Below are 57,671 nucleotides of genomic sequence, written 5' to 3'. Positions count from 1 at the left end.
ATCAATATATAAAAAAAGTAAGAACCACAAAGTTTAGCGACCTAGGTTCTTACTTACCCAAAGTAGGCATCTTTATGATAACATTTAATAACTTTTCTCTCAAGTACATATCTCAAAAATCTTATGACGACTATATTTCTAAGATCGAACTTTCTTCCATCACATGTCCATGCTGTTCTCATCTTGGATTTCATTTTCATGCTTATTATAAAAGATCTTTACTTACACATAATGGTATTATTACCTTAAAGATATGCAGGATTATTTGTCCTCACTGTCACAAGACTCACGCCATCCTTCCTGTTTCTTTAATTCCTTACACCAGACTCCTGGCTTCTGATGTAATAGAAATCATTCTCGATCACGATACTGATAAAGATCATTCTAACCTTTTTCTTGATCCAGTTTACTTTTACTCCATCTTTCATCGATATCATTCCTTTTTACTGAATATTTCCTATTTCCCTTCAATTACTGATTTTTTCGTCTTTCATATTCATAGATTTCATAGAAATTTTGCTCAGTTGCGCGGCTTTCTTTTCATTCCCACATAGGATTCCTTTCCTGCCTTCCATTTTGCCTTCATAATGACACTGTAATGATCATTATAGACTGGAGGTTGATGAAAACATCCATTGTATTTTCAGTTCTTGATGTTTTCTTTTGATTTTTATGAAAAACGATACTACTTCTGCGTCCATCAGTGACGACTATATCCTTCATCTCTTTCATCTCCAGAAAGAACAGATAGATTCTTTCCAGGTAAATCATCAGGATGATGGTGTTCATGTAAGGATCAAGCTTACCCCAAAGACTACTTCATGTCCTGTCTGCGGCTTTCCCACTTCCAAGGTAAAAAGCTATGTACATAAACGCATAACACATTCCATGCTGAATACGGAAGCCTGCTATATCGATTACCAGGCCAGACGCTATATCTGCCCTGCATGTAATAAGACTTTCTATGAGGACAATCCTTTTACTTTCAAGGGAATGAAGATCTCTTTATTGACCGTATATAATGTCCTTCGAGATCTGAAAAACCCTGCCGATACATTTAAAAGCGTTGCACAGAGAAATCATATATCCTCTACTTCTGCCATGTCCATCTTTGACAGGCATGTCCAGATATCCAGAAGAAAACTTCCTGAATATCTGAATATCGACGAAGTCTACAGTTTCAAATCTGAAAACAGTTCCTATGTATGTGTCCTTCTGGATTTCAACTCCCAAAATGTCATCGATCTTCTTCCAGGCAGGAAAAAGTCCGAACTCATCAATTACTTTTCTTTCATTCCCCGAGAAGAAAGATGTGCTGTAAAGGCCGTATCTATTGATTTATGGGAAACCTACAGGATCGTCGCAAAGATGATGTTCCCCAATGCCGCCATAGCTGCGGATAAATTCCATCTCATCCAGGAACTGAACAGAAGAGTAGACAAGGTGCGTCTGCGTACGATGAATCAGTTAAAGAACTATAAGCTCATGGATCTGAAAAATGCAGATGCAGCTTCGATAGAAAAAGCTGAAAGAATGCGTAAACAGTATTACCTTTATAAAAAATTCAACTGGCTTCTCTTCACAAACGATCCTGCATATACAGATCCAAATAGAGAAAAGAAATATAATAAAGTACTTCAGGGATACTATAACTATAACGATATCCTGCATTATATGTGTTTGTATAACCCTGAACTTGAAGAAGCCATGAATCTGAAAGACAGGATGATATATTTCTATAAGAACAGTGATCTTGATAATGCAAGAAAAGATATCAATGAACTGATCAGTGCTTTCAGGGATTGTAAAGTACCTGAAATATCATCCTTTGCGAATACGATGACCAGATGGAAGACTGAAATAATAAATTCTTTTATCGTCACGAATGAACATGGAAGAAAGATAAACAGCGGGATCATAGAAAACAGAAACAGGACGATCAAATGTATCAAGCACAATTCCAATGGATATACCAATTGGAAACGATTCCGAAACAGAGTGCTTTATGTACTGAATAAAGATACCACTTATCACTTATACCCTAAGGAAGGAGAAAATGAAAATGAACAATAAAATTTATTACCAACGTAAAGAAAGATGGCTCAAAAGAGAACTTTACATTAAAAAGCAGCGCCTTATGATGCTGGAGCTGGAAGTAGAAAATCTACGATTGAAACTTCTTTTGGAAAAAGAAAAAAACAAAAATATTCTTCCATTCTGATATTAAAAACGAGAGAGCTGATCAGCTCTCTCATCCTTTACATCTTGTTTTCAATAAACATCTTTGGGGTACTGATGCCCACAAGTTATTTTATTGTCCTTTGTTAGTTTTACCACACGTAATTTTACAAAGCCACAAAAAGAAGAGAGTTTTCACCCTCTTCTAAAAATATTCATTCTCATAAAATATTAAGCTTCTTTTTTACGACGTATAACATCAATTGCTACACCACTTACGATAAGCGTAAATATAATAGCATTACGAGAACTTTCAACACCAGTTGCAGGTGTTTTAATTTCATCAGGTTTATTGGTTACTTCATCATTATTTGAAGAATTTCCATTATTACCTGTATTTGAACCTTCTCCATTATCAGATCCACTGTTGTTATTTCCAGCTTTTACAAGTTTGGAAGCATATTCTTTTAATGTTTCAGTAGCTTTATCTACATCCATCTGCGAAGCTGTTTTATCTGTATAAACTTTGGATGCATTATCATATGCATTTTTAAACGGAATCCAACTTTCTTCTGTATAATCAGATTTTCTATATCCTGCATATTTTTCAAGAAGTTCATATAATGCGTCTTTATTTACAGAACTTTGTTTTTCTAACTGTTCAATTGCTTTCTGTAAATTAGTGATTGCATCTTGAAGCTGAACTGCACTAGCATATTCATCTTCTAGTAGCTTAGAAGCATTATCCATTGCATTACGTAATTTTTCAACTGAATCCTCAGTATAGTCAGTAACATCAATTGCTTTAGCCTCTTCTAGTTTAGCTTTCAATTCTTCTTTTAATGTATCAATTTCACTAGTATCAACTACAAGATTAGCATACAGTTCTTTTAATTTTTCAACCATGTTATCAATATCTGTTTGGCTAGCTGTAGAAGATTTCAATAATGCAGATGCTTCATCTAACGCTTCCTTAAATGGAGTCCAGCTTTCTTCTGTATATTTTGTTTCATCTAATTTACTATATTCATCAACTAAACTCTGTAAAGCATCTTTATTAACCGAATATACTTCACCATAGAATTTCATTTCTGATATTCTGCCATATTTATTATTTTCTTCTGGAATTCTTCCTACAGCACCTTTTACTGTTACTTTAATATATTTTGCATTAATAGAAGCAAAACGTGCATTAACAGTGACATTATTTCCTTGCTTATATTCGTTTGGATTCACAGTGCCATTAGCCACTTTTACCCATTCATTTCCATCTAAGCTTACAGAAACCTCATAATCTGTAATACCACCATTTTGCATAGTATGAGAAATGAAAGATACTTGTTCAAGATTATAGATATCATTTAATTCAATTAAAATATCTTGAGGAAGTTTTGCATTTTCTCCGCTATATGGTGATTCCCAGTACGTTCCTAAATCCCCATCAAGCATTTTATCCGGTGTATTTGATTCGCTATATAAAGCATCACTAGATCCTACAATGTCACTTGCAAGTTCTTTTTCTGATAATACAACCTCTAATTCATTAGCAGCATTTTCTAAAGCATTCATTGCCTGTTCTACCTGAGTTCTTGTTGCATTTTCATCATTATATACTGCAACTGCATTATCAAATGCTTCTTTAAATTTAGCATATGATTCTTCTGTATAAATTTCACTAGTTAAATCTTTATAAGAATCAATTGCCTTTTGTAAATTGCTCTTATCAACTCCAGCAATAACTTTTACTTCATATACACATGTAATATTTTCATCTGCAGCAGATGTTAATTTAATTTTTGCAACACCTTCAGAAACACCACGTACTTTATATACTGGATTTCCTTTATCGTCACTCAAAGTAACGATTGTTGCAATTTCTGGATCTAAACTTTCTGCCATAAAGTATTTGTTAGGACAATCTTCTGGTGTAATCACAGCATCAACATTTCCTAAATAACCAACATAAACTTCTTTTGCACTATCATTTGATGGCTCAATTCCTTTTGCTGGATTTCCTTCTGTATTTAGGAAGTCAATTTCAGCAATAGTCAAGTTCTTAGCAGGCTCTGTTACCGGATGAATATCAATGTTTTTTACATTTTTGCTATTATCTAATTCAAAGCGGTAGATAGGATGTTTTTCATTAATGCTCATCACTACTGGTTCTGAATTATCATCATATGTAACTTCTATCTGAACACCTAAAACATATCCATTAGCTTCATTTGCATTATACAAAACAACCTCAGACATCGGAATAGGTTTTACTGGTGTAAAATGCATTTTTAAATTTTCTGTTGTTACATAAGTAGGCAATTGACCTGTTTCCGGATCATAGTTTGAATCAATGTCCCATTTAAATTCAAAATCACGACATCCTGCTGTCTGATCTTTTTTATCATTGAATAATCCATCATAAGAATTTGATTGAATTAATTTTTGAACATTTGTACCATCATCTGTTGGCAACTCATCATTGGTCATTGTAATTGTAAAATCACTTTGCGCATATTCCTTCGTAGTTGTTGTTGGAATATCCGGAATAACTGGATCTTTTGAAGTATCTGTTTCTACTACACTTAAATCAGGTCCAACTAACGTAACTTTAGATAAATCCATTGCAGGGTTTTCAGCGGTAAAGTCAATATCAGTTTTTGCCTTCATTGTAATCGTAGATAACACTTTTGAACCATTAATCAATGGCTGATCGCCCATGTTAAGTGCATTATGATTAATATATGCTGTACCATCTGAATTCTGAATATCCCCAGTCATACCAGTAGTATACATTGCACCTGTACCAATATAGGATGTATTGACATACTCTACTTTAGCTGGATCATAATCAATAATTGTTCCATAAGCATTTAGATTTTTCACATCAACTGCAGTTACATTAATTGTAAATGTTTCTCCTGCAGACACTTTCATAGCACTAGGTTCTAAAATTATGGATCCTGATACAGAACCTGTTTTTTGTGTTCCACCATCAACTTGAGAACCATAGAATGCATAATCATAGATATCGGAAATATTGTTAAAGTTGATATCTGCATATAGTTTCTGAATTTCTGCTATCCATTTTCCATTTTTAATTGATCCATGTGCAGAAGATTCTTTCTGATAAGAAGCTTTAAACAAATCAAGTGTAGGCTGGCTTGTGCCTTGTGATGATAGATTTCCTGGTCTAAATGGTTTATCTACATTTCCTGCACCATTTTCAATTGTATAAACTTTGATTTCTCTAGCTGCAAAAAAATCTCCAACTGATTCCAATGGTGTAAATCTAATATATCTTGCCCCTATAGAGTTACTATCTGCAATATTTGGATCAGATAAGTCAATTAATTTGGCTTCTCCACTTCTTTCCCATTCATAGTATTTTCCTGATTGGTCTTCTTTGTTTCCATGTTGAATCCAATGTTTTCCATCTAAACTTGTTTCTACACGCATTTTTGTAACCGTACCATTCGCTGCATCTGCACGAGGATAATACTCAACTTTATCAAGAACATAAGCATTTCCATAATCTACTGTTAATTTTTTCCCAATGGCAGTGTCATCAGAGTGGAATCCACTATCTCCTTCTTGGAAGATTTCATCAAATGCAAGTTCTGGTCCACGACTCGCATATAATCCACCTTCCCAATCAAGGTTTTGCGGTGTTGGAGCCAAACGGAATGGATCATCGGCAGATTTTGCTGAAATTTCTGTACTCCATTCAGAATGTCCATCTTTATTTACAGAACGTACTCGATAATGATGTGTTGATAAGTATTCTAATCCTGTATGAACAAATTCTTCGCCATTTTCTACAGAATAAATCAATCCAGATGTAACTTCCTGTCCATTGATTGTTCCGTCAACTAATACTTCGTAAGAAGTAGCATCATTTACTTTATCCCAATTCAATGTAACACTTGTTGGAGTTGTAGCCTCTTCATTTGCTTTAAAGTTTGCAGGAACACTTAATTTTTCATTTACAACGTCTTGTCCTAAATCACCTTTATTCTCAAAACCGTTGATTACCAATTTCTGTTCATTTTCCTGTGTATTTGTTTTTGCAAATTTTACATATAATTTTCCAGAAACTTTTACATCCTTAACTAAATCAGCAATTTCTGTTTCTTCTGCTGGTGCAAAAGTTTCAATTGCTGGATTTTCATCATAGAATACAACAAATTCTCCATCGTTTGCAGTTGCTTTATCAAAAGCATCTTTTGAATCAACTGTAACCTCTTTTAACTTAGAAGAGCCATTATAAGCTTCTAATGATGCTGGTTTTTTAGAAGCATTTACTACAAATGTTGTATTTTTATTTTCAGTATATCCTGTGTATGTACCATTTGCTTTTTCCGCAGTTAATGTAGCAGTTCCATCTTTTACAACAGATGTAAATCTTGTGCTAACATGGTTTCCATAATCAATATCTTCGATTACACCATACCCTTCCTCATTAGAAGTTGAATTTGTCATGGAATATCCATCATCTTCAATTGAAGTAAAATCCGTTTCTCCTTCAGGCCAGAATTCAACGATACGTTTTGATTTATCTAAACTATCATCAGTTCCTGGTAAAGCTGAATTATGTTCTTCATACATCGGAATGATAGCACCATTTTTAACAAATAAAGGAAGTTTCCAAATAGGAGCATCAAAACTATTTAGTACTTGTCCACCTCTATATTGTTTACCTGTAAAGTAATCAATCCAGATTTGATTACTTCCTCCTGGTAAATAAATTCCATTACGTACATCATTTCCAACTTCATCAGCATGTACATCTTCATATAGTGGAGCAACTAATAAGTTTTCTCCCCACATGTATTGATATTTTGCTAAATCTGTATATGCAGTAGGTTCATTAGGGAATTCTAAGAACATTGCACGTACCATCGGAAGTCCTGTATCGTTGTTGCCTGTATTCATATTTGCAGCTGCATATGCATTTGTATAAATATAAGGCATTAATTTACCTTTCATTTTTAAATACATACGGCTTACACCTGTATAAGGATCACCATGAACATAAGGACCTTTTGCATATGATCCCCAGCCATCCATATCTAGCATTTGAGGTGCAAAGCTCTTCCACTGATAATCACGTGTTGCAATTACAGGGTCACCACCCCAAATTCCATCCATATCAGAACCAATATTAGGGTTTCCACTTAAAGACTGTCCAATAAATGTTGGGATGTGGAAACGAATATATTCCCATTTTCCACCAGATTGATCCCCTGTCCATACAGAATTATATCGCTGAGAACCTGCCCATCCATCCAATGAAATAATATTAGGTCTAGCTCCTGTATTTTCTATTACTGTATCATATGCATTTTTTACACCACTTAACTGGAAAGAATATCCATAACCAACCCATGCTACATCAGTTTTAAGTGTTGTAACACCAGCTTTTGTCTCTGCATTAAAATCGCGTAATGTATGCCAATATGTTTTAGGATTTGAATCTGGAGTTAAATTACTTTGTGTCCAAAGCCCTGTCGCAACACCCTTATCAGTTGCATATTTTCTAAACTCTTCTAGATTTTTTACGTTTGCTGCAACAGCTGCTAAACGTTCTTCTGAGCTAGAGCCATCTTCATTTACTCCACCAGTCATATTATAACCATTTTGGCCATAACCAGCTCCGTATCCATCATTAGGCAAGAAGAAACCTAAAGGCATATCATATTTCTGATATTCATCTAAAACAGCTCGTGCAGACCATTTTTTATCATAATTTACTCCTTTTGGCACTTGACCAGTTGCAACAGTAGGCCCTGTTCCATTCAGTGTTTCTGCATTTTGATTTGCCTTAATCTCATATCCTGTTCCACCTGCTTCATAAGTTTTTTCTCCGCTTTCCTTGTGAGATTTACTTCCTTTGATTTCCCAATCAGTACCAATATCCTCAGTATCCGACCAAGCATCACGATTATAGGCATTTAGATGCCCTAGATAAAAACCATATTCTGGTAAAAGAACCGGATTTCCTGTTACCTTAAAATAGCCCTGTAATAAATCTTGGGCAACCTCTGTACCGGTAGTTCCATCAGACAAGAAATAATAAGCATCAAATTCATTTTCTTTATGAGTTGTTGTTACCGTACCTTGATTAGAATCGCCAAAATCATAAGTACCATCCATCCAAGTATTTCTCAATACACCATAGCCATTATTTGTATAATAGAACGGATTTGGTGAAGAAACTTGTCCATCGTTCCAACCACTTTCATTAGATATGTTAATTGATTCACCTGTATGAATGATACGTCCATTTTGAGTTCCTCCACCAAAATATTGTTCAGACAAGTTCTCACTATAATTTGTTTCTGAATGTTCTACCAATGTTTGAACAGTAGAGTTTCCTACCTGTAATGGTTCTTTTTCTTCCATAACAGTTTTACCATTCACTTTAATGCTCATTTTTGCATCTTTATCGAATGTTACGACTACATCGCCTACTTTTATCTCATAGCTTCCATTAGCTCCATTAGATACAGTTGCATTAGGATGGCTATATTCTTTTGAAGTATCCGGGTATTGTTGAATTTTACCTTCAGATGGATATCCTCCACGCACTTTTGCATATTCGCTAAATTCACCTGATGGATCTACATTATAGCGGAAGATATTATTATCTAAGAATGTAAATTTTCCTTTATATCCATTTCCAAATGTAACCCATACAATATTCTTGTCTTTTGCATCAACTTCTACTGATTTAATACCATTAAGTGCTTCACTAGAAACTTCTTTTTCTTGTGCATTTACAAAAACTGTAGATTGATTACACACAAGTCCAAATACCATCATAGCACTTAAACCAGTAGATACTACTTTTTTAAACATCGCTTTCTCCTTTCCAAGATTAATCATTTTACTCATTTTAATAATCTGACAATCATAATAATTTCTCGACACCATCTCCCCCTTAAAATGCCCTATAAATAGACATTAGAAAGTTACTTTTTTACTCGTTTTCAATGTATTCAACATTCAGAAAATTAGCAAGAGCAAAAAAGTAAACCCTTACATTAAGTATTAAACAAAAAAAATCAGAAAAAAGTATTTATTTTTTTTATTATACTTTTTGCACTTTTTAGTTATTTTCAAATTGTAAAAAAAAGCATTAATATGATTAGAATATCACACTAACACTTCTTTAATATTCATTTATAATTCTCTTTTCCCTTTATTCTGTATCAAATATCCTAATCCATATAATGTTGATGCATATACAAGACATGGTATTATTGATGCTAAAATAGATTGAAATCCCAAAAACCACTGATCACTAGCTTGATAATTATAAGACTTACAATAATCAATAAATGTTTGATAACTAGTATAAGCTGTAAAAACTAAATAAAACAACATCAAAATTGATAATACATAAAAAAAGATATGCATTTTTGGATTTTTAGATACTCCTTTTTCAATTTCATTCTTATCCATTTACGTAACCTCCTAAATTTATTAACACTCGCATAATACAGGAATTAAAAGATTGCGTCAATAGATTTTATTCACAATAAATAAAAAGTTAAAGTTATCTATTTATAAAAATAATCAAAAGCTTTATAAAGCTTTGAAGATTTTTTCAAAAGAAAAAGCAACAGCTTACGCCATTGCCTTCTTCATTATTATGTTCTTATTTAAAATAACGATCTAATAAACCTTTGAATGCTTTACCATGACGAGCTTCATCACGAGCCATTTCATGAACTGTATCATGGATTGCATCTAAATTGTGTTCTTTTGCACGTTTTGCAAGATCAAATTTACCAGCTGTAGCTCCGTTTTCAGCATCTACACGCATTTCAAGGTTTTTCTTAGTTGAAGTAGTTACAACTTCTCCTAACAATTCAGCAAATTTAGCTGCATGTTCTGCTTCTTCCCAAGCAGCTTTTTCATAATATAATCCAACTTCTGGATATCCTTCACGATGAGCAACACGAGCCATAGCCAAGTACATTCCTACTTCGCTGCATTCTCCTTCAAAGTTCATTCTTAAATCTTTAATGATATCTTCTGGAGCACCCTGTGCAACACCAACAACGTGTTCAGCTGCCCAAGTCATTTCTCCTTCTTCCTGTTTTGTGAACTTAGAAGCAGGTGCTTTACATAGTGGACATTCTGCAGGAGCTGCATCTCCTTCGTAAACATAACCGCAAACCTGACATACAAATTTAGCCATATTCATTACCTCCTATTAATTTTTACATCCTCATTATACACTACTAAAATTTAAAAAGAAATTGTTTTGACCGATTTTTTATCACAAAATTTTACATCTTTTCTGTAATACATAATTAGTATCAAAAATCACACATAACGGCTGTTTAATTTGCTCTGCAACTTTTTTAGTAATGGAACTTCCAATACATGTAGCAAGACCATAGCACCATATACCCATAGTAGAAAAAATGGACCTGAGATCTCGTATATACTGCGAATAACCCCAATACTTGGTGGACTGCCTACAAACATGTACTGCGTTCCACATGCTTTATTCACAAAATAAGCAAATGTAAACATACAACATACGATAAAGATATTTCTTATCATTGCTTTTCTGGTAAATAAAGAAAAATCTTTTAAATACAGCAATGCCAACAAGACAAAGGAACCATGCAGCATGTAAAAATTAATCGTACGATAAGAAAATGCAGAATAAAGACCATCGATATTTGCAGGATATAACATTGCTATACCACCGGCAAACAAACCGATGACACAGCTAAAATAGCGAAAATAATCTTTCTTTGTAAAAATTCCCAACGCATTGATATACACCGTAATCGAACATAATTCTAAAGGCAGTAACTGAAGTATTAAATGATCATGGCACTTCCACAATAGCCATAAGGTATAAATGCTTTCTTCTATTAGAAAATACCATCCAAGTCCCTTTAAAAACGTGTTTTGTTTTTTAGAAGATATACCTGTGTAATACTTGTATAACAAAAAAACAACCCCAAAAGTAAGAACTAAAAACAAAATATGATAAATGCCAAACGTTTGAAAAGGCATATGCAAATCTTTTATATCTGTATAATATGTAAAAAAGTCAGTCATTTTATCACCGATTTAATTGTGACATGATTCTATATTGAATTCAATGTATTTTAGAATTATTTAGATTTATTTAATAAACTTTAATAAATCGCTAATGTAAAAAAGCATTTCCTATTTTTCAAGGAAATGCCTTTTATTTAACGATGTAATAAATCTTGTTTCTTTTTTAAAACAACGATAATCGCACCTAATGTCAATGCCCCTAACATTCCTGCTGCATACAAAACGACAGGAGCTGTTTGTCCAGTTTTGATTGTCTCTTTTTCTGTATCCTTTTTAGAAGATTCCACATTTACATTGTTACTGGTATCTGCATTGCCTGCTTCATTTTCTCCTTGAGGAAGTGAAGAATTATTTTCTTCCTTTTGTCCTGTTTCTTCTTTAGAAGTATCTTCTTCTGTATTTCCCTGCTCATCTTCATTGTTTTGCGTGTTATCTTCACCACCCTGAGAAGTATCTCCATTATTCTGTGAATTGTCACCATTGTTTTCTGCATCATCTTTGCCTAAAGATATTGAAGAAGAGGCAACTTTCTCAGCTGTATTTAACTCACCGCTTTTATTTACAAGCTGTAATCCATCTTCTAAAACAGAAACAGAGATATCTTCTAGATTAGACGCATTTACGCTTAACGTACCTAAATGAAGTTTTGTTTGTGAGGAAAGGGTCGTAACTTCATTGTCTGCTAAATATATATTTAACATACCTGTCTGTGGCTGATATGTCCATCTTTGTATTTTGTTTTCAATAGCATCTTCAAAATCAAACATAAAATTCTTTGTATCAAGAACACCTTTTTCTGATGTTACTTTTAAGCTAAGCTGTAAAGATGTGATAGAGGATAGATTACTCATATCCAAATAGATATCCACCTTATTATCATTTACATCCAGGATAACTTCTCGCTGTGTCTGCTTAGCTGCTATTGTTTGTGACAACAGCAGCATAAAAGCAACAAGCAGGCATAGTACTTTCGCAATTCTTTTTAACATACATTCACTCCTTTCTATTCTTTTTCTATTTATTTAGTTCAATTTCAGGTAATGTTTCTGGAATTTCTACAAATAAAGTATCACTTACCAAACGCTGTCCTTCATTTGTTAAGGCATTATCTACACGATACAATTCTGCACGTACTTTATTAGGTAAACTTGCAGCATATTGTCCATCAATCCAGTATACCCAGCTTCCACTTGCAGTTTCACCAAGCAATCCATTTCCTGGATCTGGTGCTAAAATAATCTGTTCTGCATTTAAATTTCCTTCTGTATCAGTTCCACCGATAATCTGTCCATTTTCATCATATAGTAAAACGACATTATATGCTGGATTTCCTTTATAGTTTCCTGTAAAGACGATAGAACCTTCTGGTATTTTCATTTCTTTTTGTGTTGCACTTTCTTCCTGATATACAAAATCTTTACTTAAAATACCGATTGCAGGGGTTCCATTTGCTGTATGAAGTTCTACATTATCCCCTGTAGGCCCTAATACATCAATTTCACCAATACGTACTTCTTTATTGCGATATCCATTCAATGTAATACGAATATAAGAAGCATCATAACTTGTAACCCATGGATCGTTTCCATTATTGAAATACATTGTCACAACACCATTATCGTCTTTAACTTCTTTATTTTCTAATGTTGTATATGTTTTATTGTCCTTACTTATTTCAATCGTATAGTCTTTCACATCTTTTGCATCTTGTGCATTTACAAAACGAAGTGCATTTAGCGTTTCTACTTTACCTAATGAAAGTGTAATATATGGTGTTTCTTTCGTTTCACCAACATATACCGTATCTGCTTTATCATCCATCATCATATAAGATGCAGAAACTTTTTCAGGAGCACATGGATCATTTTGATCTGCTGGATTTTCCTGATCCTGTGTTGAAGTCATATTTGTTTCAATGCTCCAGTTTTCTTTTGTATAACTTCCATCCCCCTCTACTTTGATTGTTTTTGTAGTTAAGGAAACAGAACGGTTCAACATTTTATCAATTGCAGTTACCTTATAAGAAACACTGCGATTACTAATCGAATTGATCGTATCTTCAAATGTATCTTCTGTAGTAAATCCAACAACTTCTTCTTTTGACTTTCCATTTTCCATTAAGACTCTTGTGATTTCATAACCTAGTAATGATTCTTGATCCACATTGTGAACATCTAATGCAAGGCTTACTTTATTTCGGTCTTGTCCTTTTATATTTGCGGATACTACATTTTTATTTAAGAAACTTTCCGCATTTTCATGTTCCATCTCATAAGCTCTTGCTTCATCATTTACATAATAGATAGCACGAGTTTCTTTTTCAAACTGTTCAATATACGCTTTTGTTGTTTCATCAGGAAGTAATCCCCAGCGCATAAAGAATTCACTTAAATCTTTTTGTGCCGCAGCACTTGCCAAACGCATAAAGTTTTGATCTGGATTATTTCCTAGTGTTAACGCAATCTTATTTGGTGCAGGTGCTTTGGAAGTATCTCTGGCAAAGCTGTCTACTCGTGCATAGAATACATTGTCAAACATTTGTCCATAAGTATCAAACATTTTATAGTTATAATAACGATCATATGCCAGATGAAGCTGCCAGTACATAGCTAACTGTGTAAATACATCACTGCTTCTGCCTGTCCCATTGGATGTAACATGATCATAGATAACATCATAATCAAAACGTACACCATCATTTCTATCATTTGCCTGTGCGATCAAAGAGAAATAGTTGTTTGTAACTTCGGCAACTGCATACTGTCCCTGGTTGATATTATGCCCAATTTCATGCGCGATTCCCCAGCCAAAGTATTCTCCACTTTGCCATTTTCCCTGTTCATCTGCTGTTACTGCACTTGTGTTTACCAGGCCAGTTGTCTGATCCCATTCAACACCTATATGGTTTCCTGCAGCATACATAAATGCACCTGCAAACATTTTCATATAACGAATATTTAAATGCTGTGATGGTAAAGAGTTTTTCTCATGTAACTTATTCGCTACATCTTTTTCACTAAATGTATTTGTTAATCCTTTTTGCTGGTAAAACAAAAGCATCATATCATCCATTGCATTTAAAGAAACAGCCAGTTTATTTGCATCTCCATTTGTTCCCGCAAGTACCTGAGAAGCTGGTATAGAAAGCATCATCTGATCTAACATAATGTCTGTTGTATTCACAATTGATGTCTTTTCATCATAACGCTGGAAAATAGAGAATAAAGAGAAACCTTTTTGTTTACGATGCAAAGTTTTCAACTGTGCAACATGTGCCTTTATTTCATCCATATATGCATTGACTTTTTCCTGACGTTGTTTTTCATCCGTAATTCCATATAAATTCAATACTGGAATTTCTGTACCACCCATTACACGCAGCGCTAATTTTTCCTTCGGATTATTACCTGTATATTGTACATACAATGCTCCACCACGCTCTACATCGGTAGATGTTAGCTTTGGAATTATAACTTCATTACGTCCCGTTTTCAAGGTTGTAACTACCTTAGAAAGATTACTGCTTTCTGCATGCTGCTGTGTAGCTACTAATTGTAAGCTTGTATTTTCTCCGCTTTTCTTACCTTCATTTCCAACATAAATAATAACTGTATCTTCCGCTTTTGCACTAACACCTAAAGGCTGCCATGCATTTAAACCAGTAATACCAAGATGTTTGTCTTTCTGTGCGGTAATATTCGTATTTACATTGGTTACTTTATATAAATTTTCAGAGTCTTCAAATAAAGCTTTTGCGGCATTTAATTCTTTCTGTAACATTGCTTTATCTGGGTGATACTCATCATGGTCTTTGGTATCCAAGCGTGTCTGTAAAGCAGTAAAAGTTTCTTCATCTACAGTATCTTTTAATTGTAAATGCAGATTATCTTCATAAAGGCTTGTAATATCTGTTTCTAATGAATCCCACTTATGAAACTTCATTTCCGCTACTGTGATTCGATTTTGATTTCCATAAGGATGACCAAAAGCCACCTTAATTTTCTTTGCTTGAACAGGTTTTTCTAATTTAATCAAATAGTAAAACCTTCCATTTTCACATTTTAGCTGCGTAATCGTTGAATTCACTGAGGTAATTTTACCATTTTCATCCCAGTAACGAACATCCGATGCACTGTACCACCAGCCATCAACATCCTCAACTTCTGCAAAACTAATCATTCCTATTTCATATGTATCATCAAATGTAACAGTCACACCTTTGTTGTTATCTGGATAACTTCCTCCATTATCCCAGTCATTTACTTGCAAGTAAGAAGAAAAATCATTGTCAAATAAACCTAGAGCAGTTTTTTTAGAACTATTATCTAATTTGCTTCCTACCATATTCCCATGACTATGTGTTGCAGACACAACATGTTCACTTACATTGCCTTCCCCTTTGTTTGCATTTATTTCTTTGTATAAAGGAAGATTTGCTGGTTTTAGACTCTTAGTAGTCGCTTTTGCTGTTAATGATTTTTCACCTTCACCAAGTTCGTTTACTCCTGTTACATAAACCTGATATGTTGTTTGATCTTCTAGATTTGTTAATTGATAAGAATTGGATGTTATTCCACTGATTTTCTGATAAGACTCATCACTTTCTTTCTTATAATACACATTATAAGAATCTGTATCATCCATATTTTTCCAAGATAATTCCAATGTTTTATAAGCACCTTTTATGACTAAATTATCAGGTGCATCTGGTTTTTTATCTGTAACAGGAACAACACTTATTTCCTCACTAAATGGGCTTTTCCAAGAACCATTTACAGAACGAACCTTTACCTTATACGTTTCTCCATTCTTTAATTTGTTATTGTTGTACTGTGAAATTGTTATACTATTTTTCGTTGTTTTATAAAGCGGATCTTCTTTTCCACTTTCTGTACGCACACTTACTTCATATCCAGTGATGTTACTTTCTTTTGACCAGTTCAGCGTAAATTCTTTATTACCTGCTTTTGCCTGTAAAGCAGATGGTATATTTAATTCTGGTTCAGGAATTTTATTTTCCATATCATTCACAAATTCAACTTTCGATATTTCTACAAGGTTTCCACTTTGAGCAGTCGTAGAAGTTACTTTAATGGTAACTTTTTTAACTGCAATCTGTCCACCAAAATCAACACTGATAGAACCATCATCATTTAGAATTGCTGTCTTTGCAGTTCTTGCGAAAACCGCTCTGTCTTTTGCGCTAATAATTGTATATTCTTCTTCCACACCATCTTGTGTTTCTACAAGAATACTTCCGCCACTGATCTGATTTTCACTGCCACCTGGCTGAATCGTTACTCCCACCAATGGAACGGTTTTATCGTCTTTACCTAAAGTAAAAGAAACTTCTAATGGCTTTTCTACACTAATTGGTTCCTTTGTTGCAAGCTGCACACTTTCTTGTGTTTCTTCACTAAACAATTGATCTAAAGAACCGCTTTTAACTTCTACATTATCTGCATGTTCTGGTTTTACAATAGAAGAAGGAATGCTTGTTTCTATTGTTGATAAAATATTTTCTTTCGGATTTGCAGTATAAGAAGTCGAGAACAACTGTAAATCAACTAAATCAACTGCATTATCATTATTTAAATCATAATGTGAAATATTCGTTCTTTTTTCAATTTCTTGTAGTATATCTTCCAGCTCTTTATCTCCATACGTACGATAACGAATTACTCCAGGATGAGCTTTCTGCTGTTCATCAATTTCTTTCTCTCCAGCATATAGCTGAATGGCATATTCTAATCCCTCTACAACAAAATCCTGTTTATATTCCTGATATTTATTTGTAACAGAAGTAATTGTCAAAGTGTAATTTCCATCTTCTAAATTAGAAAATTCAACCCTTCCATCACTATTCAAATTATCATCTTCATTTACTTTTAATGAAATGGCTTTTTCTGAATCATAACCATTCTTACTTAATTGAAGTTTAAAATTTTCTTCTTTTTCTAATGTTTCCGTAGAAATTATTTCTACTTTTATTTTTCCACTTGCAGAAACAGCCTCTCCTTGTGTTTCTTCATTTACTTCCTGTGCATGAAGCATATTGCCAATTGGTTGTACAAATGCACTCATCAGTAAACATACCGCAAGCAAACTTACTATAAATTTACGCATTGTGTTTCTCCTTTCAAAGTATTACTAAACATAAAAAAAGCGCACTTATGAAAAAAAGTACGCATAAAAAAGAATCCTTGGTGCAACTGGCTGCCATATCCCATGAATTGGATGAAGGCCCTTTAGCTTTGCGTACTCTGCTTTTCAACAGGTTTGCTAATTTAATTGTCGTTAGGATTATATATGATTCCATCTAAAAAGGCAACACTTTTACTCAAAAAAAGAAAAACCATTACTTTTACTCAAAAAAAGAAAAACCATATTTCTATAGTTTTTCTTTAAATCTTATACATGAACTTTTACACTATTGTTCCCCTATCCAAAAATCAAATAACCCTGCACTGCTTCTTGTATACATATCAAAACGTATAGAAAAAACGGAATTTGAATACTCAGACATTTCTATTCCCTCGAAATAGTCCTCTGGATATTGATATTCTGGAGGTAAATCTACTTTAAGATCCTTTGTATAAAAATTTCCATTCGTGTCATAACAAGATAATTTTATCCGCGGTTTTCCATCGTATCGACTGCCTTCTTCAATAATATATAAACGATTATTTTGATATGAAATAAAACGATGATCCATAGACATAGTATATTCACTTAAACTTGCTGATGCATCTACTTTTATTTGATTAAGAAATTCAAAATCTTTTGCATCATAAATATCTAATGCTAATCCATCATACAATAGTAAGGCTTTATCTTTGCAAATCATAAAGGAAGGTGCTCTATTTATAGGAATTTCTTTCGCATTGACAAGAGTACCATTTTCATCATATCGGCGAAGTTCATAATGAAATTCATTTTGCATTTGTTTTCTCATCAGCAAGATCAAAGATGAAGAATCAACACATCCAAAGATAGCTTCCTCCTTCTCATCCAGTGTTACATATTTTGTAATTTTTCCATGTTTATCTTCTCGATAAATTGTTGGTGTAATTTTAACATCCTCAATAGATGCACGATTTGACCAGATTCCATTTTTCAGAATGGAGCTATAAGCACTTTCAACCTGCTTTTTACCATATATATAATACCATGAATCTTCTCCTTGTATCGTATCTAAAATATCCTGTATTAGGATATCATCTTCATATTCACTATCTGCATATTCTTTTTCAATATGATTCATTTCATCATAAAGGATGGATTCAATTCTTCCATAACTATCATCTTCTAAAACAAAGAAAATGCGGATATCTTTTTTTAGCTTTATTTTTTGTCTAATTATTTCTACAGTTTTTTCTTTCTCACCAGAAAAATCATGAATTTGCAAAGACGCATATATTGTATCGGTAATTCCTTCTTTTCCTTTCCCTTCATCACTATCATACAGTGAAACTTTGTCACTGTCTGTCACATTTCTAACATCATCTTTATGTGCATAAAAAGAAATCCTATAGTCTCTCCAATTTGTTATTTCCTCATCTTCTTTTTTTGACGAAACTTGTAAAGTTTCATTTTTCCCTTCTACCGTTAGCATGTTTCTTCCCATCATAATATCAAATCCAAAAGAGATATCTTTAAAAGCTTCTTTTGTGGAAGCATCTGATTCTTCCCATGTAAGTCCTACTTTATCTTTTTGAAGCCAAAAAAATGCAGCGCAGAAACCACCGATCAATAAACAAACGATCCATAAATATTTAAGATATTTTTTCATATTGCATTCCCTTTTCCTTTCGATATTCTCTAAAAATTAGAAGAAGTGCACAAAACAGGAAAACCCCTTCACAACCATACATGAAAATATAACAAATTTGGCTAAAATAAGTCATCCATGTGAAATTCTCAAATGGTATGAAATAAAGTATTTTTACGGGAAAAAACCATATACCGATATAACTAAAAAGCAGTATTAGAAACAAGATAGAAAATATTCGATGTTTACGAATCATATGTAAGCCACTTCCAAAAAATACAGTAAGAAAAGCATATACAAACATACGAATCATCCATAAAATCCCTTCTTTAAGAGTAACAGGGATATATAACTTTGCAAAAAGTGCATTTTGTGCAGAAAAATACAAACCATTAGTCAGCGCTAAATCTGGCTGTTTTAGCATCGTGATTTGATAAAATACAATAAACAAAAGAATTTGCCACAAAAAGTAAAGTGCAAAAATACAAGTAACACTAAAAATCCAGCTGATATATTGTTTAAAAGAAGAAACAGGAATTTGCTGATAAGGTGTAAGTACACGAAAATTGGCTCTCCAGTAATACACATCATGTAAGCAAAAGAAAGCTAGTCCGAAAAAGATGAGCCATACTCCATAGCGATAATATGGATTTAAATATAACTGAATCTCATAAGGAAGCAAATACTCTGTAAATTGTGGATGAAGCAGAAAAGGAACAATCGATAATATTGCCGCAGCAGCGAATCCTTTCCATAGACGCTGCAGCTGTGTTGCCATCAAAAAAGAGAGAACTTCTTTATTCTTCTGGACGTTTCCATTGTTCATCATCTTCACCTCCCCATAAATCCTGCAATTTTTCTACTTTATGAATTTCCTTATTTTCCTTCGCATCAAAACCAGGATAGGATTTTTCCAGTATTTTTTCTATTGATTTTTCTTCTGCGATTTCTTCTATTAGACCCATGGATTGTGTACGATAGTAAACATCTGCATTTCTCCACCAGAAAGTTTCCTTTTCTTTTGAAATCTGCAGCACTGTACATGTACGATGCAATTTAGAAAACAATTCTTTCCAATCCTGCTTATCCTCATATTCTTTAAAGCTTGTATCACTGATTAAAAGTTCTGCATTTCTAGCAAGCGCACAAAGAACTAATAGATACTGTTTTTCTTCTTTCGTGCAATCTTTTATTTTTTGATATAAAATTCCTTTTTGTTCTGCTAGCTTTAAACACCATGCTTCATTAAACTCCTCATAAAAATCACATAGTGCAGCAAGGTAGTTTTTTACACTCATATAAGGAAAAGCCGTATCATTTTCACATATCCATGCAATCTTTTCTTTTTGATAAAAGAACGGCTTTTCTTTCCAGAAAACTGTTCCTTTCTGTATAGGGGTATTTTGTAAAAGCATATGATATAAAACTTCTACATTTTCACCATATAACTGTACACATTTACCTTCTTGTATAGATAGTTCCCAGTTTTCGATTGTTTGTTTTTTCCATTTCCCTTTTATATCCCTAATCTCTAACATACTTTCTCCTCTTTTCATCATTTTTATTATACTAAACGCAGATAGAAAAGAAAGCACCTTTTTAACAAAGATGCTTCCTGCTTTCCTATTTTTCTTCTTCCATTTCAACTTTATGTCTGTCAATGATTGGCTGTGCTAATTGAGAAGGAACCGGATCATAGCGATTAAATTTTTGTGTATAAGAGCCTCTTCCCTGTGTCATGGCACGTAAATCAATAGGGTATTTCAATACTTCAGAAAGTGGTACCTGTGCTTTAATTTCCTGATAACCATCAATTAAGTCCATTCCCATGATAGCTCCGCGACGTTTATTGAAATCTCCAATAATCGTTCCTGTAAATTCATCTGGTACATGTACGCTAATATCTACGATTGGTTCCAATAAGATTGGATGAGCATCCATCATACCTGCTTTATAAGATAAGCGTGCAGCCAGTTTAAATGCCATTTCACTAGAATCGACATCATGATATTTTCCATCTAATAAAGTTGCTTTAACATTTACAACCTTATATCCTGCCAATACCCCATGCTGCATACATTCTCTTAATCCTGTTTCTACTGCTGGGAAGTATTGTTTTGGTACAGCTCCACCAAATACTTTTTCTTCAAATACCATTTCTTCTACATCTGGATTTGGTGCATATTCAATAAATACATGACCAAATTGTCCATGTCCACCAGATTGTTTTTTATGTCTACCTTCTCCAATGGCCGTTTTACGAATTGTTTCACGATAAGGAACTCTTGGCGTTTCTAAGCGTACTTCTACTTTATATTTGGATTTTAATTTGTTTAGGATAACATCTAAATGCTGATCCCCTACACCATATAAAATCGTTTGTTTGGTTTCCAAATCATTAACTAAACGAAGAGTTGGATCTTCTTCACACATTCTTGCTAAAGCATTGCTCATCTTATCTTCATCATTTTTTGAATTTGGATATACTGCCATTGCCAGCATTGGCTCAGAGAATACAATAGGCTCTGCAAGATATTGTTTTCCTTTTTCACATAAAGTATCGTTTGTTTGTGTAACCTGTAATTTTACAATAGCCCCAATATCACCCGTAAATAGTTTTCCTGCTGCAGTTTGATGTTTACCCTTAACAATAAATACACTGCTTACTTTTTCTGTTTTCTCTCTATTTGTATTATAAACGCTTGTATCACTGCTTAAAACTCCAGATAAAACCTTTACATAAGAAATACGTCCAACAAAAGGATCTACGATTGTTTTAAATACCTGTGCACATAAACTTTCTTTTTCATTTGTTTCTAATAAAACTTTTTCATTAGTATCTGCATCTTTAACTTCAATATAGCCGCTTTCTCCATAAGTTGGGAAATATTTAACGATCAAATCCATCAAACGTTCAATTCCGATACTATGAGTAGCACTGCCACTATATACCGGACGAATTTCTCCATTTCTTACACCTAATCGAACACCTCGTGTTAATTCAGCTTCACTAAATTCTTCCCCACTGAAGAATTTTTCCATCAATTCATCATCACCCATGGCAACAGCTTCTGCAATCTGTTTTTTATAAGTATTCACCATATCTACCATGTCCTCAGGTACTGGCCGTGCTTTATCTGCATCTGCATGTGGTCCTTCATAATACCACGCTTTATCTCTTAAAATATTTACAGAACCTACGATTTTTCCATTTTCGATAATTGGCACTTCAAAAGGGATGACACTTTTACCAAAGGTATCACGAAGTGTTTGATAAGCAGTATCAAAAGACGTATTTTCTTCATCAAGTTTATTCACAAAGAAAATTGTTGGCAAATTATGTTTTTGTGCAATTTCCCATGCTCGCTGTGTTCCTGGCTGTGTAGCATCTTTTGCATCTACAACAATCAAAGCACTATCACCAACTGCACTTCCCTCTTCTTCACCACGTATAAAATCAATATAACCCGGCGTATCTAAAAAATTAATCTTACAGTCTTTCCATTCAATCGGTACAATGGATGTATAAACACTTAATCCACGACGTATTTCCTCTGCATCATAATCAATTAAAGAACTTCCTTCACTTGTTACCCCAAAGCGATCACTTGCTTTTGTATAATATAACATGCTTTCCATCAAAGCTGTTTTTCCTACACCAGTATGTCCTAAAACAACAACGTTGCGGACTTCATGACTTAAATAATCTCTCATAAGAAAATCCTCCTATTTCAAGATCGGTTTTAACTGTGCCAGACAGTCTTCCCGTACATAATGAATCGCTTTATTGCCTTCTTTATCAATCAGCTCTTTATCAGCACCATTTGCCAGTAAATCTTCTACTAAAGATACATAACCGCCATAAGCTGCTCGCATTAATGCTGTACATCCATTATTATCACAAAGATTAACATCGGCACCACGTTCAATCAAATGACGAATAACATCTTTTTTAAATGCTACACATGCCTCCATTAACGCAGTTCTTCCTACTTCATCCTGCGCATTGATATCTGCACCTGCATCTAACAATACCGCAACACAGCGATCATGTCCTAAAAAAGCAGCACGCATCAATGCCGTTCTTCCTCGATCATCTTTTTTATTTACATCAGCACCTGCTTCCAGTAATTTTTTACAAATGGTTTTATTTCCTTTTTTGGCAGCACCCATGATGGCTGTTCTTCCTTTATTATCTTCTAAATTTACATCTGCCCCATTATCTAACAATACACGCACGATATCCTTATAATCACGTTTTGCGGCACGCATCAAACCAGTTCTTCCATCCCCGTTTTGATAATTGATATTTGCACCTTTTTTAATTTCTGTACAAACTGTTGTGAAATCTCCATTTGCACATGCATCCCAAAATGCTTTGTTAAAACTCTGATCCATTTCAATTCCTCCTTTGGCTATGTTTTTCTATTATAATGAATCTTTTTATTGTTAAAAAAACGGACGCAAAGCAAAACTTTACATCCGTTTAAAAACCAAATGAAACTGTGTCTGTAAAACAGGCACCTGATCAGGGACAATATCCACAATGCCGACAACTTTTCCTACTCTATCCATCGTAATCGCCCCTTTCTTTATACCACTATTGTAGCTCATTTTTATTTTTTTGCAAGCGATTTCATAATATTTTTAATAATTCTCATTCTAGTCTTTTCAAAAAGAAAAAAGTTAAAAAACAACATATACTTATCGTTCAAATATGGGATACATCATCCTCTTTTGATCTCCCCTGTTCTTCTTTATATGAATAAATTTATAAATATATACCGCTAAATCCTGAAAAACACTTTTAAATATCTTATATTTTATTCTCTGTATCCTTATTTTTATGTTACAATAAATATGTCTTTGAACAGGACAAACTGCATATCTTTATATGGATATATAATTACAAAAGAATCACAGAAAACATATCTGCTGATTCTGTTTTTGTTTTCCATTTGCAGTAGAAGGAGAAAGAGTATATGAGTGGTTTTTTTGGAGTAGCTTCCAGAAAGGATTGTGTGCTGGATTTGTTTTTTGGAGTTGATTATCATTCTCATTTAGGAACACGTCGTGCAGGTATGGCAGTGCATGGGAAAGATGGTTTCAATCGTGCAATTCACAATATCCAAAATGCACCATTTCGAACAAAATTTGAACATGACATTGAAGAATTTGAAGGAAACTTAGGAATTGGATGTATTTCTGATAATGAAGCACAACCATTGCTGGTAAATTCTCATTTAGGTTCTTTTGCCATTAGTACGGTAGGTCGTATCAACAATTTAGAATCTTTAAAAGCTTTATGTTTCAATAAAGGAACATCGCATTTTCTTGAAATGAGCAGTGGTGAAATCAACCCAACTGAATTGGTTGCGGCTTTGATCAATCACAAGCAAAGCATTGTAGAAGGATTAACCTATGTGCAGGATATCATTGAAGGTTCTATGAGCATCATGATCTTAACAAATGGCGGTATTTATGTTGCTCGTGATAAAGTAGGACGAACTCCTGTTATCATCGGACAAAAAGATGATGGATACTGTGCAACATTTGAAAGCAGTGCTTTCTTAAATCTGGGATATCATCACTATCGTGATTTAGGACCTGGAGAAATTGACTTTATTACCCCAGAATGGGTAGAAGTCATTAAAAAACCTGGAGAAGAAATGCACATCTGTTCTTTCCTGTGGGTTTATTATGGATACCCTACTTCTACTTATGAAGGGGTAAATGTAGAATGCATGCGTAATCGCTGCGGTGATTTACTTGCAAAACATGATATGAATGAGGATATTCATATCGACAGTGTGGCTGGAGTTCCTGATTCTGGAATTGCCCATGCTGTTGGATATTCCAATAGTTCTAAAATTCCATTTTCAAGACCTTTTATTAAATATACACCAACCTGGCCAAGATCTTTTATGCCGGCAAGCCAGAAGCAGCGTAATATGATTGCGAAAATGAAATTAATCCCAGTACAGGAATTAATTGAAGATAAAAGCTTATTACTTATTGATGACTCCATTGTACGTGGAACACAGCTTGGAGAAACAACGCAGTTTTTATATGACAGTGGTGCAAAAGAAGTACATGTTCGACCAGCATGTCCACCAATCATGTTTGGCTGTAAATATTTGAACTTTTCTCGTTCCAGTTCAGAAATGGACTTGATAACACGTCGTGTTATTGCGGATTTAGAGGAAGAAAATGAAATTAGTGAAGAGCTTTTAAAGGAATATGCAGATCCAAATTCTGAAAAATATGCGGCAATGTGTGAAGAAATCAGACGTCGTTCTAACTTTACAAGTTTAAGATTTCATCGTTTAGACGATATGGTAGAGTCTATTGGACTTCCAAAATGCAAGCTTTGTACCTATTGTTTTGATGGAAAAGAAAAATAAATTACAGAAAGCATTTCCCCGCTGAAATGCTTTTTTTATTTCCCCTTTTATCCAATTCCTAGTATAATAAAAAAGGAAATGAGGTGAAGCATTTGAAGCATAAAATCAACATCTTTTTTTCCTGTCTTCTTGCCTTGAGCTTATGTGCAGGCTGTGATAAAAAAAGCAGTCCTTCTACAGATGAAAAAAAGCCAAAAGGAAGCAGAGATAATACACCAGTTGTCTTAGAACCTGTATGGCAAGAAAAAAAGCAAATTGGAAACGATAAAATTACTTTTGATTTATCCAATGCTTCTGAGGGTTATGTCATGGCTTCTTATACAGGAGATAATCCAAAAGTTAAAATCCGAATACAAAATCCAGGAAGTAAAGACTACTATACATATGATGTTACCAAAGAATATAATGTTTTCCCTTTAACTGGAGGGAATGGAACATATACATTTATCGCTTATGAAAATATCTCAGGTACAAAATACAGTCAGTTGTTTTCTCAAAGTGAAACATTAGATATTAAAAATGACTATACGACCTACCTTTACCCAAATCAGTATGTCAACTTTCAAAGAGACAGCAAAGCTGTATCTTTAAGTTCTGAAATTGTAAAATCAGCCAATAATGATTTAGATGCAGTCAAAGATGTTTATGAATATGTAGTAAATACACTGCACTATGATGATGAAAAAGCAGAAAAAGCAAAAAACGGAGAGTTGGCTGGATATCTGCCTGATGTAGATGTCATTTTACAAGAGCAAAAAGGAATCTGTTTTGATTATGCTGCGCTTATGGCTACCATGTTAAGAAGTCAAAACATTCCAGCAAAAATGGAAATTGGCTATGCAAATATGGAAGAAGGAGCTGTATATCATGCATGGCTTAGTGTTTACATCAAAGATATTGGATGGATCGATGATTTGATTGAATTTGATGGAAAAAACTGGTCAATGATGGATCCTACATTAATTTCTGACAGCAACAACAGCAAAAAAATGCGAAAATTCACAAAAGACAAAAATAATTACACAACAAAATACGTATATTAGGAGGTGCTTTATGAAAAAGACTCTATTAACCAATAGCGAATTAGCAAACTTCACTTCCCAGATGGCACTTATTTTACAAGCAGGTATTTCTCCTTATGAAGGAATTAGTATCATGGTGGAAGATAGTGACAATGACAAAACAAAACAATTTTTATCTTCTATTGAAGAACTTTTAAATCAGGGGGAAACTTTGTATACATCTTTGCAGCAAACAAATGCTTTTCCTGCTTATGCTTTGCATATGATTCAAATAGGAGAGCTTTCAGGAAGACTGGAAGAAGTTATGCGATCACTAAGTATCCATTATCAAAGACAGTACGAAAACAATGAAAGCATTAAAAGTGCTGTTTCCTATCCTTTGATCATGATTGTGATGATGTTTGTTGTCATCCTTGTATTGATCACAAAAGTTCTTCCGATATTTAATCAGGTATTTGAACAGCTGGGAACATCCATCAGCGGATTTTCTAAAACTGTATTAGATATAGGAAAATCATTTTCTACCTATTCTTATATTTATATCGGAATTCTTCTTATTCTGCTGCTTTGCTTTGTATATTTTACAAAAAGTGAGCAAGGTAAAATGAAATTTTATGATTTTCTTACAAAGCTTCGCTTTACGAAAATCTTACATGGAAACTTGCCCTATCGAAATTTACAAGTGGAATGTCGATTGCGTTAAGCAGTGGTTTAGATGTTTCACAAAGTATGGAAATGGCAAAAGAACTCATTGATCACAAACAATTAAAGGCAAAGATAACAGAAGCAGAAAAAATGTTAGAAGATCACGATTTAGCAACTTCCCTGATTCAGACAAACATCGTATCAGGAATGTATGCTAGACTTTTAAAAATAGGAAATAAAACTGGTCATACAGACCAAATTATGAAAGAAATTGCTGATCGCTATGATCAGGAAACAAACGAAGGAATCACACGTTTTATTAGTATTATTGAACCAACACTGGTAGCAGTTTTATCTATTCTTGTAGGAATCATCTTATTAAGTGTAATGCTGCCATTGATTGGAATCATGGCAACTTTATAAAATGAAGATATTAAAAAAATACCGTATTATGATTCTTACGTTTGTACTTTTCTTTTCTTTGTTATCTGCCGGCTTTTATTCCATAAGTAAAAACAATATATCCCAGCAGAAAGAAAGCTTGGAAAAAGCTTTAAAAAGAGGAATTCTTCAATGCTATGCATTAGAAGGAAGATATCCAGATACACTGCATCATCTTCTTGATAATTATGGTATTGTGTATAATCAAAATCTTTTTGAAGTAAAATATGAAGCTATCGCAAGCAATATCATGCCTAATGTAACAGTGATAGAGAAAAAATAGGGGGATGATAAAATGAAAGAGAAACAGAAACATACCATTGATTTTGTTTTTGTATTACTTGTATTTTGTGTATTCACAATGAGTTCTCTAGCCGTTGTTTATATTGGCAGCCATGTATATGCGAAAACTGCAGATACACTAGAATACAATTTCAATCAAATGACCTTGGCAGACTATCTGCAGGAAAAAATACACCAAAATCTATCGATAGATGCCATAGATACTATGCAGGTAGAAGGACATGACATTTTATGCTTACATGATTCTTATGAGGGAAAACCATATACGACTTATTTATATGCTTATAAAGGATATGTAAAAGAACTGCTGATATCAGATGAAGAAGACTTTGAAATTGAAGATGGAGAAAATATACTGGAAGCTGATGATGTAACTTTTACCATCAAAGATTCTCTTCTTACGATCAATATCACATATCAAAAAGAAACAAAGACTTATTATGTATCTCTGTTAGGAGGAAAACAACATGAAGCACAGTAAAAGTGGACTTTTCTTAATGGAGCTTATTGTAGCTTTTCTGTTTTTCTCACTAGCTAGTGCTATTTGTGTACAATTGTTTGTGAAAGCAGATACGATAAATGAGGAAAGCATACGAAAAAAAGAAGCATCCAGTATTGCAGGAAATTTAATAGAACTGTATAAAAATGATCGTCCTATAGAGAAAGATTGGCTTTATTTTGACACAAAAGGAAACTTATGTGAAAAAGATTCAAGTACATATAAAGTGCATTTAAATCAAAAGCAGCAATCCCTTGCAATTCATGTTTATTATAAAGAAAAAGAAATATATAATATTTCCCAGATTGTTGACAAAGTGGTACTTATAAACAAGTATCGCTTTTCTTTTTTCTTAAAATAATTTAAAATTGTGCTTTTTATTAGATTTTGTACAGTTTTAGAGATGCTTTTCCATCTCCATCTGGACATTCTTTTTAGATTATAACACGCAAAAATCATCAGCGACTGATGCTGATTTTTTTGTAGCCCTCTTAACCTGGTATATCTCAACGTGTGATGTTCTTTACAGTCTGCGAACACCCTCTCTATGCTTTCTTTACGCCTTGGATAGATTTCTTTCCATTCCGGTGTATGTCTTATCTCATCCATTACCTCCTCCCGGTATTCCTCCCATACATGACGTGTCACTACTTTCTGAAAGTTCTTTGATGATGTACATCTTCCTCTTAAAGGACAGTTCTCACAATCCTTTGGATTTGATTTGTATTCTTTATATCCAAGCTTGTTTGTCGTGCTGTATGACAGCACCTTATTATTTGGACACAGATAACAGTCATATCCTTCATCATATACATACTCGTACTTCTTATAATATCCTTTCTTTGTCATTGGTCTTTTATAAGGCGCATACATTTTTTGCCCATTTTCTAATATCATCTTACATATTGCTGGTGTTATATATCCCGCATCCAGACATACATTTTTTATTTGATCCATATATTTATCGTTTAATACTTTATACGCTGAAAAGAAAGACACGCTGTCATGTACGTTTCCCGCAACACATACGCTTGCCAGTACAAATCCATTTCTATCGCAAAATGTTTGATGTGAATAAGCAAAACATTTTTCTTTTTCACCTTTATGGAAACAGCCACTCTCTGAATCTGTTTTACTAATTTTGATATGCTTTGTTTGTATGTCCCTTTTCAATTTTCCCGTTTCTTCATCAAAATTTAATTCTTCTTTTTCGTTTTTTTTAATTGGTTTCTTCCCATGTTCCTCACGATCCCTGTTTATCTCATCCAGCAGATCGTTTTCATATATTTTCTTCATGATTTCAACTTCTTCATCTGTATACTTGTTTTTATTCGCATTTGCCTTTTGGTGTGTGGAGTCTCCATATACAGTTTCCATATCTACAAAGCCATAAGAGATTGCCTGTTTTAGAATCTGATCAAAGATCTCTTCAAACACTTCACTGTCACCGTATCTTCGGATATAGTTTTGACTCCAGGTAGAATAATTTGGCACCCTTTCATCATGGAGATTCCCAGAAACCAGCGATACGCAAGGTTTACATGTATTTCTCTGCAGGTCTTTCTCATTGAACCTATTCCGAAAATAATATTGATGAAGATCATTTTAAAAAGAACCACAGGATCTATGCTTGGTCTTCCAACATCACTGTAAAGATTTTCTACAAGAGGGTAGATAAAATTCCAGTCGATACAGCTTTCCAGCATTCTGACATCATGATCCTGCGGTACTAATTCTTCTATTGTATTTAATATAATACTATCGTTTTTGTTGTTTCTTCTTGTCATTGCCATATGTAATCACTCCTATTTTACCCACTTTTATTATACCATTTTGAGCATTATAAAAGGCAAAAAGAACCATATGTTTTTGGGTAAAATAGGAATCTTTTTGCCTCTTTTATTCTATCATATAAAAAATAGACTGTCGACACCTTTGTCAACAGTCTGAGAAATATATAATATTTCCTATTACCATCATCAGCAGAAAAAACTATAAAGGAGATGAACGTTATGAAAGAACATAAACTAACGATGAATATCGGCATTATCTCTTTTATGAGTATCTTTATTATTTTAGCTATTGTTGTATTTGCACTTCTTTCTTTATCTAGTGCAAGATCCAATGCACGATTAACAAATAAAAGCATTCAGCAGAAAGAACAATATTATGCTCTGTCTTCTCAGGGAGAAGAATACTTAAAACAAATTGATGATGCTTTATATACCTATTATCAATCTTCTTCCTCTAAAGAAGAATATTTCACTAAAACAAAGCAGTTAACCACTCTAGTACCACAAAGCACTTATAAAGATCATCAGTTTCACTTTCAAGTAAAAAATGATACAACTACTCTGCACGTTACTTTAAACATCCTTTATCCAGGTGATAAATTGTATGAAGTACAAACATGGGCTTCATCCCCAAATACAGAGTGGAAAAAAGATGATGGTTTACAAGTTTTATAGGAGGAATGACAATGAACATTCAAGAACTTTTACAGCGTTCAGTAGAACAAAATGCATCTGATATTTTTATTATCGCAGGACAGCCCGTTACCATAAAAGTCTTTCATCAAATGCATACGTTAGAAGAAAAAAGACTTCTTCCTGATGATACACGTATTTTAATTACACAAATTTACGAATTTGCCAGCAACAGAAGTCAAGACAAGCTGCAGGAAAAAGGAGACGATGACTTCTCTTTCTCTATAGCAGGATTATCAAGATTTCGTGTCAGCACTTATAAACAACGCGGTTCTTATGCGGCTGTTATTCGTGTTATATCTTTTGCTCTTCCTGATCCTGAATCTATTGGAATCCCACAAAACATTATAAAACTAGCAGATATTAAAAAAGGACTTGTTCTTGTGACAGGACCTGCGGGAATGGGAAAAAGTACAACACAGGCTTGTATGATCGACTATATTAATAAAACATATGCAAAACATATTATCACACTGGAAGATCCAATTGAACATTTGCACTCCCATAAAAAAAGTATTGTGTCACAGCGAGAAATATCAATTGACAGTGAATCCTATGTAAATGCATTGAGAGCTGCTTTGCGACAAGCGCCTGATGTTATTTTATTAGGAGAGATGAGAGACTATGAAACAATAAACATCGCCTTAACTGCTGCAGAAACAGGGCATACAGTTATATCAACCCTGCATACACTTGGTGCAGCTACTACAATAGATCGTATCATTGATGTCTTCCCTGCCAATCAGCAGCATCAAGTAAGACTTCAGCTTGCCATGTCATTAGAAACTGTTATATCGCAGCAATTAGTACCCTCTGCTGATGGAAAACTGATTCCTGTCTTTGAAATCATGAATACAACACCGGCAATCAAAAACCTTATCAGAGAAAACAAAATACACCAAATTGATGCGATGCTTACATCCAGTGGAAACAGTACAATGACAAGTATGGAAAATAGTCTATATGAATTATACAAAAAAGGAAATATTACCCAGGAAACAGCACTTCTATATGCAACAAATCCAGAAGTAATGAAACGAAAACTTAACATACGCTAAAAATGTATCTTCCCAGATACGTTTTTTTATATCATTAAACATAACAAAAAAACAGCTTTATTCAAACTGTCTTTTTCCATATTTATATGTAAATTCCTGATATTTAGCGTGTACTTTTAAATAGATGTATAAATACAATAAAACCGCACCAGCAGTTAATAAAATAACCAATAAGCACAAAACTAAGATCATGCGCTGCGCATTTGATGGATTCATCAATGTAAATACAAAGATTCCACTCATGATCAAAAGACATACAACAAGCATAACGATCAAAGTCTGCCAGCTTGCCAGCAATCGCTGATACAATGCCATTCTGGATATACGATCACTAAATATTTGAGGCGCTACCTCGTTTTCTGGAAGATCCAATCTAAAATAATGCCATGTACCATCAAATTCTGCTTTTTCATGGAATACGCTCTTCCATCCTGCTTCTTCATAATTTTTTAAATATCGTTCCCCATCCATCTTATCTTTTTCATAATATCCCAAATGATAGAAAGAATTGCTAGGCTCCCCTTTATCAAAAATATAACGAATGCCCTTTTTTTCTTTAAAGTGCATGCCTTTTATAGACATTTCATGTAGAAACGCTTCTTCTTCATCCATGTCAGACACAAAAAATATGCGATATTTTTTTACCTGATTTTCATCTCTCACTTTTTTTAATTCAGGTAATTTATGCTCTTTTAGTTTAAGAACAAGTTCCTGTAAGTTATTTTTTAGATTTTTAGCTTGTTTTGATAATTTCTGTGAAATCTTATTTATATAATCAATGAGTTCCTTTTTTGATTTTATCTCCATAAGGATACCTCCTTTATTTCAACGCCTATTTATTAATTTAACATACTATAAAATGTCTGTCAAACTATCTATTTTTAATTCATAATATAAAAACTTTCTGAAAAGTCCTTTTTGATTCATAAAAAGTCATCTTTTTTTTAATTTTTCTATAGACATTTATTTTCTCCTGTGATATACTTTCATGGCAAACGAAATTGTTGCGATTCAGATATGGAGTAGTACTCAAGAGGCTGAAGAGGTGCCCCTGCTAAGGGTATAGGTCGGGAAACTGGCGCGAGAGTTCAAATCTCTCCTACTCCGCCATTTAAAAAGATACATCCGAAAGGATGTTTTTTTATATTTCACAAACAGAAAAACTATCCATCATTTTAACATATAAATTTCATAAAGGTGAGTAATCATACTTCTTACATACCAAAGTATTTTACTCACCTTTTTGTTATAGAAAGACATTTAATATGATAAGTTATCTATATGAAAAGCCGTATTCAATCCATCTCCAAGTACAACACGCTTCCCTTTTATCTCAATTACTTTATAGCTTTTCTTAGTTACAGATGAATCAAGGTTGATCCCATCATATGATACAGCTTTTTTAGGTTTTGCCTTCATCCCTACCTTTAATACTTTTGAAGAATGAATTCCTATAATACAAGAATCATTTACAAATCCTGTACCATTGCCAATTAAATACTGATTCTTTGCTTCAGGATAAATCTTTGTAATTGTTCCACTTGTAATAGCCGGTTTTAATTTTTCTTTTGAAATATAAATTCCATTAATATTAACAATATCACCAGTTTTATATTTTGTACTATTTGGTTTTGGCGGAAGTGGTTTTATTTCATTATTTATATATTTCCTCCATGCATTCTTATCCCCATAAAAGATGCTGCCATCAAGTTTTCCACTCCAACCATCAAGTACAAGGCTAGAAGTCCACTGCCATGCCGCATAAAATTTCCAATCTTTCACTGTCGGAATTGGCCCTGCATTCTTCATATCCCAGTTTTTATCAATTACATTATCACGATATTTCGCAATCCATAATCCATAACCTGCTTCTGCCACTTTCTTCCAGTTATGTGAATTCTCTACATATTCACTCATATAAATCCATGGTTTGCACCCATATGCTTTTTCCACAATTTGCAGCCACTGGAATGCCCATGTAACTTCACCAGTATTCTTATCTTCCCAATCCAATACAGGAATCGCTTTTCCTATATATCCTTTTGTATGTTGAATAAAATAATCTGCTTCTTTTTGAGGCGTATTTCCACTGGCATTTCTTGCGAAATGATATACCCCCAGCAGCTTCCCTAACTTTAAGCCTTGTTGAAAAAATTCATCACAATAAGGATTTACATACCCTATTCCCTCGGTAGCCTTTATCATAACTCCATCCGTTTGAATTTTTGATAAATCTAATCCAGCCTGATAGCTGGCAACATCAATAAATTTTAATGTCATACATTTTTCCTCCTTTCATAGTCTCTTATTCTTCCGTAAGCTCTGGAACTTCAGGTAAACCAGCTATAGAAGTTAAAACCGATAAAACCCCCGCTAATACAACACTTGATACAATCATAATCCAATTTACATCTTGAATCATAGTGGATGCCCCAATCATACCGATTGCCGATTGTGCCATTGTTTTTAATGCCCTTATGGATGCTGCTTTTAGCCAGGATTTAAATGCATACTTTTTTATTTTCATACACATCTCCTCTTTCCGGTTAAGTTTACAGTCTTTCCAAGACATTAAACACTTAATCCTGTTTCCTTATATTTTATGTAGACAATGCATTATCTTGTAGGCATTAATGAAATATATAAAAGCAAAAATATGGAATATAGAAAGAGAGATTGTAAAAATTCTTATCTGTAATACAAAGAGGTTTCAAAATTAATCGAGATAATGAAACTAATAATGAGATTCAGTTATATAATGTCTAACTGAAAAAGAAATTATCAAAATAATAAATAAGTTAACGAGGATATAATACAAACTAATAACAAGTCAAGAATATTAATTAACGATTGTAGAACCTCTTTTTAAATACGAAAACCCATAATCAATAAAGAAATCAAAGTTTAACAAACCACATTTTTATATGTTTAATATATTTTTCATGTATTTTTTTATGTTTAGTGCATATAGTAATAAAGGCAGCGGTAGAGAATTCTATGTGAACCTATCTGCGCAGAAGCCTCTCATTATTGTGAGAGGTTTTTGTTTTTTCTATTGACAACAACTGAAAAAAGCAATATAATATTCACACGATAAGCGATAGAGAATTCTATGTGAACCTATCTGCGCAGAAGCCTCTCACTATTGAGAGGCTTTTTGTTTAAGGAGTGTATTATAAATTATGACTAAACCATTCAAAACTATTGATGAACAAATAGCTATTCTAAAATCTAGGGGGTTAACATTTAGTAACGAAGAAACAGCCAAAAAATATTTATTATGTAATAATTACTATAATGTAATAAATTATTATAGTAAATTTTTTATGGATTCTAATGATCACTATATAAATGGTACATCATTTGATGAAATTTCGCATATATATTATTTTGACAAAGAAATAAAAGGAATCTTTTTTAAAGCAATTCTTGAGATTGAAAAAAAATTTAAGTCTATGATAGCTTATTATTTTTCAGAAAATCATCGAGAAAACTATTCATATTTAATTGCAAATAACTTTAAAGATGATAATATTATTGAAGTTACACAAACTATTGCAGGACTATCAAGAATAATAACAAAAAAAGCGAAAGAGAAATCACCAAACTCTATTAAGCATTATATGAACCAACATAATAATGTTCCTTTATGGGTACTTATAAACTATATGACTCTTGGAGAAACAATAACATTTTATAAACATATGAAAGATAGCGAAAAAAATAAAATTGCAAAAACCTTCTCTGGGTTTTTATCAGAAAACATTGAGTATCAAAATATCAAATTAACTTACAAACATATAATATCTTTTCTAGATAATATTCGCGAAATCAGGAATATTGTTGCACATGGAAATAAATTTTTAGACTATACTTGTAGAAAAAATACACTATACATAAATGAATTACATTCAAATTATGGAATTTTACCTAATTCATCACGACAAAATATCTACAATACTTTTATCGTTATGCAAGTTTTTATGTCAAGAAATCAGTTTGCGATAACTAGCAATTCTTTAAGAAGCCGAATGGTACAACTCAAAAAAAAGATTAAAACTGTCGATCATAATTTGATTTTAAATGCTTTAGGTTTTCCAAAAGATTGGCAAGATTACCCTAAACTTCCTCAGGACTAATATTTATCTTCTTATATAACTAAAATACAACAACCATTTTTAATACGAAAATATAAAAGAAGGTAAAATTTATTTAATATTTAGTTAAATACATATCATATAGTTAATGATGATTTAATGTTTTGAAAAATAAATATTTTTAAGCTTTCATATTCCTGATAATTGTTTTTTCTTCATGGAAAATGTTTCTTCAGTAATCACTCCTATATCCAACAATTCTTGCAGAGATTTTAATTCACATATGTATTAATCTTTTTCTTTCAACCAATGCGCATATATGCTAAATATTGTTTTTCTTGCATCTCCCATTAATTCTTTTAATTTTACTTTTCATGTAATATTTTTCAGATTCTTCAATCATTACCACTATATTGTTAACCTACACGACAATATGTAATAATAACAAAAAAATATAATCATATATTTTTTGAAATAGAATATCAGCATCGTCAATATCTGTCCTATATCTTTTCTTAATTTGTTATATATTACCATTCTTCTATATTTTGATAGTATTATGATGTGATATTTACACCTATATGATGTGTGTGATAAACTATTCTTGTCATTCATTTCATATTCCTCCTATGCCTTCGTTTTGGCTACCCGGCCAATTTCATTATATTGCATAGGAGGTTTTTTTACACTAAAAGCTCTATTACCACACGCATGGTATTTACTTTACAAAAAAAGCCCTTCCTAACGAAAGGCTTCAGACGTACATGGTGCCGGTACCCAGAATTGAACTGAGCGCTAAGCATTACCATTGCTTTGTATTACCACTATACTATACCGGCATATAAAACCTATTACATTATAATAGGTCATCTTCTTTTTTTCAATATTACTTTTCATACTTTTTAAGAAGTCTATATACTTTTGCGACAGGTAATCCCATTACACTAAAATAATCTCCACGTAATTCTTTAACAAGCAGTTTTCCTTTTCCCTGTATTCCATAAGAACCTGCTTTATCATATGGTTCATCCAAAGACAAATAATAGGAAATCAAATCGTCATCTAAATCATAAAAAGTAACTTCACTTACATCATGAAACACATCACAATGCCCCTTCTGAAGTAAAGCAACTGCACTTATCACACGGTGTGTTTTCCCGCTTAACATTTTTAACATGCGGTATGCATCATCTTTATCTTTGGGTTTTCCAAGTACTTCTTTTCCATAACATACTACAGTATCACACCCAAGCACCATAGCTTCTGGATTTCGCAGAAATACATTTTGGGCTTTCGATAAAGCTATCTGCTCAATTGCTTTTTCTACTGGAATATCCTTTTGAAGTACTTCTTCAATTTCAGCACATGCAATTGTAAATGGAAACCCTATATCTTCCATCAATTCTTTTCTTCTTGGTGAAGCACTGGCTAAAATCAACTTTCTATGCAGCATCTTCATTACCCTTAAGTTTATTTAACTGATGACGCAGATAGAAATACCCCCCTAAGAAAAGTGCTCCTCCACTAGCTACAAACATACCAACGATGCGAAACACAAGTTTAGAAAAGAATTCTGCCGGGAACAAATTGATCATTAAATCCGTTGCTGGATCTAACAGCCACAAATCATTTGAGAAAAAAATTTTATGGAATGTCGTCCAGAAAGCATCAAAATCTACAAATGCCCATCCTGCCAGCATGGCAAAAAAGACAGCTGCCAAAATCGCGGTTTTCATATACTGAATACTTAAAAGAGTCCATGTTCCTTTTCGCAAGCGAACTAGCAAATACACAAGAGATACCACAAGTAAAACGATACTGATATTTCTTATATGCAATGCGAAACGATACAAATTACGAACATCGATCATATGCGCTTCTTCCTTACTATTGAAAGCCATCATTTTTACACCTTGTACGCTAACTTCTTCTTTAATATCGTTTCTTTTTCCCTGAAGATAATCCAGCAACGTATTTGTCGCAAGATTTAGATCTTTTTCTGTCATCCCCAAAGTCTCTGCTGTTTCTAGTTCTTTATATGCCGACGCATAAAAATTCTTATTGAAACTATTGATGTCTATACTTGTTATCAACAAAATCAAAATCAAGGCAATTGCGATTATATAAGCGCAAAAAGCATCAATTTTTCCTAATATTTCTTTCATTATAATCTACTCCTTTTATGAGTCACTAATAATCGTATCATATTTTTTTAGAAAAGAAAACCAAAACAGAAGATTAAATGACGCATAAAACTCTCTGAAAATTCTATATAGCTATCTTCACTCCTTCTCTTCATACTTTCGAATATCTTCCAGCAAATATGTACGATGTTTCTTCTGCATGGTATGAACATTTTCCAGTCCCTTTTTTTGAAGAGATTGCAAATCTTGCAAGAACTGTCTGCTTGACATACGATAGGCTCCCTGTGCACTGGTAATCAATTGTTCCAAGCCATCAGAAGTAACAACTGTTACACGATATTGGTTAGCTAATTTATGAGTTGCACTTTCTATGTAGGCATCTGCTGTCTGTGCTTTTTTTGTATATACGATATAAATATTATCCTGCTTATAAATTCTTTCTGTGTATTCTTCCATATTGTAGGCATCAAAAACAAGAATAACTTCACCCTTTTTATACCCTTGATAGTTGCATACCATATGAACAAGCTGACTTCTGGCTCCATCAAGATTTGTCTGTGCCAATAAAGACAGCTCCTTTGAAGCATGAATGACATTATACCCATCAATCAATACACATTGTTCCATCGGTTTATATACTGTTTCTTTATGTACAGCTTTTTCATAAGTTTCTTTATTCGACAAAATTCTTTTCTCTTTTTTTTCTCCATAAGTTTTTTTAAAGATAGCTTCTAATTCCTCATCTTCCCCTTTAAAAGATGTTTTCTCTTTCGATATAGAAACATGTATTTTCTTTTCTTCCTGCTTGCTGTATTCTGTTTTCACATGCATATAATCTTTTACTTCATTCCATGGAACATAAAAACCTGCACCATGTGAACAGAATATAGAACCTGTTGGATTTTCCATATCTTTTTCACTGTCATATCCAATTTCAGTTAAGATTTCTTCCTGGTTCAAAACAGGTTCATAATCTTTTAAAGCCACACGCATTCTTCCTTTCCCTTTTGTATAGGAAAGAAGCGTAGAAGCATAATTGCGCATTTTTGAAACCGGTGCTTTTCCTTGAAGAATACTCATGTCAGATTCATTACTATCCATCGTAAACGTTCCACCATTTTGTTCAATATCATAAATCGTACGACTTACATATTCACTGGGAACCTCTATGCGAAACTGATAATAGGGTTCTAAAAGAATGCTTTTTGCACATTTTAAGCCCTGGCGAACTGCACGATAAGTTGCCTCGCGAAAGTCTCCGCCTTCTGTATGTTTCTGATGTGCTCTGCCACCTATCAAACGAATTCGCATATCACAAAGCGGATATCCACTTAACACCCCAATATGTTCTTTTTCCTGTAAATGTGTCATGATAAGTTTCTGCCAGTTTTCCCCTAAGTCCTTAAAGCAGTCATTTACAAACTGTATTCCACTTCCTGATGGAAGTGGTTCTAATAAAAGATGTACTTCTGCATAATGACGAAGAGGTTCAAAATGTCCTACACCAACAACTGGTGATTCTATGGTTTCCTTATACATAACACTTCCTTCATCAAAATCTACTTCACAGTCAAAGCGCTCTTTCATCTGGTATTTCAACACTTCAATTTGTATTTCTCCCATAAGCTGTACATAGATTTCTTCAAATCGTTCATTATAAGAAACATGCAGCTGTGGATCTTCCTGTGCCAATTCTTTTAACTGTAATAGTATTTTATGAACATCGCTTCCTTTTGGAAGAAGCATGCGATAACGCATATACGATGTTAATAGCGGAGCTTCTCCTTCTTTTTCTATTCCCAGTCCTTCCCCTGCATACAGTGTTTTTGGACCTTGAAGACAGCAGATATCCCCTGCCTGTACTTCCTCCACCACTTGAAAACGATTCCCCGAATATATACGAATCTGATCCACTTTATCCTGTTCCTTCAGCTTCGTTTTTACTTTTAAGCTTCCCCCTGTAATTTTTACATGACTCAAGCGATTTCCTTTTTCATCATGTGTGATTTTAAATACACGAGCACCAAAAGAAGGCGGATATGTTTTTTCTTTGATCAACGCAGTTAAACCCTGAAGCATTTCTTCTACTCCCTGCATTTTTAATGCTGAACCAAAGAAGCATGGAATCCATTTCTGCTTTGAAAAAGCATCTTGAAGGGATGTTGCAGAAAGCATATTTGTTTCGATATATTCTTCCATTAATGCATCTTCACACATAGCTGCATTTTCCATCCACTCTTCTTTGGAAACACTAATATCTACACAGCCACTATGCAAATGTTCCTGTAGATCTTTCATCAGTTTTTCTTTTGTATGATGCGATAAATCCATCTTATTGATAAATATAATATAAGGAATCTGATAATGATGTAAAAGCTTTACGATCGTTTCACTATGTGCCTGTACACCATCTAGTCCATTAATAACTAAAACAGCATAATCCAAAACCTGCAAGACTCTTTCCATTTCTGATGAAAAATCAACATGCCCCGGTGTATCTACAAGAGTATAAATACAATCGTCCCATTGAAACCTAACCTGTTTAGAAAAAATCGTAATTCCTCTTTCTTTTTCCTGTACATTATAATCTAAAAAAGTATCCCCATGATCTACACGTCCTTTTTTTCTTATCGTGCCTGATAAATACAACAAACTTTCTGACAATGTTGTTTTTCCAGCATCTACGTGTGCCAATATTCCTATCACTGCTTTTTTCATGACATCCCTCATCTCTTCAATGTTAATATTATAAAAACAGAAAGATAAATTGTAAATGAAAACCATGCATAAACAATTACACAGATATCCCTAAAAGATATATAAATAACATATTCTTTTTTCTCCAGCAGGAATATATGATAAAATAGAAATAACAAAAAGAACTGGTAAAGCAAAGTTATAAACAAGAAGCATACTGGTTCACTTTTTACAATAAAAAGAGAGGAACGATCATGAAAACAAAAAGATTATCAGCATTCTTATTAGCTTCTGCATTATTGTTATCCAGCTTTGGATGTCAGCGAGTTGACCCTGGTGAAGAACAGAAAAAATTTAATGATTTTTTAAATAATGAATTTATTGAAACAATGGAAAGTGATTATACAACTTCTCATGTATATTTAAACAAACCGGAAAATTTTGGTGTTTCCAAAGAAAACATAGAAATTAATCTTGGCACTCGCATGGACATGCAGGAACAAAAAGAAGAAGAAAAGAAAACAAAAGAAACATATGAACAATTTAAAAAATTCAAACGAAATGCACTTACAGATACACAGCAGGATATTTATGACAGCATTGAGCGAAGCGCTTCTTTATACGAACAAATGAGCGATGATAAATTTGACTATTATGCTTCTGCATTTGAAAGTATGGGTGGACTTCATTATCAATTGCCTACCTTGTTTGCCGATTGGGAATTAAGAAATGAACAAGATGTAAAAGATTTGATTTTATTATTGGAAGATGTTGATGATTATGTAGACAGCGCAATAGAATATACAAAAATACAGGCAGAAAAAGGTCTTTTAATGCTGGATCTGGATTCTATCATCAGCTATTGTGAAAACATAGTAAAAAAAGGAGAAAATAGTTCTATTTTAACTTCTTTATATGATTCTATTGATGCTTTACATCTTTCTGATACAAAAACAAGCGATTATAAACAGCAAGTAAAAAAAGCATTTGCAGCTTCTTTCCTTCCTGCTTATCAAAATATTTTAGATACTATGAATACATTTAAAAAACAAGGTGTAAAAAATGCGAAAAGTTTATCTGCATTTGAAAATGGAAAAGAGTATTATAAACTTTTACTCCAGCAATCCATTGGTTCAGATAAGACACCAAAAGAAGTAAAGAAAATGATGGAAGATGCTTTCTATGCACATATTTCGAACATACAGGATATTGTGTCAAATCTTTCCGATGATGAAGAGCTTTTAAAAGCACTGTCTTCAAACCAGTTCCCGCAAACATCATATACCAGCTATGAACAAATACTGGAAGATATAAAAAAAGATATGTTTCAAGATTTCCCAGAAGTTAAAAATTTAAAATATAACATAAAAGACATCAACGAAGAAATCGCATCTGATTCCGGTGTTGCGGCTTATTTCAATATTCCATCTATCGATGGAGATTCTGTCAAACAGCTTCGTGTTAACCCAAAAAGCAGTGATATCAAATCCCTTTCTACTTATTCCACCGTTTCACATGAAGGATTTCCTGGTCATATGTATCAATATGCCTATTTATATGAAAACATCGACAACAACTTTGCGAAAACCCTGATTAATGAAAATGCCTATGTAGAAGGATACGCTGTATATGCACAATATGAAAGTTTTAAGTATTTAGATAATATGAACCAGCAAATATTACAGCTATTTAAAGAAAATGAGCTTGCCTCTTACTGTCTTGTTATTGGCGCAGATATTGGAATTCATTATGAGGGATGGGATCTTACACAATTTACAGATTATATGAGTGAATTTGGATTTGCATTGTCAAAAGAAGAGGCAGCACCTTTATACAATCAGTTATGGGCAAACCCTGCCGCTTTCCAGCCTTATTATGCGGGTTATGAAGAAATTATAGATTTAAAAGAAAACGCACAGGATAAACTGGGAAATAAATTTAAAGAAAAAGATTTTAATACCGCTTTGCTGGAAAGTGGAATTGCCCCATTTTCTGTAGTAGAAAGACACATTGATTCATATATTAAACGTACAAAGTAAAAATCGGCATGTCACATTGACATGCTCAGATTGTTGACAAAGTGGTACTTATAAACAAGTATCGCTTTTCTTTTTTCTTAAAATAATTTAAAATTGTGCTTTTTATTAGATTTTGTGCAGTTTTAGAGAGGTTTTTCCACCTCCATCTGGACATTCTTTTTAGATTATAACACGCAAAAATCATCAGCGACTGATGCTGATTTTTTTGTAGCCCTCTTAACCTGGTATATCTCAACGTGTGATGTTCTTTACAGTCTGCGAACACCCTCTCTATGCTTTCTTTACGCCTTGGATAGATTTCTTTCCATTCCGGTGTATGTCTTATCTCATCCATTACCTCCTCCCGGTATTCCTCCCATACATGACGTGTCACTACTTTCTGAAAGTTCTTTGATGATGTACATCTTCCTCTTAAAGGACAGTTCTCACAATCCTTTGGATTTGATTTGTATTCTTTATATCCAAGCTTGTTTGTCGTGCTGTATGAAAGCACCTTATTATTTGGACACAGATAACAGTCATATCCTTCATCATATACATACTCGTACTTCTTATAATATCCTTTCTTTGTCATTGGTCTTTTATAAGGCGCATACATTTTTTGCCCATTTTCTAATACCGTCTTACATATTGCCGGTGTTATATAGCCCGCATCCAGACATACATTTTTTATTTGATCCATATATTTATCGTTTAATACTTTATACGCTGAAAAGAAAGACACGCTGTCATGTACGTTTCCCGCAACACATACGCTTGCCAGTACAAATCCATTTCTATCGCAAAATGTTTGATGTGAATAAGCAAAACATTTTTCTTTTTCACCTTTATGGAAACAGCCACTCTCCGAATCTGTTTTACTGATTTTGATATGCTTTGTTTGTATGTCCCTTTTCAGCTTTCCTGTTTCCTCATCGAAATTCAGTTCTTCCTTTTCATTTGATTTTATCGGCTTTTTCCCATGTTCCTCGCGATCTTTGTTTATCTCATCCAGCAGATCGTTTTCATATATTTTCTTCATGATTTCAACTTCTTCATCTGTATACTTGTTTTTATTCGCATTTGCCTTTTGATGTGTGGAGTCTCCATATACAGTTTCCATATCTACAAAGCCATAAGAGATTGCCTGTTTCAATATCTGATCAAATATTTTTTCAAATACTTCGCTGTTACTATATCTTCGGATATAATTTTGACTCCAGGTAGAATAATTTGGCACCCTTTCATCCATGGAGATTCCTAGAAACCAGCGATATGCAAGATTTACTTGTATTTCTTTACAAGTCTTTCTCATTGAATCTATTCCGAAAATAATATTGATGAAGATCATTTTAAAAAGAACCACAGGATCTATGCTTGGTCTTCCAACATCACTGTAAAGATTTTCTACAAGAGGGTAGATAAAATTCCAGTCGATACAGCTTTCCAGCATTCTGACATCATGATCCTGTGGTACTAATTCTTCTATTGTATTCAGTATGATAGTATCATTTTTTCCATTTCTTTTTGTCATTGCCATATGTAATCACTCCTATTTTACCCACTTTTATTATACCATTTTGAGCATTATAAAAGGCAAAAAGAACCATATGTTTTTGGGTAAAATAGGAATCTTTTTGCCTCTTTTATTCTATCATATAAAAAATAGACTGTCGACACCTTTGTCAACAGTCTGGGCATGTCACATTGACATGCTTTTTCTTTCATTGACATACACAAAGGAAGTGATAAAATTAAAAATATCTGTTTCGTTAGGAGTGGTTATTATGAGAAAAAGAGGAATACTATTTGATTTGGATGGAACACTGATCAACACTTATAATAATTTTGACTATTCATTAATTTTCAAAGAGTTAAATCAGGCACAAAACGATCTGCTTTTGGATATTTTAAAGAAACGAATTCACAGTTTTGCCGAGATGGAGAAAAAGGTACGCTTAGAATGTACAAATAAACAGGAAGGGGAAGATCTTATTCAAAAAATACATGCTTATCTATGTATGCATTACAAAGAAGCAGAACTCAAAAAAGATGCATTAAAATTTCTTCATCATGTGAAAGAGAAAGGCTATACTCTTTGTTTATGCACGAATAATGCAAGCGATATTGCACAGTATATACTTGAGATAAAACATATGGAAAACCTGTTTTCCTATGTCATTACTTCTCAGCAAGTTGAAAGAAGCAAGCCTGATCCCCAAATATATGAAGAGGCTTTAAAAGCCATACAGCTGTCCAAACATGAATGCATCGTATTTGAAGATTCAAAAGATGGAATTCAGGCAGCACATAGTGCGGGATTAGAGGTTATCGGTGTATGCAGCGAAGAAACTTCTTCATTAAAAATGTGTATACAAGATTATAGCGATTCACGTCTGTATAAGGAGTTTATATAATGATACAAATATTACTTTTTTTCTGTTATAGCTTTTTAGGATGGTGCTGTGAATGTGTTTACTGTTCCATTCCTGCCAAAAAATTTATAAACCGCGGATTTTTAGAAGGACCTTACTGTCCTATTTATGGAGTAGGAGCTTTATTGGTTATTTCTTTGTTGTTGCCATATAAACAACATCCCGTCACGTTATTTATTGCAGGTACCATACTAGTAACAACACTGGAATATATTACCAGCTGGTTAATGGAGATTATGTTTCATACACGCTGGTGGGATTATTCAAACTTTCGATTCAACATTAATGGGCGTGTTTGTTTATTAAATGCTATTTTATTCGGTATCATGGCTCTTGTGGTATGTTATGGTATTCATCCTGTTATATTAGATTTACTACAAAAACTGACACATACACAGCAATGGATCATAGGCAGCTTGTTAAGTATTGGTTTTCTTGCAGACCTTGTCACAACAACATTTGCACTTCTTCGAAAAAATGCCGATTTCAGAGCAGTCGAGACAAGCATTCATACACTTCGTACTTTATTTAAACAAGCAAACATTTTCCCACAGGAAGAACCACTTTCACAAACCATACAAAGAATTTTAGACAGTACGGATGCAGATGAAATCTTACTTGCTCATATCCAGGAATTACGCAATAAAATTCAATTGTTTCGCTCTCACCAAAAACATACTGTAAAACGTTTAAAGAAAGCCTTCCCTCATCACAGAGAAAATAGAAAGGAAATATTTGAACGTATATCTCAAGTCTTGGATGAACATCGCAAATAGCGATGTTTTTTTCATGTCTTTATATAAATTAACATATACTTGAAAAGGTGATCGCATGAATACAGAAAAACAACGTTCCTTTATCATTCAGATAATCTATTTCTCCATTCTACTTTCTCTTTTTTATATTTTTTTCCAATATGTATTACCAGCTTTCTTCCCTGTTTTTGCCGGTTTTTTTATAGCCTATATGATGCGTCCTCTTATACGTAAACTTCACCAGTCTCTAGGCATCCATGAAAAAATATTATCTATCTTCTGTATCCTATTCTTTTATACTGTTTTATTTACCGTTTTGTTTTTATGTTTATGGAAAGCTTACCACTACATAAAAATATATTTAGAACCATTTAGTCAATGGTATCAAAGTACACTGGCTCCTTACTTTGAACAACACACAACACAAAGCGTTTCTCTTCTTTCATCTTCCTTTGATTTATCCACATTTTTATCTGCGATACAAAATGCATTTTACTCTTCTTTTACTTCTTTTCTATCCTCTCTTATACAGTCAATATTAAACTTTTTACAAAATTTTTTCTCTCAGCTGCCTAAGTTTTTACTCTCTTTTTTTATAACGATCTTTTCCAGTTTTTTATTTCAAATGGATTATCCACGAATTACTGCTTTTCTTATAAAGCAGATTCCACAAAATACAAGAAATGTTGTCCTGGCATCTTCCACGTTCTTAAAAAAAAGCATCCTGCACATGATAAAAGCAAATCTCATTCTTTCTTTTATCGTATTTATAGAACTCCTTTTTATTTTTCATTTTCTCAACTTAAACAATATTTTTTTATTAGCTTTTTTTATTTGCTTATTTGATGCTTTGCCTGTTTTTGGATGCGGAATGATACTTCTTCCATGGATCTTATTTTGTATTTTAAATGGACAGAAAAAACTTGCGGTAGGCTTGCTTATTTGTTATCTTCTTACAACGCTTACGAAAAATCTATTAGAGCCAAAAATCATGGGAAAACAAATGGGGATCCATCCTCTTATTTTGCTTCTATGCATGTATATAGGAGGTAAACTTTTTGGCTTTTTAGGATTCCTTTTTCTTCCAAATATCATTATGATCATACGCTGTTTAAAAGAGGAAGGTTATCTTTCTATTTATAAATAAAAATTTAGATTTTTTTAATAATTTTACATGTTTATCTCTTCTTTTTTATGTCATAATATAAAGGCAAAAAAGATCATCAATCTTAAAGATTTTATATATATATATATGAAACATTTGCCTATCAGGAGGATTACATGAAAAAATTAAATAAAAATTTATCCCATTTACGTATACAATGGTCACATCTGGCAATCTTGCTTGCCGGTATTTTTATCGCTGGTTTTCTGCTTTTTAAAGGAGTTACATGGCTGTTTCATGATCCATATGCTGCTTATCAAACGTACAAGGAAGACACAAAGCTTGCTGGTGAAATGAAGCATACGACACAAAAAGAAAAAGATGCATATTTCATATCTTATTACTACCCTGCTTTCGATATTAAAAATCTGGATTCAGAAATCACAAAATATGGAAAACAGCAGGCTGTTCCTTTAAAAGATAAAAACAGCATGCATTATGTAAGTATTGATTATGATACTGAAGAAATCTTTGATACTTATATTTCACTTGTATTTCATAAAAAAGTAGTAGATGAAGAAGATAAAGTTCTTCAGCAGGAAGATACATATTACAACTACGACAAAAAAAGAAATCGTTTCTTGCAGGTAGATGATGTTCTTCGAAGAGATTATATAGCCATGATGAAAACAAAAGCAAAAGATGCAGGTATCAAAGAGAATCTCATAAAAAAACAAAATCTTTCTTCTTTTACGATTGGTAAAAATGAACTTAGTTTCTATGTAGAAGGAAAGAAAAACCAAAAGATTTCTGTTCCTTATAAAGAAAACAAAAAATACATAGCCTTAACAAACAAAAATATTCCATCTTATTATATGAAAGATCCAATTACTCCAGCTCCTCAGCCTAAAGTAGAAAAAGGAAAAAAACTGATTGCATTTACATTTGATGATGGTCCTCACTACAAAAACACAAAAGAAATCATGGCAGAATTTGAAAAATACAATGGACGCGCTACTTTCTTTATGCTTGGCCAAAACGCAAAAGCAAATCCAGACATCGTTAAAGATGTATATAAAAGAGGCCATGAAGTCGCAAACCATTCCTGGGACCATTCCATACATATAGCAGCACAACCTCCATATATGAAAAAAGAAGATGTAAATGAAGAAATCTATAAAGTAAATGATGCGATCTTTCAAGCCAGTGGATTTGAACCAAGATATTTCCGTCCTCCTTTTGGGGCAATAAATCAAACAATGAAAGATGTATGTGGTTTGGATATGGTTTTATGGGATATTGATTCTGAAGACTGGAGAAACCATAATGCCTCTATCATGAGTAAGATCGTGAAAAAGAATGCAGAAGTTGGCTATGAAGTTGTCTTAATGCATGATATACATGAAGATACAGTAAAAGGAATTAAGCAGTTATTAAAAGAATTAGACGCAAAAGGATATCAGTTTGTGACAATCGATACCCTCATCAAGGAAGATCCAGAGTATCTTCTAAATCCGAAATCCAATTTAATAAAACCTTCCACTTTAAAATAGCGATAGAAATTTTCTCTATCGTTTTTTTCTTTTTCGTTGTATACTTACGATAGAGGTGAACGTTATGTTAAAGGAACTATATGAGCGACAAAGTATTCGGCATTTTACAACTCAAAAAGTAGAAGAGGAGAAAATAGAAAAACTGCTTCGTGCCGCAATGAATGCCCCAACAGCACGTAATCGACAGGATTGGCGTTTTCTAGTTATTCGAAACAAAGAAGCACTAAATACTATGCAAGAGCTGCAGCCTTATACAGGAATGATGAAAGAAGCAGCTTGTGCAATTCTTGTAATGAGTGATACGAAAGAAACCGATAGTGTAGAATATTCTTATGTAGATTGTGCTGCTGCGATTGAGAATATCCTCATTGAAGGCGTGCATTTGGGACTAGGAACTTGCTGGTGTGCCGTTGGTCCAAAGCAGGAAAGAATTGATAATTTTAGACAATACTATCACTTAGAAGATACTCTATTACCCGTAGGTGTTATAGCTGTTGGCTATCCTGCAGAAACAAAAGAAAAAGTGGATCGCTACGATCCACAGAAAGTTACTTACTTTGATTAGCAGAAGACAAAAATCTTCTGTTTTTTTAATCTCCTTTATACTGTTTTAACCACGTTTCATCAGCTTCAAATACATTATGCATGCCTTCTTTATATGTTGCGACAAACAGTTTTATATCATTATCCTGTAAAACCACAAATGGAAACTCACAAATATTGGTAGAGGCTGCACAATTTCCATCCTTATCCATCGCAATCAAACTTATGGCATCACAATCTTTTTTCATCAATGCCATGCGTTTTATATGTGCATCTAAAACTTCATTTACTGCTTCCTGTACATGTTTTCCTTCTGCCATTTTATCCACAACACGTAAAGACAAACAGCCTCTCATAATATCTTCTCCAAGACCTGTTGCGGCAGCGCATCCTATCAAAGAATCTGCATAAAATCCTGAGCCAATAATAGGGCTGTCTCCTACACGACCTTCCTGCTTCATAAACAGTCCGCTTGTAGATACCCCTACCCCCAGATGTTTTTTAACTTTACCAAGTACACATACGGTATCATGACCTTCATATGCTTGAAGCTCTTCTATATCTTCTATATCTTCTTTTTTCTTTTCTTCCCACCTTTTTTTCGAGGACTCACAAAGATGATTTTCAAATGGAAAACCTTTCTTTTTCGCATAAGACTCTGCACCTTTTCCAGATAAAAGACAGTTACATTTTAATCCACATAAATCCTGTGCAACTGCAATTGGGCTTTTTATATCTTCTACCTCGATTATACCGCCAAAATCAAGGGTATCCCCATCCATATAAGCCGCATCAAGCTGAACATGTCCATCTATATTGGGCAATCCACCATGACCTACAGAAATAAATTCTTCTCGTTCTTCTACGTTTTGAATGGCAATTCGAATCGCCTCTTTTACACTGCACCCTTTTTCCAATGCCTCTTTCGCAAGACCTATCCCATCATAAGACATTTTCCATGTCGCTATCATTGTATACTCCATACATTTCCCCTCTTTTCTAAAAAAGTCATGCGAACATGACTTTTTACTTATAATAATGGATCAATTACATCGGTATTTAATTCTTTCAACGCTTTGCAGCTTGCATCAAATTTTGCCTGATCTACTTCATTTAAATCCAGTTTTACAATTTCACGAATTCCCTGACGATTGATAACCGCAGGAACTCCAATATACAGACCTTCCTGTCCATATTCACCTTCCTGATAACAAGATACCGTTAAAATAACATTCTCATCATCTAAGATTGCATGTACTAATCGATTTAAAGATAAACCAATTCCATAATATGTAGATTTCTTACGCTTGATCAGCTCATATCCTGCCTGCTGTACCTGCTCATAAATACCATGCAAATCAGATAAATCTTTTCCTTTTTCATCTAACAGTTCCAATAAATTCTTACATCCTACATAGGCATGTGTCCATGGAACAAAACTGCTATCTCCATGTTCTCCCATAATATATGCATGAATATTATTGCTGGAGATATTTAGATATTCACTCATTAAGTAGCGAAGTCTTGCAGTATCTAAAATCGTACCAGAACCGATAACTCTTTCCTTTGGAAGTCCACTAACTTTCTGTGCAACATATGTCATACTGTCAACTGGATTGCTGGCAACAACAATAATTCCATCAAAGCCGGATTTCATAATATTTTCCGTTACACTTTTGATAATCATCGTATCCTTAGCCGCAATATCTAAACGAGTTTCTCCTTCTTTCATTGTAACACCTGCAGTAATTACAACAACACTGGCATCTTTACATTCTTCATAGCCTCCAGATTTTACTACCATTTTTCCTCTGGCATAAGGAAGACCATGTTGAAGATCCATTGCTTCTCCTTCTGCTTTTGCCTCATTTACATCAATTAAAACAAGTTCATCTATTCCACCGGTACTTAAGAAACTATATGCCATGCTCATTCCTACAAAGCCAGTTCCTACTAAGACTAGTTTTCTTTTTTCATTCATAATTATTACCTCCTTTAGGTATTCGTATTATACCATATCCTTACTGTAAAATCATAGAACATGCATTTTTTTCAACATTTGATAAATGCTGTCTTTATGGCTGGGTCCACATACATGATCTGCATAAGAAAATAAAGCCTCATCACCATTTTCCATGGCAATTCCAATATTAGCATGTTCCAGCATCTCTTTATCATTCATAGAATCTCCAAATGCTATATATCCATGCTCTTTTAAGCCCCAATATTCCATCAATGCATCAATGCCATGTACTTTGTTTACTCCATCTTTCACAATATCCATAATGACACCACTTGATTTTTGAAGTCGCAAATCTTTTACCTTTAAGAAAGCAGAATAATCATAATCATATCCTTTAAACATACTAATCATTTCTACCTGATCTCCTGTTTTATACTCTCTTATTTCTTTTGGTATTTCTACATGAAACTGTTTTAAAACTTTCTTTGCCTCTTCATCATCTTTTGTTAAATACACATCTTCCCCATTTACGTAACAGGCAATATCCTTTTCTTTCGCAATAGAAAATATGTTTTGCAATTCTTCATCTGCAAATCCTTTTTTTACTAATATATTTAAATTTTCATCATAGACTACATTTCCCGCACTTCCAACAAAACCATCCCATGAAATATTTTCAAATAAAGGAAGTTCTTTCGCCATACGCAAAGGTCTTCCAGAACACAAGGCAACCTTATACCCTTTTTCTTTTAGCTCTTTTACTGCCTGTATGGAAGATGGCAAGATTTGATTTGTCACATGATCATAAAAGGTTCCATCAATATCAAAAAAAACAGCTTTGCATTTTACTATCGTATCACTCATTTAATACGCCCCTTTCCATATTCCTTTTCTAATTTATTTTATAGTTCTATTTACGTATATACAAGAAGAATCATGTATTGTTTTTCTTCCAGTTTTCAATCTGTTCCATACGTAATTTTACTTTTTGTTCCGAGCCTTGGATTGTTGGCTTATAATATAGCTTGCCTTGTAACGAGTCAGGAAGACATTTCATTGCGGTTAATTTATCTTCATGATCATGTGCATACTGATATCCTTCTCCATAATGCAGTTCTTTCATTAAACTGGTTACTGCATTTCGTAAATGCAAAGGCACTGGTTCACTGCGCATTTTCATCGCATCGATTTTGGCATGTTCATATGCCATATACAATGCATTGCTTTTTGGAGCTAAGGATAAATAAGTGATTGCATGTGTTAAATGTACACTGCACTCAGGCATTCCAATAAAATGACATGCCTGATATACAGACACACAGATTTCCAATGCTCTGCTATCTGCCATACCGACATCTTCACTAGCAAAACGAACAAGTCTTCTGGCAATATACAGCGGATCTTCTCCTGCTTCCAGCATTCTTGCCAGCCAGTAAATAGATGCCTGTACATCGCTGTTTCGCATTGATTTATGCAAGGCACTAATCAAATTATAATGTTCTTCTCCTTTTTTATCATACAATAAAGATTTCTGTGAAATACATTGTGCCAATACCTCTTCATTTACGATTTGTACACCATCTGTATTTTCTGCATTTAACACACACATTTCCAATGTATTTAACGCCACTCTGGCATCCCCATTCGCAAATGCAGCCAATTGTTTCAATATAGATTCTTCTATTTGTATGTTTTCCTTGCCAAGTCCTTTTGGGCTATGCAGCGTTGTTTTCAACAATTCCAAAATATCTTCATCTTCTAAAGCTTTTAACACAAAGACCTTGCAGCGAGACAATAATGCTGAATTGATTTCAAAGGAAGGATTTTCAGTTGTCGCACCAATTAAAATAATACTTCCTTTTTCTACATAAGGAAGAAAAGCATCCTGCTGAGCTTTATTAAAACGATGTATTTCATCTACAAATAAAATCGTTCTTTGTCCATATACCATGCTGTCCTGTGCTTCTTTCATAACTTGTCGTATTTCTCTTATTCCACTTGTAACCGCAGAAAAATCAATAAATCTTGACTTTGTATGATGCGCAATAATTCTTGCCAATGTGGTTTTTCCTACTCCTGGAGGTCCCCAGAAAATCATGCTTGTGATTTGATCTTTTTCAATCAGTTTCCAAAGAACTTTTCCTTCCCCAACCAAATGTTTTTGTCCTACATATTCACTAAGAGATGCAGGACGCATTCTGCTTGCTAAAGGCTGAAAAGATACTTCCTCAAATAAAGATTCCTGTTCCATTATGATCCCTTCCTTTCCTGTATTATAACACGAATAGATAGCTAGGCAGAATCGTTGTTTCTATTGTATAATAATAAGACAGGAGGAAGTATATGATTCTTAGATTAGCAAATGCAGAAGATAAAAAGAAAATAAAAGAAATTTACAACGAAGCTTTCCCAGCTGTTGAAAAAAAGCCATTTTTTCTATTCAGAAGAAAACATGTAAAACTATATGCTTTAATAGATGATGAAGTTTGTGTAGGACTTTTTATTGCAGTAGAACATAAAGACATGGTATTTATTGATTATTTTGCCATTGATAAAAACTGCAGAGGGAAAGGATATGGAAGTACTGCATTAACCTTATTAAAGAACAAATATGAAGGTAAAAGAATTTTCCTGGAAATTGAAGATACGATGGAATGCTTAAAAGAACATAAAGAACTACGTGAAAAAAGAAAGCAGTTTTATATGACAAATGGTTTTTTAAGATCTCATTTACGTGTGAATGCCTTTACACAGGATTTTGAAATCATGTATTATTCCAGTGATATATCTTTTGATGAATATACGCAAACATTTAAAAATGGATATGGAAGCATTGTTTCTTATATGATGCATCCTAAAAAATTATAAAAAGAGAGATTTCTCTTTTTCTTTTTTGATATAATTTCATACATATTCTTAGGAGGAAATACATGAATACATTACGAAACGATTTTATGAAATATGTATCTTCCAATGTATTAGGAATGCTCGCTATTTCCTTATACGTACTCGCAGATACGTATTTTATCTCTGCCTGTTTAGGTAGCAATGGACTAGCTTCCTTAAATATCGCAATACCTGTATATAATCTAATGTCTGCCTTTGCCTTGTTATTGGGGATTGGTTCTGCCACACGATTTACTATTTTACATAGTCAGAAAAGAAATGCAGAAGCTTCTTCTTTATTTAGCTTTACATTTCTTTTTGGAACACTTTCTGGAATTTTATTATGTATGACAGGTATTCTTTTTAGCGAAGACATCGCATCTATATTAGGTGCAAATGGAGAAATATTGCCAACAACTACTTTATATTTAAAAACCATTTTATGCTTTGCCCCTTTTTTCATCTTGAATAATATTATGATTGCTTATCTTAGAAATGACAATGATCCGAAACTAGCTATGAGCGGGATGTTAATTGGAAGTTTATCAAATATCATTTTGGATTATGTTTTTATGTACCCACTTAACTGGGGTATTTTTGGTGCCGCTTTTGCGACTGGATTAGCTCCTATCATCAGTCTATGTATTTTATCTATTCATTTTTTTAAAAAAACAAATTCTTTAAAGTTTGTTTTAAAAGATTTGAAAATCTCTTATTTAAAAACCATATTTACCTTAGGCTTCTCTTCTTTTATAAATGAATTTTCTTCAGGAATCGTTTTAATTGTTTTTAACTTTTTACTCTTGGCACAAGCTGGCAATATTGCAGTTGCTGCTTATGGCATCATTGCCAATTTATCTTTGGTTTCGATTGCGATATTTACAGGTATATCTCTGGGCTGTCAACCTTTGATCAGTCGATGTTATGGTAAAAAAGAAACAAATAATATCAATCATTTATTAACATTATCTTTAAAAGTATCTTTTATCGTTAGTATCCTTCTTATTCTTCTTGTATATCTATTTACAGGAGATATCATTGCGATTTTTAACAGTGAAAACAATCAGACTCTTGCTAATTTTGCTTCAGATGGATTACGTATTTACTTTCTTGGTTTCTTATTTACAGGCATCAATATTTCTACTATCAGCTGGCTAGCCGCCATTGAAAAAAGCAAATACTCATCTATTTTAGCTTTATTTAGAGGATTTTTTGGAATTATTTTATGCGCCTTTCTTTTATCTATATGTTTTGGTATAACAGGTATATGGCTAGCTTTCCCTGTTTGTGAGTTGTTTTGTGCTCTTTTAGCCATCTTTTATCTATGGCATATCAAAAAGAATAAGCAAGTATAAAAGATCATGATAATACTTTTTTTGAAAGATAAAAAATTTAACAAATAATCGAGTAGGAAGTAATTGATTAGTTCAATTACTGTCCTCTCACACCACCGTGCATGCCGTTCGGCACACGGCGGTTCAGATTTATACTAGAATATGTATTTTCTGATATTGGTCTAACATGGATGTTAGACCTCTTTTCTTTAGTATCTTATTGGATATTGCCACTTTTAAAAATGTGCTTGCACATCTTGCATAGCCCTTTCGGCTGTTTGACCATGACCTGCTTTTCCATTCTTCTATTCCTAATCGTTTTAATGCATGATGTTTCGTTCTTATTCTTTTCCATTGCTTCCATATGCACATCCGGATACGAAACCGTATGTTTCTATCTATTTCTCGACATATCTCTCTGAAGTTTCCTATTCTAAAATAATTTACCCATCCTACGATACACTGTTTTATCTTACCTAACCGGTAGTCCATTTCCACTGACCAGCTTCTCTGTGTCAGCTTTTTTAATTTCATTTTCAGCTTCTGTATCGCCTTTTCATGTGGCTTTGCTTTCCATAATCCATCTGTTAGGTCTTTATAGAATCCAAATCCCAGATATTTTATTTCATTCGGCTTTGATACTTTGCTTTTAGTCATGTTTACTTTTAATCCTAATTTCTTTTCTATAAATTTGAACACATTCTCCATGACTCTATCTGCTGCCTTTGAACTTCCTACCAAGATAATGCAGTCATCCGCATACCTCACAAAATTCAGTCCTCTTGCCTCCAGTTCTTTATCAAGCTCGTTCAACATAATATTACTCAATAACGGAGACAGATTTCCTCCCTGTGGTGTTCCTATGACGGATTCTCGATATTCATCATTTATCATGATTCCACTTTTTAGATATTTCCTAATCAGAGATACGATTTCTCCATCCTTCACATCTTTCATGATTAACGTAATCAGCTTGTCATGATTTACATTGTCAAAGAACTTCTCTAAATCTATGTCTACTATCCAGTGAAAGCCATCGTTCATATACTCCAGCACCTTGATAATTGCCATCTCGCAACATTTCTTTGGTCGAAAACCATAGCTATGTTCATGGAATTTAGGTTCATAAATTGGTGTGAGCACCTGCAGGATTGCTTGCTGGATAAATCTGTCTACTACTGTTGGTATTCCTAGATTTCTTACTCCTCCATCTGCTTTTGGAATCTCTACTCGTTTTACTGGTTGTGGTTTATACTTTTTGTTACGTATCTGTTCTTTTATTTCCTTCCCGTATTTCCCCAAATACGCTCCCAGCTCTGTATATTCCACTCCATCTATTCCTACTGCACCTTTATTCTTTACTACACGCTCATATGCAGTTTGCAGATTTGTAAAATGTAACATCTGTTCCAATAATCTTTCCTCTGTTTTCATATTCCGTTATCTCCATTTCTTCGCTATGTATGCACTGACTTCCACTTTCATCCGTTCTTTGTCTACTCATGGTCCTAGTCTGTTCACTGTTTCGTGGTTTCGTACATACCTTCAATTTCATTTTCAATAACTGCTAAATCTGTTCTGTCCTTCACTCCATTCCCATTACAGGAATTTCCTCGCTACTATGACGTCTGCTGACTTCTTGCAGTTCGTTGTTACTAGGTTTTTTTTCCTCTGCAAGACCTCCCAAGATAAGGTCATACCTCTTTCCCTCCATATATCTGCCACATTTACATATCACAGTTTTATCCGCAACTCTTTTGGACTTTGTGTTGTTTGGCACACTCATCCCCATGATATGCCTGATGTGATTCGTATTCCTCAGACCGGAGTTTTGCCTCTGTCTTCCTTCAGATTCCACCTCACGATGGACACCCTTGACTTTGGCTAGTGGTTGGCGGTTGCGATGAACGCCCCCACAGTGGACTTTCACCACCTAGATGTATGCCATGCTTAGCGTACCACAAGAAAAAGTGGCTCCAAAATAGCATGTGATTTTGGAACCATTTTTTAAAAAGAATTTTTTACATATTATAGACACAAAATTAAAATAAGCAAGGCGAGAATTCCTGCAATTAATAATCTTCCTCTATTGTAAGACTGTGCAAAACTCTTTGAAATAGAATATTTTTCTCCACTTTCTTTAAACTTTCTTAGGTTTTATTTATTCATGATTTTCACTCCTTTTATTTTTTAATGTGAAAAGATAACTGTTAAACACTGAAAGATTTAACGTATAACAGAAACAAA

The 57,671-nt window shown here is 33.5% G+C and carries 46 protein-coding genes, 2 tRNA genes, 2 pseudogenes and 1 riboswitch; of the genes and pseudogenes, 22 read left to right on the top strand and 28 right to left on the bottom strand.

Translation table 11 applies throughout. The features are described from left to right. Nucleotides 1-74: 74 nt before the first annotated feature. From A9CBEGH2_RS12640 to A9CBEGH2_RS00485, 3 genes are all read left to right on the top strand, one after another. A complete protein-coding gene (locus tag A9CBEGH2_RS12640; protein WP_353511641.1) occupies nt 75-554 on the top strand; it encodes a DUF6431 domain-containing protein in 480 nt (159 codons plus the stop codon). Between the two features lie 118 nt (nt 555-672). Further along, nucleotides 673-2,073, top strand: a complete 1,401-nt coding sequence (locus A9CBEGH2_RS00490) for an ISL3 family transposase (protein ID WP_174766936.1) — start codon at nt 673-675, stop codon at nt 2,071-2,073. Then, nucleotides 2,063-2,221, top strand: a complete 159-nt coding sequence (locus A9CBEGH2_RS00485) for a hypothetical protein (protein ID WP_157964912.1) — start codon at nt 2,063-2,065, stop codon at nt 2,219-2,221. The genes A9CBEGH2_RS00490 and A9CBEGH2_RS00485 overlap by 11 nt, the downstream gene beginning before the upstream one ends. 188 nt (nt 2,222-2,409) lie before the next feature. Here A9CBEGH2_RS00485 and A9CBEGH2_RS00480 read toward each other — a convergent pair whose 3' ends face one another. From A9CBEGH2_RS00480 to A9CBEGH2_RS00430, 11 genes are all read right to left on the bottom strand, one after another. Then, on the bottom strand, nt 2,410-9,033 hold the full coding sequence (locus A9CBEGH2_RS00480) for a discoidin domain-containing protein (RefSeq protein WP_163104123.1): 6,624 nt from the start codon (nt 9,031-9,033) through the stop codon (nt 2,410-2,412). Between the two features lie 324 nt (nt 9,034-9,357). Beyond that, nucleotides 9,358-9,639: a hypothetical protein gene (locus tag A9CBEGH2_RS00475; protein WP_163104122.1), complete on the bottom strand. Its 282-nt coding sequence runs from the start codon at nt 9,637-9,639 to the stop codon at nt 9,358-9,360. Nucleotides 9,640-9,835: 196 nt separating this feature from the next. Further along, a complete protein-coding gene (locus A9CBEGH2_RS00470; protein WP_115715548.1) occupies nt 9,836-10,381 on the bottom strand; it encodes an NADH peroxidase in 546 nt (181 codons plus the stop codon). Between the two features lie 128 nt (nt 10,382-10,509). Continuing rightward, nucleotides 10,510-11,262, bottom strand: a complete 753-nt coding sequence (locus A9CBEGH2_RS00465) for a TMEM164 family acyltransferase (protein ID WP_163104121.1) — start codon at nt 11,260-11,262, stop codon at nt 10,510-10,512. Between the two features lie 137 nt (nt 11,263-11,399). Next, complete coding sequence (locus tag A9CBEGH2_RS00460; RefSeq protein ID WP_163104120.1) at nt 11,400-12,254, bottom strand: hypothetical protein; 855 nt, start codon at nt 12,252-12,254, stop codon at nt 11,400-11,402. A gap of 25 nt (nt 12,255-12,279) precedes the next feature. Next, entirely contained in the window at nt 12,280-17,391 is a 5,112-nt protein-coding gene (locus A9CBEGH2_RS00455) for a fibronectin type III domain-containing protein (protein WP_163104119.1), read from the bottom strand. 78 nt (nt 17,392-17,469) lie between these two features. Then, nucleotides 17,470-17,559: riboswitch (cyclic di-GMP riboswitch) on the bottom strand. 136 nt (nt 17,560-17,695) lie between these two features. Beyond that, entirely contained in the window at nt 17,696-19,057 is a 1,362-nt protein-coding gene (locus A9CBEGH2_RS00450) for a hypothetical protein (protein ID WP_163104118.1), read from the bottom strand. Beyond that, complete coding sequence (locus tag A9CBEGH2_RS00445) at nt 19,041-19,865, bottom strand: hypothetical protein (protein WP_163104117.1); 825 nt, start codon at nt 19,863-19,865, stop codon at nt 19,041-19,043. Before A9CBEGH2_RS00445 ends, A9CBEGH2_RS00450 begins: the two co-directional genes overlap by 17 nt. Next, nucleotides 19,834-20,574 carry a P-loop NTPase family protein gene (locus A9CBEGH2_RS00440; protein WP_163104116.1) on the bottom strand — a complete coding sequence of 247 codons (741 nt, stop codon included), beginning with the start codon at nt 20,572-20,574 and terminating at the stop codon, nt 19,834-19,836. Before A9CBEGH2_RS00440 ends, A9CBEGH2_RS00445 begins: the two co-directional genes overlap by 32 nt. Before the next feature lie 85 nt (nt 20,575-20,659). Beyond that, entirely contained in the window at nt 20,660-22,750 is a 2,091-nt protein-coding gene (locus A9CBEGH2_RS00435; RefSeq protein ID WP_163104115.1) for an elongation factor G, read from the bottom strand. Nucleotides 22,751-22,762: 12 nt separating this feature from the next. Then, nucleotides 22,763-23,434, bottom strand: coding sequence for an ankyrin repeat domain-containing protein (locus A9CBEGH2_RS00430; protein ID WP_115715580.1), 672 nt, complete (start codon nt 23,432-23,434; stop codon nt 22,763-22,765). A gap of 584 nt (nt 23,435-24,018) precedes the next feature. On the opposite strand from A9CBEGH2_RS00430, the gene A9CBEGH2_RS00425 reads away from it, so the two are divergent. From A9CBEGH2_RS00425 to A9CBEGH2_RS00395, 7 genes are all read left to right on the top strand, one after another. Next, nucleotides 24,019-25,440 carry an amidophosphoribosyltransferase gene (locus A9CBEGH2_RS00425; RefSeq protein ID WP_163104114.1) on the top strand — a complete coding sequence of 474 codons (1,422 nt, stop codon included), beginning with the start codon at nt 24,019-24,021 and terminating at the stop codon, nt 25,438-25,440. A gap of 92 nt (nt 25,441-25,532) precedes the next feature. Then, nucleotides 25,533-26,483 carry a transglutaminase-like domain-containing protein gene (locus A9CBEGH2_RS00420; protein ID WP_163104113.1) on the top strand — a complete coding sequence of 317 codons (951 nt, stop codon included), beginning with the start codon at nt 25,533-25,535 and terminating at the stop codon, nt 26,481-26,483. Nucleotides 26,484-26,493: 10 nt separating this feature from the next. Next, on the top strand, nt 26,494-27,165 hold the full coding sequence (locus A9CBEGH2_RS00415) for a type II secretion system F family protein (RefSeq protein ID WP_163104112.1): 672 nt from the start codon (nt 26,494-26,496) through the stop codon (nt 27,163-27,165). Beyond that, nucleotides 27,150-27,530 (top strand): type II secretion system F family protein, encoded by a 381-nt coding sequence (locus tag A9CBEGH2_RS00410; RefSeq protein ID WP_163104111.1) that lies wholly within the window; start codon nt 27,150-27,152, stop codon nt 27,528-27,530. The genes A9CBEGH2_RS00415 and A9CBEGH2_RS00410 overlap by 16 nt, the downstream gene beginning before the upstream one ends. A 1-nt stretch (nt 27,531) precedes the next feature. Then, nucleotides 27,532-27,831, top strand: a complete 300-nt coding sequence (locus A9CBEGH2_RS00405) for a hypothetical protein (RefSeq protein WP_118362044.1) — start codon at nt 27,532-27,534, stop codon at nt 27,829-27,831. Between the two features lie 12 nt (nt 27,832-27,843). Continuing rightward, a complete protein-coding gene (locus tag A9CBEGH2_RS00400; protein ID WP_115715585.1) occupies nt 27,844-28,332 on the top strand; it encodes a DUF4860 domain-containing protein in 489 nt (162 codons plus the stop codon). After that, on the top strand, nt 28,319-28,711 hold the full coding sequence (locus A9CBEGH2_RS00395; protein WP_163104110.1) for a hypothetical protein: 393 nt from the start codon (nt 28,319-28,321) through the stop codon (nt 28,709-28,711). Before A9CBEGH2_RS00400 ends, A9CBEGH2_RS00395 begins: the two co-directional genes overlap by 14 nt. Here A9CBEGH2_RS00395 and A9CBEGH2_RS00390 read toward each other — a convergent pair. Then, a pseudogene (locus A9CBEGH2_RS00390) lies at nt 28,621-30,143 on the bottom strand (IS1182 family transposase). The gene A9CBEGH2_RS00395 and the pseudogene A9CBEGH2_RS00390 sit on opposite strands and share 91 nt — an antisense overlap. Nucleotides 30,144-30,362: 219 nt before the next feature. On the opposite strand from A9CBEGH2_RS00390, the gene A9CBEGH2_RS00385 reads away from it, so the two are divergent. Both A9CBEGH2_RS00385 and A9CBEGH2_RS00380 read left to right on the top strand, forming a co-directional pair. Then, nucleotides 30,363-30,818 (top strand): hypothetical protein, encoded by a 456-nt coding sequence (locus A9CBEGH2_RS00385; protein WP_115715587.1) that lies wholly within the window; start codon nt 30,363-30,365, stop codon nt 30,816-30,818. A gap of 11 nt (nt 30,819-30,829) precedes the next feature. Continuing rightward, entirely contained in the window at nt 30,830-31,894 is a 1,065-nt protein-coding gene (locus A9CBEGH2_RS00380; protein ID WP_115715588.1) for a type IV pilus twitching motility protein PilT, read from the top strand. A 57-nt stretch (nt 31,895-31,951) separates the two neighbouring features. Here the strand turns inward: A9CBEGH2_RS00380 and A9CBEGH2_RS00375 are convergent, their stop codons facing one another. Continuing rightward, nucleotides 31,952-32,701, bottom strand: a complete 750-nt coding sequence (locus A9CBEGH2_RS00375; protein ID WP_163104109.1) for a DUF2812 domain-containing protein — start codon at nt 32,699-32,701, stop codon at nt 31,952-31,954. Between the two features lie 212 nt (nt 32,702-32,913). On the opposite strand from A9CBEGH2_RS00375, the gene A9CBEGH2_RS00370 reads away from it, so the two are divergent. After that, nucleotides 32,914-33,004 (top strand) — tRNA-Ser (locus A9CBEGH2_RS00370). 150 nt (nt 33,005-33,154) lie between these two features. Here the strand turns inward: A9CBEGH2_RS00370 and A9CBEGH2_RS00365 are convergent. Together A9CBEGH2_RS00365 and A9CBEGH2_RS00360 are read right to left on the bottom strand one after the other, a co-directional pair. Continuing rightward, a complete protein-coding gene (locus A9CBEGH2_RS00365; protein WP_163104108.1) occupies nt 33,155-34,174 on the bottom strand; it encodes a GH25 family lysozyme in 1,020 nt (339 codons plus the stop codon). 25 nt (nt 34,175-34,199) lie between these two features. Further along, on the bottom strand, nt 34,200-34,421 hold the full coding sequence (locus A9CBEGH2_RS00360) for a holin (RefSeq protein ID WP_232057292.1): 222 nt from the start codon (nt 34,419-34,421) through the stop codon (nt 34,200-34,202). Nucleotides 34,422-35,076: 655 nt separating this feature from the next. Between A9CBEGH2_RS00360 and A9CBEGH2_RS00355 the strand changes: the two genes are divergently transcribed. Then, nucleotides 35,077-36,033, top strand: a complete 957-nt coding sequence (locus A9CBEGH2_RS00355) for an Abi family protein (protein ID WP_163104107.1) — start codon at nt 35,077-35,079, stop codon at nt 36,031-36,033. A 147-nt stretch (nt 36,034-36,180) separates the two neighbouring features. On the opposite strand, the gene A9CBEGH2_RS12635 is transcribed toward A9CBEGH2_RS00355, so the two are convergent. The 6 genes and pseudogenes from A9CBEGH2_RS12635 to A9CBEGH2_RS00325 all read right to left on the bottom strand — a co-directional run bounded on the left by A9CBEGH2_RS12635 (nt 36,181) and on the right by A9CBEGH2_RS00325 (nt 40,853). After that, a complete protein-coding gene (locus tag A9CBEGH2_RS12635) occupies nt 36,181-36,234 on the bottom strand; it encodes a hypothetical protein (protein ID WP_408609172.1) in 54 nt (17 codons plus the stop codon). Between the two features lie 237 nt (nt 36,235-36,471). After that, nucleotides 36,472-36,606 (bottom strand): annotated as a pseudogene (locus A9CBEGH2_RS12755) (transposase); the annotation flags it as partial. A 150-nt stretch (nt 36,607-36,756) separates the two neighbouring features. Next, nucleotides 36,757-36,830 (bottom strand) — tRNA-Thr (locus A9CBEGH2_RS00340). Nucleotides 36,831-36,877: 47 nt separating this feature from the next. After that, nucleotides 36,878-37,444, bottom strand: coding sequence for a Maf family protein (locus A9CBEGH2_RS00335; RefSeq protein ID WP_115715594.1), 567 nt, complete (start codon nt 37,442-37,444; stop codon nt 36,878-36,880). Continuing rightward, nucleotides 37,434-38,156 carry a TIGR01906 family membrane protein gene (locus A9CBEGH2_RS00330; RefSeq protein ID WP_115715595.1) on the bottom strand — a complete coding sequence of 241 codons (723 nt, stop codon included), beginning with the start codon at nt 38,154-38,156 and terminating at the stop codon, nt 37,434-37,436. Before A9CBEGH2_RS00330 ends, A9CBEGH2_RS00335 begins: the two co-directional genes overlap by 11 nt. A 117-nt stretch (nt 38,157-38,273) precedes the next feature. Further along, entirely contained in the window at nt 38,274-40,853 is a 2,580-nt protein-coding gene (locus tag A9CBEGH2_RS00325) for a translation factor GTPase family protein (RefSeq protein WP_115715596.1), read from the bottom strand. Nucleotides 40,854-41,086: 233 nt separating this feature from the next. Here A9CBEGH2_RS00325 and A9CBEGH2_RS00320 point away from each other — a divergent pair, with 233 nt between their 5' ends. Then, on the top strand, nt 41,087-42,871 hold the full coding sequence (locus A9CBEGH2_RS00320; RefSeq protein WP_163104106.1) for a DUF885 domain-containing protein: 1,785 nt from the start codon (nt 41,087-41,089) through the stop codon (nt 42,869-42,871). A 25-nt stretch (nt 42,872-42,896) separates the two neighbouring features. Here A9CBEGH2_RS00320 and A9CBEGH2_RS00315 read toward each other — a convergent pair whose 3' ends face one another. Continuing rightward, nucleotides 42,897-44,390, bottom strand: coding sequence for an IS1182 family transposase (locus A9CBEGH2_RS00315; RefSeq protein WP_163051664.1), 1,494 nt, complete (start codon nt 44,388-44,390; stop codon nt 42,897-42,899). 247 nt (nt 44,391-44,637) lie between these two features. On the opposite strand from A9CBEGH2_RS00315, the gene A9CBEGH2_RS00310 reads away from it, so the two are divergent. From A9CBEGH2_RS00310 to A9CBEGH2_RS00290, 5 genes are all read left to right on the top strand, one after another. Further along, complete coding sequence (locus A9CBEGH2_RS00310; RefSeq protein WP_163104105.1) at nt 44,638-45,267, top strand: HAD family hydrolase; 630 nt, start codon at nt 44,638-44,640, stop codon at nt 45,265-45,267. After that, nucleotides 45,267-46,061, top strand: a complete 795-nt coding sequence (locus A9CBEGH2_RS00305; protein WP_163104104.1) for a putative ABC transporter permease — start codon at nt 45,267-45,269, stop codon at nt 46,059-46,061. The genes A9CBEGH2_RS00310 and A9CBEGH2_RS00305 overlap by 1 nt, the downstream gene beginning before the upstream one ends. 55 nt (nt 46,062-46,116) lie before the next feature. Further along, a complete protein-coding gene (locus A9CBEGH2_RS00300) occupies nt 46,117-47,187 on the top strand; it encodes an AI-2E family transporter (RefSeq protein WP_118277868.1) in 1,071 nt (356 codons plus the stop codon). Nucleotides 47,188-47,321: 134 nt separating this feature from the next. Continuing rightward, a complete protein-coding gene (locus tag A9CBEGH2_RS00295) occupies nt 47,322-48,698 on the top strand; it encodes a polysaccharide deacetylase family protein (RefSeq protein ID WP_163052482.1) in 1,377 nt (458 codons plus the stop codon). A gap of 64 nt (nt 48,699-48,762) precedes the next feature. Continuing rightward, nucleotides 48,763-49,263 carry a nitroreductase family protein gene (locus A9CBEGH2_RS00290; protein ID WP_163052480.1) on the top strand — a complete coding sequence of 167 codons (501 nt, stop codon included), beginning with the start codon at nt 48,763-48,765 and terminating at the stop codon, nt 49,261-49,263. Between the two features lie 25 nt (nt 49,264-49,288). Here A9CBEGH2_RS00290 and A9CBEGH2_RS00285 read toward each other — a convergent pair whose 3' ends face one another. The 4 genes from A9CBEGH2_RS00285 to A9CBEGH2_RS00270 all read right to left on the bottom strand — a co-directional run bounded on the left by A9CBEGH2_RS00285 (nt 49,289) and on the right by A9CBEGH2_RS00270 (nt 53,455). After that, a complete protein-coding gene (locus tag A9CBEGH2_RS00285; RefSeq protein ID WP_163052478.1) occupies nt 49,289-50,224 on the bottom strand; it encodes an isoaspartyl peptidase/L-asparaginase in 936 nt (311 codons plus the stop codon). 47 nt (nt 50,225-50,271) lie between these two features. Further along, the gene (locus tag A9CBEGH2_RS00280; RefSeq protein WP_163052476.1) at nt 50,272-51,222 is read right to left on the bottom strand and encodes an L-lactate dehydrogenase; all 951 of its coding nucleotides are present in this window, start codon (nt 51,220-51,222) and stop codon (nt 50,272-50,274) included. A 51-nt stretch (nt 51,223-51,273) separates the two neighbouring features. After that, nucleotides 51,274-52,068: an HAD family hydrolase gene (locus A9CBEGH2_RS00275; RefSeq protein WP_163052475.1), complete on the bottom strand. Its 795-nt coding sequence runs from the start codon at nt 52,066-52,068 to the stop codon at nt 51,274-51,276. Between the two features lie 70 nt (nt 52,069-52,138). Beyond that, complete coding sequence (locus tag A9CBEGH2_RS00270; RefSeq protein WP_163104103.1) at nt 52,139-53,455, bottom strand: replication-associated recombination protein A; 1,317 nt, start codon at nt 53,453-53,455, stop codon at nt 52,139-52,141. Between the two features lie 92 nt (nt 53,456-53,547). On the opposite strand from A9CBEGH2_RS00270, the gene A9CBEGH2_RS00265 reads away from it, so the two are divergent. Then, nucleotides 53,548-54,072, top strand: coding sequence for a GNAT family N-acetyltransferase (locus A9CBEGH2_RS00265; RefSeq protein WP_163104102.1), 525 nt, complete (start codon nt 53,548-53,550; stop codon nt 54,070-54,072). Between the two features lie 62 nt (nt 54,073-54,134). Further along, nucleotides 54,135-55,445: an MATE family efflux transporter gene (locus A9CBEGH2_RS00260; RefSeq protein ID WP_163104101.1), complete on the top strand. Its 1,311-nt coding sequence runs from the start codon at nt 54,135-54,137 to the stop codon at nt 55,443-55,445. Nucleotides 55,446-55,574: 129 nt separating this feature from the next. Here A9CBEGH2_RS00260 and ltrA read toward each other — a convergent pair whose 3' ends face one another. Further along, entirely contained in the window at nt 55,575-56,858 is a 1,284-nt protein-coding gene (gene ltrA, locus A9CBEGH2_RS00255) for a group II intron reverse transcriptase/maturase (protein ID WP_163104100.1), read from the bottom strand. Nucleotides 56,859-57,009: 151 nt separating this feature from the next. Next, nucleotides 57,010-57,138, bottom strand: a complete 129-nt coding sequence (locus A9CBEGH2_RS12560; protein WP_269473678.1) for a hypothetical protein — start codon at nt 57,136-57,138, stop codon at nt 57,010-57,012. Nucleotides 57,139-57,671: the final 533 nt, after the last annotated feature.

It is taken from the genome of Amedibacterium intestinale (assembly GCF_010537335.1).
Lineage (GTDB): Bacteria > Bacillota_I > Bacilli_A > Erysipelotrichales > Erysipelotrichaceae > Amedibacterium > Amedibacterium intestinale.
The sequence above is the reverse complement of the archived record's forward strand: the minus strand, read 5'-3'. Positions and strand labels throughout refer to the sequence as shown.

What these genes read in the sequence shown, in the direction of transcription:
- A9CBEGH2_RS00280 (WP_163052476.1), bottom strand. Translation starts at nt 51,222, where the DNA reads ATGAATGAAAAAAGAAAACTAGTCTTAGTAGGAACTGGCTTTGTAGGA.
- A9CBEGH2_RS00270 (WP_163104103.1), bottom strand. Translation starts at nt 53,455, where the DNA reads ATGGAACAGGAATCTTTATTTGAGGAAGTATCTTTTCAGCCTTTAGCA.
- A9CBEGH2_RS00400 (WP_115715585.1), top strand. Translation starts at nt 27,844, where the DNA reads ATGAAAGAGAAACAGAAACATACCATTGATTTTGTTTTTGTATTACTT.
- A9CBEGH2_RS00430 (WP_115715580.1), bottom strand. Translation starts at nt 23,434, where the DNA reads ATGGATCAGAGTTTTAACAAAGCATTTTGGGATGCATGTGCAAATGGA.
- A9CBEGH2_RS00265 (WP_163104102.1), top strand. Translation starts at nt 53,548, where the DNA reads ATGATTCTTAGATTAGCAAATGCAGAAGATAAAAAGAAAATAAAAGAA.
- A9CBEGH2_RS00360 (WP_232057292.1), bottom strand. Translation starts at nt 34,421, where the DNA reads ATGAAAATAAAAAAGTATGCATTTAAATCCTGGCTAAAAGCAGCATCC.
- A9CBEGH2_RS12640 (WP_353511641.1), top strand. Translation starts at nt 75, where the DNA reads ATGATAACATTTAATAACTTTTCTCTCAAGTACATATCTCAAAAATCT.
- A9CBEGH2_RS00415 (WP_163104112.1), top strand. Translation starts at nt 26,494, where the DNA reads ATGAAAAAGACTCTATTAACCAATAGCGAATTAGCAAACTTCACTTCC.
- A9CBEGH2_RS00450 (WP_163104118.1), bottom strand. Translation starts at nt 19,057, where the DNA reads ATGAAAAAATATCTTAAATATTTATGGATCGTTTGTTTATTGATCGGT.
- A9CBEGH2_RS00365 (WP_163104108.1), bottom strand. Translation starts at nt 34,174, where the DNA reads ATGACATTAAAATTTATTGATGTTGCCAGCTATCAGGCTGGATTAGAT.
- A9CBEGH2_RS00455 (WP_163104119.1), bottom strand. Translation starts at nt 17,391, where the DNA reads ATGCGTAAATTTATAGTAAGTTTGCTTGCGGTATGTTTACTGATGAGT.
- A9CBEGH2_RS00320 (WP_163104106.1), top strand. Translation starts at nt 41,087, where the DNA reads ATGAAAACAAAAAGATTATCAGCATTCTTATTAGCTTCTGCATTATTG.
- A9CBEGH2_RS00260 (WP_163104101.1), top strand. Translation starts at nt 54,135, where the DNA reads ATGAATACATTACGAAACGATTTTATGAAATATGTATCTTCCAATGTA.
- A9CBEGH2_RS00395 (WP_163104110.1), top strand. Translation starts at nt 28,319, where the DNA reads ATGAAGCACAGTAAAAGTGGACTTTTCTTAATGGAGCTTATTGTAGCT.
- A9CBEGH2_RS00310 (WP_163104105.1), top strand. Translation starts at nt 44,638, where the DNA reads ATGAGAAAAAGAGGAATACTATTTGATTTGGATGGAACACTGATCAAC.
- A9CBEGH2_RS00475 (WP_163104122.1), bottom strand. Translation starts at nt 9,639, where the DNA reads ATGGATAAGAATGAAATTGAAAAAGGAGTATCTAAAAATCCAAAAATG.
- ltrA (WP_163104100.1), bottom strand. Translation starts at nt 56,858, where the DNA reads ATGAAAACAGAGGAAAGATTATTGGAACAGATGTTACATTTTACAAAT.
- A9CBEGH2_RS00355 (WP_163104107.1), top strand. Translation starts at nt 35,077, where the DNA reads ATGACTAAACCATTCAAAACTATTGATGAACAAATAGCTATTCTAAAA.
- A9CBEGH2_RS00305 (WP_163104104.1), top strand. Translation starts at nt 45,267, where the DNA reads ATGATACAAATATTACTTTTTTTCTGTTATAGCTTTTTAGGATGGTGC.
- A9CBEGH2_RS00440 (WP_163104116.1), bottom strand. Translation starts at nt 20,574, where the DNA reads ATGTTAGAGATTAGGGATATAAAAGGGAAATGGAAAAAACAAACAATC.
- A9CBEGH2_RS00375 (WP_163104109.1), bottom strand. Translation starts at nt 32,701, where the DNA reads ATGGAGATAAAATCAAAAAAGGAACTCATTGATTATATAAATAAGATT.
- A9CBEGH2_RS00385 (WP_115715587.1), top strand. Translation starts at nt 30,363, where the DNA reads ATGAAAGAACATAAACTAACGATGAATATCGGCATTATCTCTTTTATG.
- A9CBEGH2_RS00460 (WP_163104120.1), bottom strand. Translation starts at nt 12,254, where the DNA reads ATGTTAAAAAGAATTGCGAAAGTACTATGCCTGCTTGTTGCTTTTATG.
- A9CBEGH2_RS00485 (WP_157964912.1), top strand. Translation starts at nt 2,063, where the DNA reads ATGAACAATAAAATTTATTACCAACGTAAAGAAAGATGGCTCAAAAGA.
- A9CBEGH2_RS00380 (WP_115715588.1), top strand. Translation starts at nt 30,830, where the DNA reads ATGAACATTCAAGAACTTTTACAGCGTTCAGTAGAACAAAATGCATCT.
- A9CBEGH2_RS00470 (WP_115715548.1), bottom strand. Translation starts at nt 10,381, where the DNA reads ATGGCTAAATTTGTATGTCAGGTTTGCGGTTATGTTTACGAAGGAGAT.
- A9CBEGH2_RS00335 (WP_115715594.1), bottom strand. Translation starts at nt 37,444, where the DNA reads ATGCTGCATAGAAAGTTGATTTTAGCCAGTGCTTCACCAAGAAGAAAA.
- A9CBEGH2_RS00405 (WP_118362044.1), top strand. Translation starts at nt 27,532, where the DNA reads ATGAAGATATTAAAAAAATACCGTATTATGATTCTTACGTTTGTACTT.
- A9CBEGH2_RS00290 (WP_163052480.1), top strand. Translation starts at nt 48,763, where the DNA reads ATGTTAAAGGAACTATATGAGCGACAAAGTATTCGGCATTTTACAACT.
- A9CBEGH2_RS00275 (WP_163052475.1), bottom strand. Translation starts at nt 52,068, where the DNA reads ATGAGTGATACGATAGTAAAATGCAAAGCTGTTTTTTTTGATATTGAT.
- A9CBEGH2_RS00490 (WP_174766936.1), top strand. Translation starts at nt 673, where the DNA reads ATGAAAAACGATACTACTTCTGCGTCCATCAGTGACGACTATATCCTT.
- A9CBEGH2_RS00465 (WP_163104121.1), bottom strand. Translation starts at nt 11,262, where the DNA reads ATGACTGACTTTTTTACATATTATACAGATATAAAAGATTTGCATATG.
- A9CBEGH2_RS00445 (WP_163104117.1), bottom strand. Translation starts at nt 19,865, where the DNA reads ATGATGAACAATGGAAACGTCCAGAAGAATAAAGAAGTTCTCTCTTTT.
- A9CBEGH2_RS00425 (WP_163104114.1), top strand. Translation starts at nt 24,019, where the DNA reads ATGAGTGGTTTTTTTGGAGTAGCTTCCAGAAAGGATTGTGTGCTGGAT.
- A9CBEGH2_RS00410 (WP_163104111.1), top strand. Translation starts at nt 27,150, where the DNA reads ATGTCGATTGCGTTAAGCAGTGGTTTAGATGTTTCACAAAGTATGGAA.
- A9CBEGH2_RS00480 (WP_163104123.1), bottom strand. Translation starts at nt 9,033, where the DNA reads ATGTTTAAAAAAGTAGTATCTACTGGTTTAAGTGCTATGATGGTATTT.
- A9CBEGH2_RS00285 (WP_163052478.1), bottom strand. Translation starts at nt 50,224, where the DNA reads ATGGAGTATACAATGATAGCGACATGGAAAATGTCTTATGATGGGATA.
- A9CBEGH2_RS00295 (WP_163052482.1), top strand. Translation starts at nt 47,322, where the DNA reads ATGAAAAAATTAAATAAAAATTTATCCCATTTACGTATACAATGGTCA.
- A9CBEGH2_RS00300 (WP_118277868.1), top strand. Translation starts at nt 46,117, where the DNA reads ATGAATACAGAAAAACAACGTTCCTTTATCATTCAGATAATCTATTTC.
- A9CBEGH2_RS12560 (WP_269473678.1), bottom strand. Translation starts at nt 57,138, where the DNA reads ATGGAGGGAAAGAGGTATGACCTTATCTTGGGAGGTCTTGCAGAGGAA.
- A9CBEGH2_RS00330 (WP_115715595.1), bottom strand. Translation starts at nt 38,156, where the DNA reads ATGAAAGAAATATTAGGAAAAATTGATGCTTTTTGCGCTTATATAATC.
- A9CBEGH2_RS00315 (WP_163051664.1), bottom strand. Translation starts at nt 44,390, where the DNA reads ATGGCAATGACAAAAAGAAATGGAAAAAATGATACTATCATACTGAAT.
- A9CBEGH2_RS00325 (WP_115715596.1), bottom strand. Translation starts at nt 40,853, where the DNA reads ATGAAAAAAGCAGTGATAGGAATATTGGCACACGTAGATGCTGGAAAA.
- A9CBEGH2_RS00435 (WP_163104115.1), bottom strand. Translation starts at nt 22,750, where the DNA reads ATGAGAGATTATTTAAGTCATGAAGTCCGCAACGTTGTTGTTTTAGGA.